Origin of the sequence: Desulfopila aestuarii DSM 18488, assembly GCF_900143695.1 — a bacterium.
Lineage (GTDB): Bacteria > Desulfobacterota > Desulfobulbia > Desulfobulbales > Desulfocapsaceae > Desulfopila > Desulfopila aestuarii.
This window is the reverse complement of record NZ_FRFE01000004.1, coordinates 230,687-288,357: the sequence shown is the minus strand read 5'-3', so window position 1 is coordinate 288,357 and position 57,671 is coordinate 230,687. Positions and strand designations below refer to the sequence as shown.

Below are 57,671 nucleotides of genomic sequence, written 5' to 3'. Positions count from 1 at the left end.
TGCCAGTTCCAGTGCTTTAACTAGAATTGTCTCCGAAAGTGAGGTACATGAAACGGAGACTGAGGGGAAGATTTCCATGCCGCGAAAGATGTATTGGTTGGAGACTTCATCTGATTAAAAAGTGTTTTCACTGCAACCATACTGTACAGGAAAAATGCAAAAAGAGAAGATCGATGTTGTCGCTATCATTCCGGCCCGTTACGAGTCGAACAGGTTTCGGGGTAAACCGTTGGCAAAAATTGCCGGAAAACCGATGATTCAGCATGTGGTTGAAAGGGCAAAAAAGGTGGGTATGCTTTCACGGGTTGTGGTCGCAACAGATGACTCACGCATTGCTGATTGTGTCGAGTCTTTTGGCGGAGAGTATGTCATTACCCGTAAAGACCACGTTTCCGGTTCTGACCGGCTGGCCGAGGCCGCTGAGCTGGTTGGTATCTCCGAGCATGACGTGGTTGTCAATATTCAAGGCGACCAGCCGCTGTTTCCGGCAGAAGTAGTTGAGCAGGTGGCGAGACCCCTGCTTGAGGATCCTGCGCTACCGATGTCGACGCTTATCTATAAGATCATCCGCAAAGAAGAAATTACTGATCCTAATCATGTCAAGACCGTTTTTGACAGGAATAATAATGCGCTCTATTTTTCGCGATCGCCAATCCCATTTCAGCGAAATCCTGAGGAGGCTGTAGCCCCGACCTATTATAAACATTTAGGTTTCTATGCCTATCGCAAAGGATTCCTGTTGACCTTTGTTGCTTTGCCTGAGGGGGAATGGGAACGCTTTGAGAAACTTGAGCAGTTGCGTGCGCTGGAATATGGGTATAAAATTAGGGTGACCTTGACCGAGCACGATTCCATCGAGGTTGATACTCCTGAGGATTTGCTGCGTGTTGAGGAATATCTCCGATCCCTGTAGATCGTTCAGAAACATATGAAGCTTGGCAGCAGGTTTTTTTTTGATTTCTCCAAGTTTAATGATAGAGCAGAGGATATTATAGCGGATGGCGTTCCAAGATGATACGGCAGGATCAAAGGATGTTGATGTCGTGACAAGAATGGAGGCACTCAGGAAACTGCAAGTGTCTCCGCTCGATTTGCTTCCACACAAAGGTTTACGGGAAAAGCTCATTGACCTCGTCCTCAACGGTGAACCCTTACACCATAGCCAGGAGGTTGCCAGACTCTTCGCCAGTCTTCTTGAAACTCTGGAGAATGATCGGGTTGATCAGGCGAGGGTGGTGGTGTTTGGGGGCGGTACCGGCTTGTCCAATATCATTGGTGGAGATTGTCGTTCTGAAGGGTGGGCAAGGGCTCCTTTTCGTGGTTTAAAAGAAATTTTTCCCCGTACCAGATCAGTTGTCTGTGTGACCGATGATGGCGGCTCCACTGGTGAGATGATGAAGGATCTCCCATTGGTGGCGATTGGGGATATACGTCATGTGCTGTTGTCTTCTATTCAGCTGGCCGTTCTCCAGCGAACATACCAGGTTTCCGTGACTCGGGCCCGGCAGATAACATCCGAACTGTCCAGGCTTTTTAACTTCAGGTTTAATGACAGCCCGGAGACTCCTGAAGACCTCATCAGCAGAACCGGGGCCAACATGGAATTGCTGCCTCGTGGATTGAGAGAGGTGTTACGGGATCTCGTCACCAGAATCTTTAATGATTCCCGTCTTGCCTGTACCTTGAAACGTTCACAATGTCTTGGCAATCTGATCGTTGCCGCAGCGATATACCGCTTTATCGATCCGGAGATTTCAACCGAAGATCTGACCTTAGCTCCTGAACTTCTCCATGATCCTATCTTTGCCGGCCTCCAGTATCTTGCGCTTGCTCTCGGTACCGGTTCACGAGCAGTGATGCCATGTACTACGACGCCCAGCCAGCTGCGGGTTGTTTATGCAAACGGGGTCATGACCACCGGTGAATCTAAATCGAGTGGATCCCGCCGTGGTGTGCCAGTTGAGTCAGCTCACGTGGATTTCTGTGGCGAACCGTTGGTGCATCCGGAAATCGTGAGCGACATTGAAGAAGCGGATATCCTCATCTTTGCCCCCGGTAGCCTGTACAGCTCCATTATCCCGGTATTTAAAGTGCCGGGTTTTGCCGATGCAGTCCGAAAAAACAGCAAGGCGTTGAAAATACTTATCTCTAACTTGTGGGTACAGGCTGGTGAGACCGACCTGAGCATGGCTGATCCCGAACGAAAATTCCGGGTTTCCGACATGATACGTGCCTACGATAGAAATATTCCCGGTGGTACTGAAGGGCTCTTTAATGAAGTGCTCTGTTTGTCATTAAAGGATGTGCCTGCCTCAGTTATTCAAAGTTATGCGGTGGAAGGTAAGATCCCCATCTATCTTGATCGTGAAGTTGTACGTGATATGGGGTTTACTCCTGTTGAATGCGGTATCTATTCGAAGCAGGCACTTGCCGAGAGGGGGGTTATACAGCACGATCCTGCAATGCTGGCGACGGCTGTGAAAGTCCTTTACAGTGGTGCAGCCTGTTTTCAGCAACCGGAGCAACAAGCGACAGATATTTCAAACACCCCACGAATCTGGTGTTCCGACTTTCCCAGTCGGGTCAATATGTTGCCTAACCTGAAGTATAAACGGATTCAGGAAAAGATATCGGTTCTGCATATTGACTGCTCAGAGCGGTGTAATGAAACCTGCTATGGCGGAATCGCTGCCATAAAAGAGATCCTTTGCGAAATAATATGGAAACACCACGATATTCCATTGCGTCATCTTGACTATATTGCCGGCGTTCGTTGCGTTGCGGTGGATCATTGGAATCGTGATCAGCAGTGGGATAATGTTTACAGCTTTTATGATCCCTCAGACAGGTTCATCAAGATCAGAAAAGATCAGTTTATCGATCGTACCAAGATAGAGGTGGCATTGCTGATTGCTCTCGGGGAATCGCTTCTAGGCGATTATGCCGCCTCAAAGGTGATGGAAGAGGTTGAGAAAGATGGGGTTGTGTTAGGTAAAGTATATCACTTGGCCATCAAGGGTGAAAAAGAGAGAAACTGCTACTTCACAACGTCTCAACTCAGTGAGTTCATGCGGTTGGCCAGAATGCATGAAGTTCAAGCCGGGCAGCATTATACCCGACTCATCAATGGTGATGAAGGATTCACACCACCTGGACTTCTTATGGGACTTACCTATACCTGGTATCTGGAGAATAGGTTGGCTACCCATATCGAATACAAGATGACAGTTATGAAAATACCTCAGACAGACCTTATTCCTGAGCAAAAGCGAATGGTTGGGCGAAGAGAGCACATCATCTCATTTTTTCGGGACGTAGTTTTTTGCGGTTGAGTAAAAGGGACAGTTAGACATGGCGGTGAAAGCACTTGTTGTTGATAATAATCCCGTACTGGTGCGGGCAATCTCCGCCTTTCTGGAGCAGGAGGGCTGCGAGGTCCGGACCGCGCCCAATGGTCTGGAGGCGCTCAACCTCTTAAAGATTTACACGCCTGATATTCTTTTTACCGATCTGGTCATGCCGCTTATCGGTGGCGAGCAACTTTGCAAGATCATTCGCAGCAGCCCAGCCTTGCAACGCATATTTCTGGTGGTTGTTTCTGGAATAGTTCTTGAGGATTTTGAAAACATTTTCGCCGAGAAATATTACGATCTGTGCATTGCAAAGGGCAGTCTCAAGGAACTTCGTGCCCATGTGCAGGATGCTCTTGTTCGGCTTGCTGAGCGTCAGATCGATAGTGAAGGCCAACCGCAGAAAGGCATTACCAGGATTCCTGATGGCTTAAAAGTGTCTTCCGTTGCTGTCGAGCTCCTCTCAGACAAGCGACATCTGCGACGTATTCTGGAAAATCTCGAAGAGGGTATCGTCGAACTCGACTCCAGCGGTGTTGTCATATCCCTTAATGCAGCGGCTCTTCGAATTCTCGAGGTACAGGAAGAACGATTGATCGGTTCTAGTTTTCATGAACTGGACTGGGGCGATCATCAAAAAGAGATCCGTGAATGGCTTGGATCGCAGCTTCCTGATGCGGTTGGGCTACCCATGGATATTCACGAGGATCGACCTATTCGTATCGGTGATAGGGCGGTTACAGCATCGTTTGTTCCTGTTCGGGAGCCTGGGGCCTCTTTTGGCTTATGCATTCTTCGTGACATTACCCGACAGTATTTAGCTGAAGAGCATGAACGGGAATTGAACGAAGCCATCAAACTTGTGACAAAGATGGAAGCAATGACCTGCATGGCAGGCGGCATTGCACATGATTTCAATAATTTGCTTACAGTTATCTGCGGCAATCTCGATATGCTGACCCATATTGAAAAAAAGGTCATGGATGGTGACCGCAAAAGCTTGCTGGAGCATGCTCGTTCAGCTGCCTATATGGCTGTCGATCTCACTCGTAAGATTTCCAACTCATCTCCGTTTGGCATAGTGAGCCGGCAAAGGTTGGTACTGGATGAAATTATCGAAAATACGGTGCGAAGATTTGAACGAGAGAAAGGCGGCAGTGTCGAACTCGAGTTTGATACCAATAGATCCATTGTCAATATCAATCCTGATCAGATAAGTGCAGCTCTTGCAAATATCCTTCAGAACGGGTTGGAGGCCGATGGGCAAAATCCTCTCAAGGTTACTCTGAAAAACGTCGATTATGCAGCACCGGTCATTCTTTCTGGTCAATATGTGCCCGCCGGTCGATATGTTTGTATTGCGGTTCATGACTCTGGTTGTGGTATAGCTGCTGAGAACCTGCTAAAGATATTTGATCCCTATTTTTCCAGCAAAGTGCGTGGATCCTCAAAAGGCATGGGGTTGGGATTGACTGTTGTCTATGCTACGTTGCGTAATCATGGTGGTTATGTTGTAGTAGATTCGGAATTGCTGAAAGGAACCACGGTCTCTTGTTACCTGCCTCGTTATGAAAAAGACGAAAGGCATGGACAGAATTGGGCTGATAAAAACCGTAACGTTGGGGTGATGCTTATCGAAAATGATCCACAGATGCAGGAGGTAGGTCGAATCATGCTCGTCCACCTCGGGTATCCAGTAACGATTGCGAACAACCTTCAGGAAGGTGTGGAAAAGCTTGCCGAGGCAACAGATTCCAAAGAAAGTGTCGTGAGAATTGTTTTAATAGACCCTTCGCAGCAGCGAAATGACGATCATCACGTTATATGCAAAGAGCTAAAAGGATCACGCAGCGACTTGAAGATTATTGTCACGAGCAGCGGTGTGTTAGATGCAGCGATGAGTGACTTTGCGAGTTTCGGCTACAGTAACGCCTTGCCAAAACCCTATAGTATGGATAGTCTCAGACATATTCTCGCAAGCGTTCTTGAAGATTAATCCTCCTTTATTCTTCTTTTAATCCATCATTTCTTGTTCATCAGCAGAAAACCCAGAAGAAAGAGCGGTAACCCTAAGAGGGTTTGATTCCTGCTTAAGAAAATAAGGCCGGCCATGCAGAGTAAGAGACCGATGGTAACTTTATTCTTCATTGGCGTTCTTCATTGGCGCGTTTTTTTCATCAATGATGACTGCGAATACGGAATTCAGCAACGGCTCAAAACCAGCTGACGCTGCTGCTGCAGTTTTATTGCGGAAACCGGCATACGGGTTTTCAATTCCGGAGAAAAGATGGAGATCCGGTATTCACCGATTAATAATTGATATTCCGCAAGCAGAGCCTTTGCCTCATCGGTCATCTGCGGTTTTCGTTTTTCCAGCTGAAGCAGGGTTTCCAGATGGGGTTGCAGAAGTTTCATTTTTTCCTGGTCCTTAGCTGGATTTGCATAAAATCTCTCCAGCCGTATGATAAGGCATTGCAGTTGTCGCAGTGCTGTTTCAAGATCGACCACTTTGGCTGAAATAAAAAAATCCCGTGAAACAATCGAGTTCAGTTGCTCCTGAAACAATGTGACCATATCAGCGGTGAAAACGAGTTTGCGGCCATCGAGTCGTTGGAAGTGGTTTAATTTTTCCTGAACTTCTTTGCGAAGTTTTAAGACTGACACTGCCTCTTCCACAATTCGACGACCTTCCTGGTAGAATCCCTTCTGCTGCATGGCGGCAACTTGTGCGAAAAACAGTTCGCGACTTGGAATGGTACCGTTTACAGCAGGAAAGAGCGCCCGAATGACGAAGGTGATCATCTGATCAACCACCTGCCTGCGCGTTAGCCCTCCTTGCAACAAGAAAAGGGCGGAAGGCCCTGATAACATTGATTCGCAATATTTTTTCAATGCCTTATAGCCATCCCCAAACTGGAGTCGGAAAAGACAGCTTGTTCCAACGATGTTATCCTGTTCTGCCTGCTTCTGGTCGCTGACAAAGGTGACCCCGACGCCTCCTTTATCCGGTTGAGCGACGAGCACCGGATAGAGAAAACCAGCCACATCCTGCTGCGGTGTTCGAATGGGAATGGGCGTCTGCAGGTCGTCGAAAGCCCATGTCCGGCTGCTAAAGTTTTCCCAGCGGGCCAGAAGAGCGCTGGTGTTGTCATCCATTATTGCGGATCGAGCTTTATTGTCGGTGATATCCTCCGAGGATTGTATCAGTTGATGGAGATCACGGCCGGCAGCGACTTCTTTTCCGCTGAGATCAAAAAGGACAAAGCGAGCCTGGAGGTGGGTTGGCAGTTCAGCAGGCCAGTCAGACCGCTGAATGTGTATCCGGAACATTTTGTGAACGGATCCAGATAAGGCGCTATAGAGTGAGCCGTTGTAAAGGTCGATATCGTCCATCAGTCTATCGACGGTGAGATTTGCAGGAACGAGATGTCGACGCAAACTCTTGGGCAATCCTTTGATCAGGAAAAGAATTTTTTGGCGAAGTAGTCCGGGAACCAGCCATTCAAAAGCAGCGGGTTGCAGAGTGGGTGCCAGTGATAGGGGAATACGAACAGTTACGCCGTCACTTTCGCTGCCAGGAGAAAAGTTATAATCGAGTTGGAACTCAAAACTGTTGATGTATAGTTGAGAAGGGAAATCTGATAGAACATTGTCATCCGGGCGGTTTCTGACAATATCCTCCTCGGACATCATCAACCTTTTATGGCCTCTTTTTTTCAGCCATTTGTTAAGGCTGGTTTTGTCACAGACCTCATCCGGCAAACGGTTTTCGTAAAAAGCAAAGAGAGTGCTGTCATCGTGAACGATGGCGGTTGTTCTAAGTCTGTCCTCTGCTTTTCTCCATGTGTCGATCAATTGCTGGTTGTGTTCGAGAAACGGGTATTGGCCGGAAAGATTACCCTCTATGAGTGCCGCCTGAATGAAAATGGTCCGGGCTTCGGCAACATTTTTAGGATCCCGTTTGGGAAAATTGACCAGCCGGCCGGTAACGATAATCAGCCCAAAAAGGGTTACCTTTTCATCCGCCACCACCTGACCCGTCTTTTTGTTCCAGCGTGGATTCGACCAGGAGTATTTCACCAGGTGGGGGGCGAGTGGTTCAAGCCAGTCAGACTCGATAGTCGCTACCGTCAGGGCGTAGAGGCGATTGGTTTCGATGAAAGAGGCGGCGATGATCCATTGACCGGCGGTGAGAAACTGGTGTGAGCCGGGAAAGATCATGAGCTCACGGTTAGCGGCGCCCTGATAGATTTTCGGTTGCTTTTTTACTGCTATGTTGCGCAAGAACCCGCACGCCAGCGATTTATGGATCTGTTCGTAAGAGCCCTGTTGACGGTTGTCGGAAAAATCTTTGCGACGTTGCAAGAGATCACTCAGCTGCTCATGAAGATCGACCCATTCTCGCATACGTTGGAACGACAGGAAGTGGGTAGTGCAGTATTTTTTAAGCCGTGACCAGGAACGGCCGAGTTCCTGATCCTCCTGGAAATGATTCCAGATATTTAACAGCGTCATGAAATCGGAATGCTTATGAGCAAACTGCCGGTGGGCGGCATCCGCTTCGTTTTCTTTTTCAGCTGGTCGAATGCGGGGGTCCTGGATAGCCAGTGCTGAAGCGATTATCTTGACTTCGTGCAGACAGTCCTCGTTTTTTGCTTCAAGAAGGATTCTGGAAATACAGGGATCGACCGGTAGCTCAGACATGAACCGGCCGGCAGGTGTGAGTGTGTTGTCTGGAGAGATGGCACCCAGCTCCTGCAATAGTTTATAGCCGTCACGGATTGCATTTTTATGTGGCGGATCAATGAATGGAAATTGGTCCGGCCGACCCAACTGCAGCGAGACCATCTGCAAGATGACTTCGGCAAGGTTGGCCCTTGTGATTTCGGGGGCTGTGAATTCGTCGCGATTATTGTAGTCCTCTTCTGAGTAGAGTCGAACACAAATACCGGGCCCTATCCGACCGCAGCGGCCTTTCCGCTGGTCGCAGCTTGCTTTCGAGATACGGTGAATCGGCAGGCTGGTGGTTTTTGCCCTGGCATTGTAAAAGGACATCCGGGCCAAACCGCTGTCCACAACATAACGGATGCCTGGTACGGTGATCGAGGTCTCGGCGACGTTGGTGGCGATAACGATCTTGGTTGCACTATAGCTTTGGAAGATGCGGCGCTGATCGGCTGATTGCAGGCGCCCGAACATCGGCAGTACCACAGCGTCCTGGGCTTTTTTTGCTACCAGAGCGCAGCAGGCGCGAATATCTTTTTCCGTTGGCAGAAAGGCCAGAATGTCGCCAGGTGGTTGGCTGGAATAAATAGAGACGATCGCCTCTGCACAGCGTTCCACATAGCTGTCGTCTTCACCTTCGTTATCTGTTTCGGGCGGTTGATAACGGACGGTGACGGGATAGGTTCGGCCTGAGACCTGCACAACCGGTGCGTCATTAAAGTGTTTGGAAAAAGCCGCTGTATCAATGGTGGCCGAAGTGACTATCAGTTTAAGATCAGGGCGCCGGGGGAGTATTTTTTTCAGATAGCCGAGGAGAAAGTCGATATTGAGGCTTCGTTCGTGGGCCTCGTCGAGCACAATAACCTTATAGCGTTTGAGCAGAGGGTCGTTGCGGGTCTCTGCCAGCAGCACGCCGTCGGTCATGAACTTGATTCGTGTTATATCGCTGGTATAGTCGTGAAAACGGATTTTATAGCCGACGATATTGCCAAATTTCCCAAGTTCTTCACTGACCCGGCTCGAGACCGACGATGCAGCAATCCGGCGTGGCTGGGTGCAGCCGATGAGAAGCTCAGAATCAGGATAAAGTTCAAGGCAGATTTTCGGTATCTGGGTGGTTTTTCCGGAGCCGGTGTCGCCGGCAACGATTACCACCGGATTATTGGCAATAGCTTCGCGTATTGCCTCCTTGCGGGCAACAACAGGCAGCTCCTGAGGGAAATGAATACGCATTAATAGGATGACTGAGAAAGGTGAAGTATGGTAATTCTGTGTTGCAAAAAAGAAACTCTTTACCACAGGTAAAAGCTTTTCGTTAGCAAAAAGTCTCACGGTGGCTTCCACTAGTTGTACCCAGAACCACCCTTTTCCGTCAATAGATGCGGCCATGTGATTCGGACGTATCACCTGTTGATTCACCTGTTTTTCATCTTTTGTTATTATGATGCTGTTGGAAATAGCTGTCGCGGCGCCGATTGACCAGACTCTCACCTATCGTTTGCCCGTTAAAATATCTGCAAACCCTGATGGCGACGGAACCATTTCGCTTATTGGCAGGCGGGTTCTGGTTCCACTTGGGGGACGAAAAGTCACGGGGTATGTGCTGGCTGAGGATGTTGTGGCATCAGGGGAATTTAAAATCAGAGATATTGCTGAAGTCCTGGATGTGAAACCGGTCTTTCCTTGTAGTCTTATTGCTCTCTTTCGCTGGATTTCAAACTATTACCATTACCCGATCGGAGAGGTGATCCGAGCTGCTTTGCCGGCGGGGATGTCGCCACGAAGTGTACGCTGCCTTGAGCTGGTCGACAGCGCAAGAGAAGATGAGCGTTTTCTTTCTCTTCCTGATGAGAAATGGCGGATTACATTGCAGGAAAAGGGCAGTCTTTCTGCTGCAGCTACCAAGGAGCTGCTGGCTAGCAAGGTGTGGAAGAAGACAATCCAGCAGTTTATCAAACTTGGCGTACTCCGGCTTTGTGAATCGGTCACCAGTGATGGGGTAAAGGAGAAAATGGAGGTATGTTACCGCCTGCAGCATTGGTTGCCTCAACCCTCTGTTGATCTACCTGACGAGTCAGAAATATTTCAGCATTACCGCAGGCAACTCGATGCAGAACTGGGGCTTGAACTCAAGCTTTCAGAAGCCAAGACCTTGTATTATATGAAGGGTTTGGAGGAGAAATCAGTTGATGGTACTTCACCTCGAAAAGAGTTGTTGGAACTCTACGCCGGTGCAGCCAAAGGCATTTGCGATCTTAAAGAAAAAAGGTTGGTCACAGAGCAGAAGAAAAGGGTATTTCGCAGCCCTCTGGGTGAAAGATTGGAATTCTTTCCTGCACCCACGGAACTGACCGATGAGCAGAACGTTGCATTAGCTGAAATTGTTCCGGCAATCGAACAGGGGGGATATACCCCTTTTCTGTTACATGGTGTTACCGGCTCAGGGAAAACTGAGGTGTATTTGCAGGCCACTGCCGCTGCCCTGAGACAAGGGAAAAGCGTGCTGGTGATAGTTCCGGAGATTGCCTTAGCCACCCAGCTGGAGGCCCATTTTGTTTCGCGCTTTGGAGAGCAGGTGGTGCTGCTCCATTCTGGACTTAGTGCTTCTGAGCGGTTCGATCAATGGTCTCTGGCAATGTCCGGTGAGGCGAAAATTGTGATCGGGGCGAGGTCGGCAATATTCGCGCCGCTGAACGATTTGGGCCTTATTGTCGTTGATGAGGAGCACGATGCCGGTCTCAAGCAGGATGACAGTTTACGGTATAATGGCAGGGACCTTGCGGTTGTAAGGGCCAAACAGCAGGGGATTGTTGTGCTTCTTGCTTCGGCGACACCATCGGTGGTGAGCTATCACAATGCGTTGTGTGGCAAATACCGTCTTCTGACAATGGATAACAGGGTAGGTAATCGTTCGCTTCCGAAAGTTACGTTGATTGATCTGCGTAAGCAACAGTCGAGCGGCAAGAGGAGTCTATTTCGGCCGCAGCTGCGAAAAGCATTGGAAGAGAACTTTATAGCAGGTCGCCAGAGTGTCATTCTTATCAATAGGCGTGGTTTTTCAAGTAATGTACTTTGTCAGGAGTGCGGCACCCCGGTACAGTGTCGCGATTGTCATGTGACCCTCACTCTCCATCGATCAACGCAACAGCTGTTGTGTCATTACTGCGGCTATAGTGTACATGAGAAGACCGTCTGCGAGAGTTGCGGATCGATGCAACTCGTGCCGGTTGGATTCGGTACCGAAAGGGTTGAGACGGAATTGCAGGAAATGCTTCCCTTAGCAAGAGTCGCCAGGCTTGATACGGATACCGCGAAAGACAGAAAAGCATTTCTGCAGACATTAAAGCTCATGCGTGGCGGAGAGATCGATATTCTGGTTGGCACCCAGATGGTTGCTAAAGGCCACCATTTTCCTGGCGTGACCCTGGTTGGAGTGGTCTGGGCTGATGGTGGTCTGGCGATCCCTGATTATCGGGCAGCCGAAAAAACCTTTCAGCTTATCACACAGGTAACAGGGCGGGCAGGCAGGGGGGATTCGCCAGGTGAAGTCTATATCCAGACCATGCGTCCCGAACATTATGCCATTAGCCTCGCTCGTACCCACAGCTATCGTCATTTGGTGGAAAAGGAACTCGAACTGCGAAAGAATCCTGCATTTCCGCCTTTTGTGCGGTTGGTGGCAATTCATATTCAGGGCGAATCCGAGCAGGACGTTGAACGTAGCGCGAGTCGAATTGCCGCAGCCTGCAGAGCCGCCGTCAAAGAAAAAAAGAGTTTTGTGGAAATACTGGGACCCGCACCATCACCCATCGACCGGGTGAAAAAGAACTATCGCTGGCAGGTGATGATAAAAGCGGCGTCCATTGAGATTCTCGACGCGCTGTGTAGCTATGTACGGCAGAATCAACAGGAGCTTGTGAGTGGTCGGTGCAAGGTTATGCTGGATAAAGACCCGGAAAATATGATGTAGATAACCGGCACCTCTTAATGATGAAAGAGGTGCCGATGAAAGATGTTGCGGTGATCTATTTTGAAAAAGAATACCACTTCTTTTTTGGGGCATAGATAGAAACCCGGTTACGTCCCTTGTCCTTGGCGTCATATAAGGCTTCGTCAGCATTATTGATAAAGAGTGATTTCGTAAAATCATCAACAATGCCTGGGGCGCAGGAGGCAACACCGAAGCTTGCTGTTACCTTGTAGGTTTCACGGGAATCTTTGTAGGTCTGCTCCTCAACAGCTCTTCGCAGTTTTTCTGCTACGACCATGGCCTCTTCATCTGTTGTTTCCGGCAGAATAACAACGAATTCCTCACCTCCATAGCGCGCCAGGGTGTCATAGTTCCTGAGATGCTTTTTGAGCGTTTCGGCAAAGGCCTTTAAGACAAAATCGCCGGTCTGATGACCGTACGTATCGTTGAAGACCTTGAAATTATCAATATCAACAAGAATAAGAGATAACATCGACTCGCGGCGAATGGCGCGGCTCACCTCTTGCTCCAGGGTGTTCTGGAAAAAACGGTGATTATAAACCCCGGTCAGGCCATCGAGATTGGCAAGATTGTCGAGGACCTTGTTTTTTTCTTCCAGCTCGGCAGTCAGTTTCTCGAGGGCGATCTTGGCCTGGATCAGCTGTTTATTCATCTGGGCATAATCGAGATTCATGAGGCTTAAGCGGATGTTGGCCTCCTGGAGGATTTCCTGGACAGATTTGGTATTTTTGATTTTCAGGTCAAAATAGTCACCAGCCTGCTCAACCTGGAGGTGGAGGTCGGAAAGGATTGCCTCGATATCTTCGTTGGAGAGTTGCAGGAGTTGTTTCGCTCCTTCCCTGAATTTTTCATGAAATTCTTCCGGATTGTCGGCAAAGAGGATATTCGTGAGAAGATCGGAAAGATAAACAGCATGTATGGTCTGGCGTAATTTCTTGTTGTTTCCTGTGTACTCTTCAGGGGCATGATGGTGCAGTATCGGCAGGAGCAGCATCTCCGGAAACCCCCAGTGTTTGGCCACGTGATAACCAACATCGGCATGCTGGATACCGATAAGTTCCAGCTCTACCGTGGCGGGGTCTTTTTTCTGCTCTTCAACGATGCGTACAACCTCGTCATACGTCTCCGGCATCGTTCGGGCAAAGATCAACTCGCCAAGATTCTGTAAAAGGCCACAGATAAATATCTCTTCAGTGTCAGCATCTTTGACTTTTTCGAGAATCAGTTTGGAGGCAACTCCAGAGGCAAGAGAGCGTTCCCAAAAGCGTTCAAAATTAAACGTGGTCTTTTGTTTGCCGCGCTTCATGGTCAAAAAAGAAAAAGAGAGAACCAAACTGCGCACGGCGTTGGTGCCGAGTATGGAAACAGCCTGTTTGATGGAGCCGATCTGTTGTGGGAAACTGTAAAAGGCAGAGTTTGCCACTTTGAGGATCTTGGCGGATAGGGAAACATCCTGGCTGACCAGTGCTGCAATATCCGCAAGTGTCGTATCTTCTCGAGCAGTCATGGTGATGAGCTTGGAAGCGACATTCGGCAGGGTGGGCAGATCCGTAGAGTCAATGACTTTCTTCAGAATTTCTTCTTTTTTCATATGAGTTGAATAGGCTGAGGTGGCAAACTGAAGACGCGATGAGTGATCAATGTGAGATGATTATAGCGTGAAGGATGGTGCTGAGGCAAGTTGAAGTGCAAAAAGGCTAAAAAAGCCTGGGAGGTAGATTGCCATTTCGCTGATATCTATGGAGACAGGTTGACTGTTTGATCCACCGGCTAAAGCACAATTTCGCAAATTGAGCAGCAGTTGGCAGCTATTTGGTGACCATCCCGAGCTAGATAGGGTCTCCAGCTTCGGGATAGGTGCAGATCTCGCCTAGATAGTTTGTAAATTCGAGTTTTTCCCCCTGCTGAATGATGTATTGCGGCGTGAGGGGGATTTTCCCTTTGCCGTTCGGAGCGTCAAGGGCAAGCGTCGGCAGGGCCATGCCGGAGATGTGGCCGAGAAGCCCTCGCATAAGGTTGATACCGACCGAACTGTGGGTGCGGAGGTGGTCGGTTCCTCTAGTGAGGTCTGCCTGGAAGAGATAATACGGTTTGACGCGCATTCGCAAAAGTCCGGTGAATAGCTCTTTCAGGATTTCGAGAGAATCGTTGACCCCTTTTAGGAGAACGGTCTGGCAGCCGAGCGGAATGCCACCATCAGCAAGTAGAGAGCAGGCACGGTGTGCTTCTTCGGTCAACTCAAGGGGATGGTTGAAATGGGTGTTGATATAGAGTGGGTGGTGTTGCCGCAGAATTCCTACGAGGCGTGGTGTAATACGCATTGGCAGGGTGCAGGGAACGCGACTGCCGATCCGGATTACTTCAATACTAGGGATACTTCGTAGCTCAGCGAGAATGTCTCCGATCATTTCATCTGGAAGCAGCAGTGGGTCGCCACCGGAGATCAGCACTTCACGTACCTGCGGGTTATTGCGCAGGTAGTCATAGGCTTTACGAAGTGATTTAGGAGATATAGTCATTCGCTCCGTGCCAACCATTCGTTTTCTCGTACAGAAACGACAATACATTGCGCACTGACCGTTGACCAGCAGCAGCACCCGATCAGGATATTTATGTACCAGATGGGGGGCGGCGCTCAATTTTTCCTCGCCTAGCGGGTCGGACTGGCAAACTGTATCGCATAATTCATCAGGATCGGCAACCGCCTGTCGCCAGAGAGGATCACCTGGTTTTTTGATCAGTCCGAGATAATAGGGGTTGATGCGTAGCGGATAGGTAGAAATAACATCATGAATTGCGGGATTATCGCAACCAAGATGTTTCTTCAAATCGTCATAAGTGGTAATACTGTCTCTCAGTATGTTCTGCCATGTTTCCATGGCCGGCATTATGGGGTAAAGCGGTGGTCTTGTCAATCTGTCTATTTGGTGATGAAGGAGTCTGTTAATAATCATGTCGAAAATACAGTACAAGTTCAAATATGATGAGTACGGGAACACGCGGGAGATCATCGTTTACGGTAGCGGCAGCGCCGCAACTTCTATCAGCTTCGTCAACAAAGGGACTGCTTTCAACGAAGATGAAAGGAGCAAGCTGGGCCTGCAGGGATCGTTGCCTCCCGGTATTAGAAATATAGATGATCAGATCGAAAATACCCGGCGTATCGTCGATGAGAAGATCGAAGATATTGAACGGTTCATCTTTGTAAGAGCGCTTTTCGATCGGAACGTGACCCTGGCCCATGCTGTGATACGAAGTGATCTCCAGAAATACATGGGGATCGTTTACACCCCGACTATTGGCCTTGCGGTACGAAAGTTTTCCGCGCTCTATCGGCAAGCCAACGGCCTCCATTTTTATCCCGGCAATATCGACATGGCGGAAGATATCCTGCGCCGATATATGCACCGCGATATCCGGGTGGCTGTTGTGACGGACAATCAGGGTATTCCCGGCATGGGTGACCAGGGGGCGGGCGGTATCGCCGTCTGTCTCGGCAAGTTGATGCTTTATACCCAGGGTGGAGGGATTGCGCCGTGGCACTGTCTGCCGATATCGCTTGATGTTGGTACCGACAACGAGGAGCTGCTCAGCGACAAGAAATATCTTGGCTGGCGGAATCATCGTTTAAAAGGTGAAGAGTATCTTTCGTTTGTCGGACGATTCGTTCGAGCCTTCAGAAATGTTTTTCCCGATGCGATCTGTCAGTGGGAAAATCTCAATCGCCATAACGCTTTTGGTATTCGCGATGCGTTCGCTGATGAGATCATAACCTTCAGCGATGATATCCAGGGGACCGGTGCTGTGACACTGGCTGCAATTTTTTCTGCTATGCGTGCCAAAAACGAATCAATTACCGCGCAGAAATTTGTGATATTTGGAGATGATAGCGGTAGTGTTGGCATTTGCGAACAGTTGGAACTGGCTTTAAAGGAAGAAGGTCTCAGTGAGCAGGCTGCTCGCGATATGATTTTTCTTGCCGACCGGGACGGTGTCATTACTACCAAAAGAGCTGGAGAGTATTACCTGAAACGGTACGCCAAAGACCCGAAACGGTTCAAGTGGCTTAAAGATGTCGGTTCTTCCGTTGCAGCAACGATAAAGCAGTGCGCTGCCACTGTTTATATCAGCACTTCGTCGACTGACGGCTGCATCGATCAGGGGGTGGTGCAGGCACTGCAGAATAACACTGAGCGGCCGGTTATAGTGCCGCTCTACAGCCCGGTGGAAATGACGGAACAATGCGTACGCAATATCTATGAATGGACAAACGGCAAGGCCCTTGTCGTCAGTGGTATCCCGCTGAACGACTTTGAATTTCAGGGTAGATCGTGCACAATCAGCCAGGGAAATAACGTTTTGATTTTTCCAGGAGTTGGATTGGGAGTTCTGGCTTCTGGGGCGCGCGAGGTGTTGCCGGAATTTTTCAATGCTGCTGCCCGGGCAGTATCCAGTCATGTTTCAAGAACGGAATTGGATCAGGGGCAACTGCTGCCTGGTGTGGGGGAGCTTGAGAAGGTCAGCAATAAAGTTGCACTGGCGGTGGCGATGTGTGCCGTAAAGTTGGGGGTGAGTCGACCCTGCGTGTTCTCTAACTTTCAGCATCAGTCTGAAGAGTCGAGGATGTGGGAGCTGATAACAAGGATGCGCTGGAATCCGCAGTATCTGCCGATCGTTCCTATGTAAGTGAACTCCTTTTCGGAGACGACCAAATCCCAGAAATACGAAAAGCCCTGCTTTTGGCAGGGCTTTCCTTGTAGCAATATCTCAAATAGGCATTACGCCTTGATCACATTGTCGGCAGCAGGTCCTTTGGGGCCGTCGATAATTTCAAAACTAACTCGAGCACCCTCCTCGAGGGACTTGAATCCTTCCGACTTGATGGCAGAATAATGTACGAATACATCCGGTCCACCGTCCTGCTCGATGAAACCGAAACCTTTAGCATCATTAAACCACTTTACTGTACCTTCAGCCATTGTAACTACTCCTTTTGAACTCAGGGCCCTTTGGAACCGAATAATAATTTCCCAGCACAACACGCTGGCCATCTTTTTGCCATAGAATCTGAAAGGTATTCTAGGAGTAATGGTACATCCTGTAGACCAATGCCATGTTGGGCATTTCCCCTCTCCTAAATTATAGCAATAATGGCCGTTTAGCATATAAATGACTTTATGGCAACATTTTTGTTGGTGAAAATGGCAATTTTGTCAAAATGTTAGGTTTGAATAGTGGTTATCATTTTTATCGCAGTAATCGTAACGTATTTCTCGTATGGTTCGATTGCATGATGGAGTGCTATATTTCCGAGTATCATTATGTAGTGATGCCATTAATGGCATTTAAGAAGACATGGAAAAACCACGTGAAACAAAAGAAGCGCCCGGTAAAATGGTTGACACCTGTCCGCCCCTCCGTTACCCTTTGACTCTTCAACAGGTCATAGCCGGAACCTCCCGGTATTGCTGCGATCCCTGTTCTTACTCAATTCTTTAGGAACATCATTTACGTGTATCCCGAATATTCATTTTCTTCGAATTTTTTCCAGCTCGGCAAGCACAGGTTGCATTACATCGATGTGGGCGTAGGCCCAGTTGTTGTAATGGTGCACGGTAATCCGACCTGGTCCTATTATTATAGGAACCTCATTCGAAAACTATCAACAGATCATCGAGTCATCGCCGTAGATCATATAGGATGTGGTCTCTCCGATAAGCCCCAAAACTATTCTTATACGTTGAAACAGCATACCGATAATCTCGAAACACTGCTCAGTGGGCTCGATATCATCAGCTTCTCACTTATTGTACATGACTGGGGTGGGGCCATAGGCATGGGATTGGCTACCAGGTATCCTGAAAGGATTGAGAAAATCGTTGTCCTTAATACGGCAGCTTTTCGCTCAAAACGGATACCACTAAGAATCCGTATCTGTCGCTGGCCGTTTATCGGCCCGTTTATTGTTCGAGCGTTTAATGCATTTGCCTGGCCTGCAACGTTTATGGCCGTCAGCAAACCGATGGCAAAAGAAATTGCGGCTGCCTATGTCGCGCCGTACAACAGCTGGAAAAATCGTATTGCTATCGCTGCATTTGTCCAGGATATCCCCTTGGAAACAGAACATGTGAGCTACGAGGAGCTGACCACCACTGAAAATGGACTTGCCACCCTGAGGGACGCCAAAATTCCGATACTTATTCTTTGGGGTGGAAAAGATTTCTGTTTTAACAGAGTATTCTATGACGAATGGCGTAGTCGCTTTCCGAATGCAGAACACCATTATTTTTCTGACTCAGGACACTACATTCTTGAAGATGAGCCGGCAGAGACCGGTAAAAGAATTGCTGCTTTTTTGCAAACTGAGCAGTCAAATAAAGAGTAATCTGATGTTTCTGATGTTTTCCACCTACGACGTATCCTCCTTTTACAGCTCCAGGCGTGGAGAATAGCAGGATGGTGAAAAATATAGCGCAAACATTCAACCGGGTAGCTGGTCTTCAAGGTGATAAAACTGCCGTAATTGAGGCAAAAACCGGAAAATCAGTCACATTTGCCGAATTGAACAGCCGATCGGATGGATACGCTGCGATGCTGAAGGGACGTGGTGTAAAGCCCGGCGATAAGGTAATGCTGATGGTCACTCCCTCGGCTGACTTTATCTGTTTGACTTTTGCACTGTTTAAAGTTGGTGTGACCATTATCCTTATCGATCCGGGGATGGGATATAAAAACTTGCTACGTTGCATTGAAGGTGTGGCGCCAACAGTATTTATAGGTATACCCAAAGCCCGAATTTTTGCCGCCATCTTTCGTCGTACTTTTCAAAGTATAAGAATCTGGTTCTGCTGCGGAAATACATTTGGCCTTTTCGGTCCCGATATTCGCAAAGTGATCGATAATAATCCGTCATCATTTCCTGTCTATTCACCAGGCGATGATGATCTTGCTGCCATCATCTTTACCACCGGTTCAACGGGGCCGCCTAAAGGAGTTCGTTATGAACATTCAATTTTTGCCGCCCAACTCGAACGAATCCGCGATTTTTATGGGATCGATCACGAACACATCGATCAGCCGGCCTTTCCGCTTTTTGCCCTTTTTTCCGCCTCACTTGGAGCTTGCTCCGTGATTCCAGACATGGATCCGACCCGACCGGCCAAGGTCGATCCGCAGAAATTTATCAATTCTATTGAGAAATATAGGGTCACCTATTCGTTTGGATCGCCGGCAATCTGGAATGTGGTTAGCAGATATTGCATTAAGGAAAATATCAAACTGCAGTCTTTGAGTAAGGTACTCATGGCCGGAGCGCCGGTACCGGGTGAGCTGCTCGAACGGGTACGATCAATTCTGCCAGATGATGCACAGATATTTACACCCTATGGGGCAACGGAAAGCTTACCAATTGTCTCAATGGAAGCGACGGAAATTCTCAATGCAACCTGGGCAGAGACACGTCAGGGTAAAGGCGTGTGTGTCGGTCGACCTCTTCCGGGTATCGATATCTGCATCATGACTATAGATGAGGGACCTGTCGCTGTCTTGAATGCGGACTCGCTTTTACCTGTTGGGGAAATAGGTGAAATACTTGTTCGAGGTGATGTCGTTACCCGGGCTTATGAGAACAACGAAAAAGAGACGAAGCATGCAAAGGTCTTTGATCCGGATGGGAAATCTTTCTGGCACCGCATGGGGGATACCGGCTTTCTTGACCAGGAAGGACGGCTCTGGTTCTGCGGGCGCAAGGCGCATCGTGTCGTCACGTCGCACGGTACCTTATACACCATTTGTTGCGAGGCTATTGTCAATGAGCACCCGCAGGTGTATCGTTCAGCACTGGTGGGCATTCAGAACTCCGGGAGCAAGGATTTATCCCCGGTGCTTATTGTCGAACCTGTAAAAGAATATCGCGGATCCCAGGGGGAATTGCTGGCAGAGGTTGCATCGCTCACAGCTGCTAGCCCGGTTACAGCTGAGATTACCACCTTTCTTGTGCATCCAGACTTCCCTGTGGACATACGACATAACGCCAAAATATTCAGAGAAAAGCTGGCTATCTGGGCAGCTGAACAGTTGCGGAAGACAACATGAAAAAGATAGTGGTGACCGGAGGCGGTGGCTTTGTTGGCCAGGCCATCGTACGGATGGCCCTTATTCGCGGACTTGACTGCACTGTCATTGGGAGAAATCATTACCCGGCAATCGAGGCTCTTGGAGCTCGCTGCCTTGCTGGCGATATTCGTGATGCAAAATTTGTGGCTGAGGGAGTGCGAGGGGCCGATACTGTTTTTCATGTAGCCGCCCTTGCAGGTATCTGGGGCCCGTGGGCAAGCTATCAAACTATAAATGTATTTGGTACCGAGAATGTGATTGGGGCCTGTAGAGCGAGCGGTGTCGCCCATCTTGTCTATACTTCAACCCCTTCCGTTGTTTTTGACCGCGACCATATTACAGGAGGAGATGAAAGCTTACCTTATCCTCGACAATTTCTCTGCAATTATGCAAAAAGCAAGGTGATTGCCGAGAAAATGGTGCTTTCAGCCAATAGTGAAAGTCTTGCAACCTGCGCCATTCGGCCCCATCTTGTTTGGGGACCTGAGGATCCGCATCTGGTGCCGAGACTGCTTATGAAAGGAAAAAAGAGGGAGTTAAAAAGGGTAGGTAACGGCGATAACCTGGTGGACATCTCCTATGTCGATAATGTGGCTCATGCACACCTGCTTGCTGCTAACAACCTTGCTGGTTCAAGATCAGCAGCTGGTAAAGCCTATTTTGTCAGTCAGTGTCAACCAGTCAACCTCTGGGACTGGATTAACGAACTCTTTGAGCGGGTTGGTATTGAGCCGGTAACCGCTGCTGTTCCGTTTCCAGTTGCCTATGCGGCCGGGGCCGCATTAGAGCTGCTGCACACCTTCTTCAGGAAAGAAAATGAGCCGCGTATGACCCGATTCCTTTCTGAGCAGTTGGCAAAATCGCACTATTTTTCCTGCGGAGCCATTGAACGGGATCTTGGCTATTCCCCCATAGTGTCGACAGATTCCGGAATGGAAAAACTTGTCGAGTGGATAAAGTGTCATGAAAAAATTCTTCTATAAAGTAGTTGTAATCGTTGTCACTGCATTGTTTTTCAATATATCCTGCCTGCAGTCGGTAAATTCTTTCACGATAACCGAAGAGCGTGAAATCGGAGAAAAGCTTCTCTACTCAGTCAGAAGGGCTTTTCCCCTGATGGATGACCCGGACCTTGTTCAGTACTTGAGTGGACTGGGGAAAGATGTACTGGGTGTTTCTGGATTGCAATACTTTGATTATCGTTTCTATATCATAAAAGATAAAGAATTCAACGCGTTTGCCGCCCCATCAGGCATGGTGTTCTTTTATTCAGGGCTGATTGGTTCCATGATGAAAGAGGATGAGCTGGTTTCAGTCCTTGCCCATGAAATTGGCCATGTCGTTAAACGTCATCTTGCAGGCCGGTTAGAAAAAGGGATGGTGATCAATGTTGCCTCAATTGCAGTGGCCCTTGCATCGCTTGCTCTTGGCGGTGGTGCCGCGACCCAAGCTCTTATGACCGGATCCCTGGCCGCTGGACAGTCCGCAAATTTACACTTTAGCAGGAAGGATGAGGAAGAGGCGGATCTATTGGCATACGGTTGGATGAAGGAACTGCAACGTAATCCCGAAGGGCAGAAGACCATGCTGGATACCATGCGGAGAGTAAGCAGATACCGGAGCGAGAAGCTACCGCAGTATCTACTCACCCATCCTAATCCTGAAGATCGACTCAATTATGTCGAAGCGTTGATTGAAATCGATAAGGAGAAACTTGCTGTTCTTCAAGAGAAAGACGAGTTTGAGTTTCTGCGGTTCAAATACCGGATCATGGCACAGTCTACCGATGCCTTTTCGTTACGGGAGTACCTGAGCAGCGTGATGGGTGATGCCCGCTCGGCACCTCTGACCAAAACCATGGCACGCTACGGGCTTTCTCAGTTGGAAATGACGCTCAAGAACTATAAGGCTGCAACTGAGTATCTCAATCAGGTGATCGCGGATCTGCCAGACAAGAAGATTCTGCTCACAGATAAAGGGGTGTTGCTCTATCTAGAAGGTAGCTACGAGGATGCAAAAAATACCCTTGAGCTCGTAGGGCGTCAAAATCCAAAGGATATGTATGCCGCATTTTATCTTGCAAAAACATACCTCGTGATAGGTGACATGGCTCAGGCGCAGTCGCTTTTCTCGACTGTATCCTATAACATGCCGGAATATTCGAAGGTCTATTTCGAACTGGGGCAGATTGCCGCCAAGAAAGGTGATCGTGTGACTGCAGCGCTATTTCTCGGAAAATATTATCTTTATGAGGGTAAGCTTGATTCAGCCCGATTCAGTCTGGAGAGCGTGGTGCGTGATAAGAAAGCGAATGCCAAGCAACAGGAGGAGGCAAAGCTGTTACTGGACACAATCGACAGGTTGGAAGATTAAACCAGATGTTCGATTTATTGAAAATGGGTGTTGTTTGAAGTGAGATGAGTGAGAAATTCCCGGTTCCCTTTAGGTCCCAGAATGGGCGAGGGGACAGTGCCGTGAAATATCAGCTGTTGCGTCTCTGCGAATTCCCGGATTTTATCGATCGCTTCCTGATGGAGTTCCGGTTCGCGGACGACGCCACCTTTGCCTACCTTGGATTTTGGCAGTTCAAATTGTGGTTTGATCAGCGCAACGATAGAGACGCGGTTTGCGGGGAACAGTGGGAGTAGTACCGGGATTATCGAAGTGATGGAGATAAATGAGGTATCCATGACCGCGAGATCGATGGGTTGCTTCAGCGTCTCCGGCACCAGGTTACGGGCATTGAATCGTTCAAAGATAACTACTCGTGGGTCTTGCCGTATTTTCCAGTCGAGCTGGCCGTACGCTACATCAACGGCAAATACCTTTGCAGCCCCGGCCTGAAGGAGGCAGTCTGAAAATCCGCCGGATGATGCCCCGACGTCAAGGCAACAGGCTTCTTGCACATCTATCCGGAAATGTTCCAGGCCTTTTTCGAGTTTCAGCCCGCCGCGGGAGACATAACGGCATTTTTCCCGGGTTCTGAGGTTGGTATCAACAGCATAAGTCTGGCCGGCTTTGTCAGCTACACTATCGTCAACATACACCTCTCCTGCACCGATCATAGCTCTGGCTTTAACCAGGTCAGATGCGACACCTCGGTGAACGAGCAGTTCGTCAAGACGGAGCTTCATGGTATTACTGATGGCGGTGCAGGCAGCCCCCTGTTAGAGGCTGCCGAGTTTTTCCTTGGCGATTTTCGCTTCAGGGGAAGAACCGTAATGATTGACGATTTTCTTATAAATCATCCTGGCTGTTTCTGCATCGGCGAGCTGCTCAAATGCCATGCCCTGTTTCAGCGTAGCTGCGGCCGCTTTCGGGTGATTACCGTTTTGAGATATGAGCTTTTGATACTGGAGAATGGCCTTGTCGTATTCCTTCTGGGCGTAGAGGCATTCACCCATCATGTAGCCGGCGTTGATGCCGTCTTCACTGGATGGATTGGCCATGGCAACCTGCTCGAACTCGTCGTAGGCCTTAGCATATTGTTTTTGTTGATAGAGCTTCTCCGCCTCAGCGAGAGCTGAACCTGCTGATGGTGCAGGTGCCGTGGTCTCAGGCAGTGGTGGTGACTCAGGAGCAGCAGCTTGCTGAGATGCGGCTGCCGGTTTAACTGCAGGTTTGGGAGTCGAAACAACAGCAGGTTGCGGTGCGGCTGCAGGGGCTGCAGGTTTTGCAGGACTGATCTGCTCAGGTTGGGTGACTTCTGTGCTGCTGGATACGACCCTTTTGTTCTGGTCGCTGGTAATACGAATAATACCATTGGATGCAACGCTGGAAGAGGTAACCGAGAGAGCCTTGGCCTTGGCGGCATCTGCTTTGGCACGAGCTTCCTCGGCGCGACGCTCGGCTTCTCGAACCCGTGCATCCTGAATAGCCTGAAGGCTTTCCTGCTGTGCTTTCAGTTTCTCGTTCAACTCAGAGATTCTGGCCTCTTTGGCGCGTTGTTCTTCGGCAATCCTGGTCAGTGCCTCTTCACGGCGCTGGGCTTCTTCCTTGGCGATATTACCCATGTTGGACTGCAACGCGTCGTTTTGTTCCTGCAGGAGACGATTCTGCATGTTGGTCTCTTCAAGCTGACCCTTTAATATGGCAATTTCCTGCTGCAGTTGGTCCATCTGGTTGGAAGAAGCGGCCTGCCGTTTCTGAATATCGCCAACAGTTGAGTTTTGCATTTCTGCAAGTTTCTTGTTGACGACATGCAGCTGGTATTGCAGCCTCTGTACTTCATCCTGAGAAGCGCATTGGATGAGTAGCGGTGAAAGAGCTGTAATGACAAGGATATTGCGTATTGTTTTTTTCATCTGCATGATGGCTGTGTTGAAGTGAGGTGAAGGACGTTATCTCGTCCATTGCGGGTAGGTATGGCTGCCCGCAAACGAAAAGAGTGCTCTCTGCTCAGAACCGTTTTTCATGATAGCGTAAATACGGTTTAATTTCCCATCCCTTTTTGAGAAAATGATCTGGTTGCCATCGGGCGACCATTGTGGTGACTCATGATGGCTAAGATCGCTGGTGACAGGAGTTGGTTTGGCACCTTCCTGCGGGGCAACTGTATAAATCTGGTAGACGCCGTTACGAAGACTTGAATAGGCGATGAGATCTTCAGTAGGCGACCAGGACGGTTCAGCATTTTCGGTACCCTGGAAAGTGATACGTTGGGTGCGGCGATTGCGAAGATCCATGACGTAGAGATTGGGTTTTCCGGTCCGGTCGGAGACGAAGACGATTCTGCTTCCGTCCGGAGACCAGGTTGGGGAAACGTTTATGCCGGCACCTTTAGTGAGCTGCTCGATAATATTCCCCTGGCTGTCCAGCATATACAGATCTGGATTGCCGTTCATGGAAAGGGTTAAAATCATTCGGCTGCCATCCGGTGACCAGGCTGGCGCAAAGTTCATGCCTTTTCTTCTGGAGATAGCTTTGGTGGTTTTGCTCTGGCGAAGATCGGTGATATAAAGGTTCGGATTGCCAGAATGGTAAGAGGTGTAGCTCAGCATCGTGCCGTTCTTAACAAAGCGCGGAGAAACGACCAGATTACGGTGTCTGGTAACCTGTCTTCGTTTGAGGCCGAGAATGTCTGTGATATAGACTTCTTTGGCGTTTCCTTCCAGTGAGACGAAGGCGATCTGGGTGGAAGCGATGCCGGGGGTGCCGGTGAGAGCATTAATGACCTCATCACAGTAGCTGTAGATCATTTTGGTCACCTGATCCATGGTGCCGCTGTATGTTTTGCCCATCAATTCCACATTGCCGGCAACATCCATCAGGCGCATCTCAAAGTTTATTCCGGTAGAAGTGGAATTATATCTTCCGAGCACCACGTAATCAGCGCCAAAGTTGCGCCAATCCGCATCCTGCCGGCCACCGTAATCACTGGAGGGGATGATGGAGATAATACCGTGAAACTTGAGGGCCTTTGCCAAAAGGTCGGCATTGTCCATGCCGAATTTCTGGATTTGACCAGGAAGAGCGCTGTTAACGAAATGGGGCACAGCAAAGCTGATCTTTCTTGTCTCAGCCGCACTGATATCGAGGTAGACGCGTTGGGCCAAAGCGTTGGCCGGAAGAGCCATGATGAGCGCCAGCAACAGTGTGGTTCGTATGCGTGAGAATGTTTTTGTGTGCATAGTTTATAGTATATATTCAGTAAGAAAAGAGTTACCGGATTCCTCCGGGAGTAAAATTCAGCCCAATTTCTAAACGATCCTTACGTATTGCAGCCGGTATTGGCGGTAAATGACCGACGTCTTGTAGTGCCTTGGTAGCGAAGCGATCAAATGTAACGTCGCCTGAACCTGATTCAAAAAAGCTGCCAGCAATTCTACCATCTTTTTCAATGGTGATAACCACTGTTGCCTTTAATGACGGATCCCATTTTTTGAATTCAGGGAGGCTCCAGAAGGCCTGGATTCGCGCCATAACGGCAGCATAGTACTGTTTTTCAAGAGCAGTTGGTTGATCAGAGGTGCGTGGACCTCCCGTTGTTGCTTCAGAACTCGCGGTGGACCTGCTGGCTGCAGCGGCTGACCTCATGCGGTTTGCCGTGGCCTCGGCCAAACGTCTTTCCAGGTCTGCCTCTTCAGCAAGAATACGGGCTTCTTCCTGTGCTTTCCGCTCAGCTTCAAGAACTTTTTGTCTGGCTTCTGCAACCATTTGTTTGACCTCTGCAGCTTTTTGCTCGTTACGTATCATCTCGGCGAGTTTTTGTCGCTGCTGCTGGCTCAGATCCTTTTCGACCTGTTTGGGCGGTGGTTCAGGTTGCAGTTCCGGTTTCACTTTCCGTTTAGTCGGCTTGATGGAGACGGCCTCAAGTGGAGTCGGAGTTTCAACTGGAGTTGGTTCAATGATCTCCGGCTCTTCAAGAGCGATGGCCTTCTCAACAATCTTCTTGGGTGCATCCTGGACGATAGGTTTTGCCGGTGCAGATGGCTTGGCCGTCGCCGGTTTCGGTGGAGCAGGTTGTGCGGGGGAGGCTGGGGCAGGTGGTGCTGCCGCCGGCAAAGATTCGGAGATATTGATAAGATTAACCGTATACATCTCTTCCAGCCGCGGGGTCGGCGCGAGAAGATTCGGCAGATATATTATGGCCAGAGCTATCAGCAGATGAAAGCCGATGGCAAGGTTGAGTGGGAGTTTCCACTCATTGGAAACCATATGTGTCACCCGTATTTCTTGATACACTGGATCAGTTGGTTTTTTCTTCAGGTTGAGTAATCATGCCAAGCTTATCAAAGCCAGCAGCCTTGATGTCGGACATCAATGTTACCACCAGTCCGTAAGGGACATTTCTGTCTGCCCTGAGATAGACCGGCTGCTCTTTCATCTCTTCCGGCAGTTTGCTCAGTTCATGGGTAACCATGGCCTGTGGTATTTCTGTCCCGTTAAGACTGATTTTGCCGTCTTTGTCCACTGTGAATACCTGCGGGTCTTCTTTCTGGCGCAAGGCTTTCGCGGTAGTTTCAGGAAGATCGACGTCGAGCCCTTGAGTCATCATAGGTGCGGTGACCATAAAAATGATCAGAAGCACCAACATGACATCGACCAGCGGCGTGACGTTTATTTCGGATACGAGCCGTTTCCGGCCATTACCTGCTACACCCATTCCCATATCATTATCTCTCTTATCGTGGAATCAGACGCGGCTCAAAAGGTCGCGCTCTACCAGGTTGAGGAAATCGGTGCTGAAATGTTCAATTTCGCTGTCGACGCCGTCCAGTTTATTGGAGAAATAGTTATAGGCGATAACTGCTGGAATGGCAGCGGCAAGACCAGCGGCGGTGGCAACCAGTGCTTCCGAGATACCAGGGGCTACGACGGCAAGAGATGCGGAGCCACGTTGACCGATATCATGAAAAGAGGCCATGATGCCCCAGACGGTGCCGAACAACCCGATAAATGGTGTGGCGCTGCCGGTAGTAGCCAGAAAGGGCAGGGAACTGCCAAGCTGATTAATATGCTGTTGGTGTGCTTTGCGCATGGCTCGCTTGAGGTTATCCATTGTGGCCAATTGCATCTCAAGTGAGTCCGAAGAATCGTGTCCTTCTTTACGATTCCGCATTTTGTTGATCTTTTGCAATTCACTATAACCGGCAAAAAAAACAGCGGCTTCAGGGCTGTACTCATAATCCTGCGCGGATTTGTGGGCAGTACTCAAATTGGAGGAGGACCAGAAAGTCTCAAGGAAGTCCTCACTGTCGAATTTTACTTTCCGGAACAACCTGTATTTCATGAAAACAATGGACCAGGAGACGACGGAAAACATCAGCAGAGTTAACATAACAAGTTGACCTACTGGACCTGCATGGAGAATCATGTCGGTGATGGACAGCTGCACGAGCGGATACCTATGGTGAAATTGTTGATAGTCATTCGTTGTTTTATTTTCAAACGTTACGAACGTGCCAAGACTGGCGGGTGAGTTTACAACAAGGTCGATATTGTACTCGTTTTGCGTAAAAATTCAACAGGACAGTTATGAGAGGGAAAAAGAGATAACGGGTAGATGTAGCGGGTAGGATACTTCGAGGTGTTTAACGAGGGGAGGTGAGAGCGCAGGAAAAATCTACCTGTACCGCCACCTTGCCGTCGACACGAAGTGTTCCTTTCATGAAACTGACCGAGCCAAGAGTTTCTTTGATAGAAACCTTTATATTTACTGTGTCGCCCGGTGCAACCATCCGTTTGAACTTGGCGACCTCGATTCTGGTAAGAACCGGTACCGTGCTACTTATTTCGAGAGATTTATCTTCGAGGAGATAACTCATTAATAACGCCCCGGACTGGAAGATAGCTTCACAGAGCAGCACACCCGGCATAATGGGATTGTCGGGATAATGCCCCTGGAACAGATCGAGATCGGTCGGGATGGTTTTACGGGTGACGATGGTTGTATCGTCATGCTCGAGGATCTCATCTACCCAGAGAAAAGGTGGACGATGAGGAATCCGATCGAGAATCTCTTGTTGTACTCCCATAATCACAGTCCCCCGTTGATTTCGAGTACTGTTCCCGTAATGTATGAGGCCTTTCTTGAAGCGAGAAAAAGGGTGGCGTCTGCAACCTCCTTTGGTGTTCCGAAGCGCCGCATTGGAACCATCTTTTTATAGGCGGCAAGCTGCTCCCCCGGAAGTTCATTGATAAAATCCGTATCGATAAAACCAGGCGAGACGCAATTGACGGTGATCTTTTTCTTGGCGGTCTCTTTCGACAGCGATTTGGTGAAACCGATCTGACCGGCTTTTGAGGCGGCGTAATTGGCCTGTCCTGCAAAACCAAGATAGGCAACCGGGGACGTAATGTTGATGATCCTGCCGTATTTATTTTTCATCATCAAAAGGATTGCCGGTTTCGACATGAAAAATGTGCCAGTGAGGTTAATGTCGAGAACCTGTTGCCAGTCGGTACTGTTCATCATCGCCACCACTGCATCACGGCGGACACCGGCATTGTTGACAAGAATTTCAACTGACTCGACACTCTCTTCCACTTCACGATAAAAGGCGGCAACCTGTTCTTCGTCGGAAACATCACATTTGAAGAGGCGCAGTTTTTCACCAAACTCGCGGCATTCGTCACCAAAAGCTTCGGCACTTCGGGTATTGCCGCCATAGACACCGAGTACTGTTGCGCCTTGAAGAAGAAATTCTCTGGCTATGGCCTTGCCGATACCGCGAGTTGCGCCGGTGACAATTGCAGTCTGGCCTGAAAAATCACTCATATTCTTTCCTTTATATGCTGCGGATATAGCCATCGACATCATTGGCGACGATGACTCCGTAGTTGATGGCGCCAAGCCAGCCGGACATAATTATACCTACCGAACCGACATGGAAGAGCCCGGGTACCTCTTTGAAAATGGTACGAGATATATCGAGCCCCTCAAATTTAGTGCCAAAAGAGGTGCCGTGGGTGTGTAAGGTGTAGCGGTTGAAGGTGCGGGGGGTAGCCGCTTCAAGCCAATCGATCTTTTCACGAACACCAGGGATATAGCGTTCAAGATCGGCGATTGCCCGCGCGGTCATTTCCTCTTTTTCGTGCTGGTACTCTTCGTCAGTCAGCCTGGTCCAGTCGTCATAGCGGCCGTTCATGGATGCGACAATGGTATAGCGGTCGTGGCCGGGACGGGTCTTGGGATAATAGACTGAGAAGGTCTTTGAACGGGTATGGATATCCAGCAGTTCTGCAGAGTCGAATTCCGGGGCGGTGGAGGTGAATAAAAGGTCACCGACATCAGCAATTCTTTCGCCATCCCTGATACCCATATAGACTTGGCAGCTGGAGTTGTTGACCCTGATGGCGTCGGCGCGGGAGAGAAACTCATCTGAAAAACAATTGCGATCAGTGAGATTGTGAATGGTGTTGGTAATACCGCTATTGGAGACAACAGCTTTTGCAGTAATTACTTTGCCATTTACCTCTACCCCCCTCACTTTGCCTTTCTCAACAACGATGCGGTCGACTTTTGATTTCGTGCAGATGGTTACCCCGTTCTTTTCCAGTTCATCGGACATCATCTGGATCAGCTTATCGGTGCCTCCTTCAAAGGTGAACACCCCTCGATTCATGAAGTTGGAAAAGACGATGCCATAGGTGATGGCAGGATCATCGAGGGTAGAACCGTTAGCGTAGGTGATGGGTTCCATCAATAAACGGTGTACGTCTGTACGGCCAGGGAAGAACTGTTCGAAAAGCTCCCTTGTGGTCATCGACTGATCGTCGTAAAAGTTCATGCCGGCCACGGTGGTAAAAAAGTCGTGGACCGTCTGTAAAGGAATCTTAAAGGTGGTGTTCAGGATATTTGTGAAATCGTTTTTGTCAAAAGTGGTCTTTAGTGTGAACTGAGGATTGTCAAAAACGATATTCTTGAGCTGAACGATAGAGCCCATTATTTCCCTGTTCCAGTACTTTTTGCAGGTTTTGACCATGCCGTACGGGAAACCATGCAGAGAGATATCAAATATATGGCCGTTCCGCTTAAACCAGGTGGCAAGACCACCAAGTCGGTGATGATGTTCTAGCAGGAGCACTTTGTGGCCACAGTAGGCGAGGCGATTGGCGGAGGTTAACCCACCCAGGCCTGAGCCAATAACAATGAGGTCGTAATGATCTTTTGTCTGTGAAAAAGGGACTGGCATAACACTTCTGTCAGGTTGGTAGAAAGAAACACAAAGCTTATGGTAGAACGTAATACTCTTAGTCTATGACCGTTTAGAAAATAAAGCCATGTCGTAACATGACTTCAGCAACAGTCAGGAGCCTTGCCGCGGGTACGAACGATTTGTTCTATGTCTCATATCCTTGGAAGAATGTGCTGATTAACAATAGAGACACCGCTGAGCATGGAGCCGACAATACCAAGGAATCCCTGGTCAGTACCGGCTAGATAGAGGTTGTCGTAGCCGATATTGCCATCTTTAATCTTGATGGGGCTGCCATATATGGCGCCATGTCGTTTGGCTGTGTATCTTTCGATGGTTATTGGTGTAAATGTGTCTTCATATACAATATTGTCCCTGAATTTACCAAGATATTTCTCGATAACGCTAAGGGACTGCTGTCGCACCTGTTTTTTTGCCTTGTCATAGGCCAAGCGATCGGCACGAATGGCTTGCCAATTACTGTACGAGGCCAAATGTGTTGATCTGACCTCGATGGTTTTTTCGGGGGTGATCTGGTCAAAATTGTGGGGCAGACAGATCACGCCACTTCTACAGTCTACCAGATTGACGGGTTGATTATAGGAAAATGGAAAATTTTCGCTATAAAACATCACGGTCCGGTCTCGTGGCAGTAGCGGTATACTCTCCACCGGCAACTGAAAAATAGACTCGACAAAGCCCAGTCGGTTTGGCTCGTTGTCAACAGGCTGCTGGCCCAGAATAGTGCGGGTTTCCTGATGGCCTATGGTTGAGAGGATGAAGTCGCTTTCAAGAATTTCCCCCGATTCCAGTTCTACACCTATCGCCCTTTTCCCTTCCTGGATGATCGTGGTGACTTTTGCTCCTCGTCGGATTTCACCACCTAATGAGAGAAAATGATCGGATAACAGGGTGAGAAAATCCCTGATAGTTCCGTGGGGACGAAAAAATCCTTCCCGATAGATAGCCTGGAACATGATGGCAAATTGGGAGAGATCCATATCATTTTCAACGCTTGATCCATAGTACATGAGCGGACAGAGCAGCATATCAACAAGTAACGGATCGGCAAGGCGCTCGAGTAAAAAGGCTTTCGCTGAACGAAACGGTGCTGGCGCAAACGGATCGAATTGATCAAGAAAATTGAGCAGATCGAAAAAGGCGTCAATCGAATCGGGGAACTTGTCGGCGATTTCCTCTTGCAGGAGAACAAAGTCGTTGGAGAAGAGAAGTCGTTGTTTACCGGCAAATATAATTTCGCTGGTGATCTGCTGATGGAATGTGAGGTTTTTGCGCGGAATTTTCAGTTGTCTCAGCAACCTGTTAAGAGGTGCCCGTTTATCTCCTGGTTCTGCGTAGTTGGTAATAGCATGCAGGCCGGTTTCAAGCAGGGTGTTGTTGCGGTAGTAGTAGGAGTTGAGTCCACCAAGGCGGGTATGTTGCTCGAGAAGGACAATACCAGGAATGTAACGAGCTAAACGGATTGCGGCGGCGAGCCCGGACAGGCCGCCGCCGATAATGATACAGGGTGGTTTCACCAGCTCAGGCGTTTTTTAAGAGAGGTTCCAGATAGTTCACGCAGCTGTTCAGCGTCGCAAGCTGGGGGTAATCTTCTTCTGGAATCTGCAGTTGATGACGTTTGCGCAGTTCCATCACGATATCGAGAAAATCCATGGAGTCAAGATCCAGCTGATCGCGAAGCGGCTCGTCGGGATTGAGATTGTCAAAGTCGGCTTCGTCATCAATATCTTCTATTATTTCAAGGATAAGATCTTTAATTTCATCATTGGTCATGGGTTTCTCCAAAAATCTTCGTTAAAGCAAAAAAATATCAAGGTGTGGCACTGCTCTACAGTGTCACACACGTCTCGTCTGAAATCGAAAACCTTTTCTATACCACACCCTGTTCTTCTTTTTAAGGTTTTTTTCCGCAAGACGGTCTCATCCGGCTTTGTATAGCGCTGCAGTGTTATGTGTGCAGAGGTGGTAATTGTTTGAAATACTTTGTTTACCGCCGGATTTATGCCGTTTTTCTAGGTGGCTGTTCGTTGTATGAGATATGGCGTAAATTAGACTTTTTTGACGATCACCGTTGAATTAATGCCGACCATGCCAAATGAATTATTGAGAATGGTGTTGATGGAATCTACCTCTATTGCTTTATTGAGAACAAGGTTTGGAAGTGCACATTCGGGATCAAGGTTATCGACATTGATGGTGGGGTGTATCATATTATCAGTAAAGCTTGGCAGGTTGCCTGCAAGTTCGAGTACTCCTGCCGCGCCCATGGCATGACCTATGATGCTTTTTGTATTGTTGATATAGGTCTTCTGGGAACCGGAGAATACTTCGCGGATAGCCTTGCATTCTTCAATGTCACCCTGTTTGGTGCCAGTGGCATGGGTATTGATAAGGTCGATATCTTCAGGATTAAGGTTGGCGCGCTGTAAAGCGAGGCGCATGCATTCTGCTTGGCGGGGACCATAGGGCAGAACGAAGTCCCTGGCGTCGGAGTTCATGGCATAGCCGACGACTTCGCCGTAGATTTTTGCCCCTCTGGCCACAGCCTTATCAAGATACTCGAGAACATATACACATCCACCCTCGGAAATGACGATACCGTTTCTGTCGAGGTCAAAGGGTTTTGATGCCCTGCGAGGATCGTCGGCTACTGCCAGAGCGTTCTGGGCCTGGAAACTTGCGAAGATGCCAAACGAGCCTGTCGATTCGGAGATACCGCCTGCGAGTGCCATCTCCACTTCGCCAAGTTTCATCATTTGGACTGCTTGAATAATAGAGGCGTTGCCAGCGGCGCAAGCAGCGCCGATGGAATAGTGCGGTCCCGTTATATCAAGGCTTAAGGTAATTTCCCCCGCTGGGTTGTTCAGGACTGTACGTGGATTATGATGGTGGGTCCAATAGCTGGTGTTATAGTCATATTGCCGTATATTATACACCTCGTTTTCGGTTTCCACCGTTCCGTGTTCGGTTAGTCCGATGTAAACGCCAATTTTTGATCTGTCGACGGAGCTGAGATCGAGACCTGCGTCGGCAAGGGCCTCGTGGGCACAATAGACACTGATACAGCCAGCGCGGGTACCCTTTTTGTTTTCCTTCTTTTTGCGGTATTTTGTTTCAGGGAAGGTGCAGAGGCCGGCAGGAGCCTTTCCGAAGTAGCGCAGATTGATTTCAGTTATCTCGCTTTGTCCGTTTATCAGTTTCTCTCTGTATTCACTGAGGCTTGATGCGTTGGGGGCAGTGAGGCCTATGCCGGTAATGACTATTCTTTGGGTATTGTTATGCATATCTCAAAGGTGAGTAGATGAATAAATTACGTAAATGGGCCGCAGTTTGCTGTCTGCTGGGGATGACAATCACACCAAAAGGTTTGCGGCACAAGTAGCCGGAACAGACGACTGATGCATTCAGTACGACGGAGAGTGCAATGCAACACTTCCAATGTCGTATTCGTCTGACAAAAAATAACGAGCCGAATCTATGCGAATTTGATCGAAGTTGCAAGAAATAGAGATGCCGATCTGTTCGACAGTGCATTCTCACGTGTGTTTCACCTGTTCTTTACCATGAAAGTGTTGGCACTGCAAAAAATGTCGTTATGGATGATGAAGAAAACAAAAGAGTTGTATAGTAGTGATTGAAGGTGAATCAATAGTTTTTGATTCAGCTCGGGTGGGCGCAATTCAATATTGATATTATGAAAAATATGATATAGTTATGAGCTAAACGTTCCATTTTATGCTAAGAGAATGAAGATATATACTAGGGGTGTATATGTTTTTTTAAAAAACTTGGTTGATTTTGAGACTAAGGCAACATTGGTATAACTTATTAACATACTGATTTTATAGCTATCTTTAGCTGGTTCGTAGTTTTCGAGACTTTAGCGATGTTTCAGGAAGAACGCCATTATGGATATTGAGAGAGATCTGCAATCTGAGGCGCAGCAAAAGGTTCAGGCCCTTTTGAAAAGCGCCGAAGAAATGCGTCGGCAGAAAAGGGTTGCCCATGGGGTTACGGAGCTGACCAATGGCAGACTTGAGCTTTTATTCAACGATGAGCTTGCGGCTGCAATTCCCGAATACCTTTCTGATGATGGCGATGAGGATGCAATCGATACCGCACAGCATTTACTCAAATGCCTAGGAGATGCAAGTATTTCACCAGATCCTGCCATGCGGCTACGCGCGGTTATGATACTCTCGCTTTCCGTTGACCGGGTGGTTGCTACTGAAAATGTTGAATCCATCTGCGTGCTTTCAGAGATTCTTAATGCCTGGTTGGAGCAGGAAACTGAATTTGTACCCGGTTATGAGGTTCTATGCCGGCAGGTGCAGGATATCTGTGCTGTTACGCTGAGAGAGGGGAGGCCAAGGGAAGCAGAGCGAGTGCTGATGACGCTCCATGGCATCAACACCGGTAAGCTCAAACGGAAAAAGTCCATGCGGAGTGTGGCAGCCAGGACTATTGAAAAAATTGCCTTTCCGGAATTGCTCACCATACTTTTTGAGCAATTGTTCACCCTGCAGGGTGAAAAATCTCGGCGCATGGAAAATATCCTGAGGTTACTTGGAAAACCAGCAATCTCAAAAGCACTTGAGCTGCTGGAACCAGAAGATGAAGGGGAAAAACGTCAGCAGCTTATGCATTTTCTCACATCAGCTGGGCGAATGACTCTCAGGGTTTTTGAAGAGGTCATGGAGCAAAACACACGCTGGAATGTTCGTTGTGACATGCTGCAGATTCTCATTGCGATGCATGATGACGGAATATACCCACTAGTGGAACTCAACCTCGTGCATCCCGATATCCGTGTTCAGCGTGAGGCCGTGGAGTGTGTTTTTAAGCTTGGTGGAGAAAACATGGTCCAGAGATTGACCGAGGCACTGTTTCAAGTTGATGATACTTTGAAGAATGTCATTGTCAAAAAGCTCGCTAAGCTTGATAGCCTTGCTATTCGCGATGCCTTGCTCACCCTGCTTGATGAAAAGGTGAGTAGAAGAGACTTTTCCGATGATTTACTACTTTCCTCAATAGTGGTTGCTCTCCAGCCTTACCCCGACACACGTGCACTTATTCAACTTCGCGAATTTAAGGACTATCTTAATAACGGTGTAGGCTCACGAAAACTGCTCCATCTGGTCGATGATGCCCTGCTGATGATGGAATCGGAGATGCGTCACCGACGGCATCGGAAGATAGAGACGGAACAGGTCGGGTTTGCCGATGACCCCGAAGCGATTCGGCAGGCGAAGAGAAAAATTCAGGAAATTGAAAAAGATGTTATTCGTCTTCTTGAAAAAGGAGAGGGGAAGCAAGCGGCGGAACAGCTTTTTCTCCACTGTGTAGAGGCTGCACGCGAAAAGGATTTTGTTACAGCTGAACGGTTACGGGACCGGATACTGGGAGCTGATACCGGTGCTGTCGAGTTGGTGATCGAAGCTGATGAAGTAATCAACTGGGAAAGAAATTCCAAAATTCCAGCTACCTTCTTTGAACTGTGGAAGCCACTGCGTAGCGCAATAGGGGCACGGGAGTTCGAAGCCCTTTATGCAGTGCTGGTTCCGGAACAGTATCAAGATGATGAAATCATCGCCCGGGAAGGTGAACGCGATGACCGGCTGTATTTTATCAATGCGGGTTCCGTGTCACTTGTCTGCTCAACAGGTCCCGCAAAAACCTTTCTGAAACGGTTACAACCTGGATCGGTATTAGGTGCGGAACAATTTTTCTCAATTTCGGTTTGGACGGTAACCGCACGTGCTCGAACCCCGGTCGAGTTGCATTCAATGAGACGACGGGATTTACAAGAGCTTGAAAATCAATATCGTGGAATCTCCGAAAGTTTACAGAAATTTTGTCAAGGCTCAAACTCTGTGCCGGACCTGTTGAAAATGTCCGGAGGTGATCGCAGGGGGGCTGCCCGATATCCAGTCGCAGCGATTATTCGAACTGCACTTATTGATGCGTATGGCGCGGCAGGTCATCGGTCATTTGTCGGTCAATTGCAGGATATTTCTCAAGGCGGGTTCTGTTACAGCATCGGCATTGCCAACAAGGAAAATGCCAGGCTATTATTGGGACGACAGGTTCGTTTTGAGCTCGCGCTTGACGGTGATACTATCCTGACTATAGAGGGAATGGTTGTAGGGATGGACGCGGCAGGAGACAAAAAGGACATGTTTCGTGTGCATGTAAGGATGCTTGAACAGCTATCGCAAGCAGAGGTCCGCCAAATTGTCGATATGATCGGCTGAAATTCTGCTGTCTGCTGCTGTGTTATATTTCTCATTTTTATCTTTTTGCATGCGGTCTCGGGGGGCCGATATCCCATGAGTCGCGATCCGCATTGTCCTGCCGGCTTGAAAATCCGCAACCTTAATATCTCTATTCCACTTGCGTTGGCCCCTATGGTGGGTTTGTCACACACCGCCGGGCGCTCGCTTATTCAGGAACTTGGTGGCGTAGGAATGCTCTATACCGAAATGCTGGCCGCCAAACGTTTGCCCCATGAAAATGCGGAAATCTCACCGATGCTGGTGAAATCGCCGATTGAAAAGCCACTTATTTACCAGATATTCCTCGCTGATGAGAGCCTGGTCGAAGGAGCAATCGTTAAACTTGAAGCCTTGGATGCAGATGGCGTTGACGTGAATCTCGGATGCCCGGCTCCGCAACTGCGACGTAGTGGTTCCGGTGGATTTCTTGCAGAAGATCGACAACTGGTTGCCAGAATAATACGAAAAATCCGCTTATCCACGGAAATGGCATTGACAGCCAAGATACGTCTCGGTCAGAAGTTGGATCAAGAAAAGTTTATAGACTTCTGCAAGATGCTTGAATACGAGGGGGTTGATCTGATAACAGTCCATGGCCGGCTGCATGGAGAAAAATTTTGCCGGTCACCGCGATGGGATTGGATTGGCTATGCCAAAAAGGCGGTAAATATCCCAGTTCTTGCTAATGGTGGAATATTCAGCGTTACGGACGCGAAACGTTGTCTGGAGGTTTCTGGAGCCGATGGGTTGATGATCGGGCGGGGCGCTTTTGAAAATCCCTGGCTTTTTGCGGATATCGCTGTCACTCTTTATGGAATGGAGAACGAAAGACAGATACGATCCCGCGAACAACTGTTTTATCGGTATGTAGAATTGCTGGAAGCCAGATTCAGGCCAGAACGTAGGCTCGGGAGGCTCAAACAGTTCATTCACTATTTTGCACGATCGTTCACTTTTGGGCATCAACTTGCTTCTTCTGTTCAGACGAGTCACAATATGGAAGAAGCAGTTGGAAGGGTCGCTTTGTTTTTCACCCAGACCGACCCTTCAGAATTGTTTTTCGATCCGATATGTGTCTAAAAAATTCATGAGAGTGAAATGATAATCTGTAATTGAAGGGTTTACCAACCATGATAATGATGATGTGAAAACGATGAAACAAATCAATAAAGGAGACAACCATGATTGAACTTATCAAGAAAGCGATGTTTACCGGTATTGGTTTTGCTGCTCTCACAAAGGAAAAGGTGGAAGAACTGGCCCAGGATTTTATGAAACAGGGCAAATTGTCAAAAGAGGAAGGAGAGCAGTTTGTCGATGATATCATGCAGCGTTCAAAGGAAGCGCAGCAGGAAATGAGTAAAAAGGTGGAAGAACTGGTACAGGAAGGGTTGGGAAAAATGCAAGTTGCGAGAATGAGCGAGATAGAGACACTTCGAAGCGAGCTTGCCGAATTGCGGGAGCGGATCAAGGCCCTTGAGGAGAAGGGATAAGCAGTTAACGTTTCAGTCGAGAGCCTATTTTTGCGAGAACCTCAGAAAGTTCTGAGAGACGCATGGCATTCAGCAGCACGATGTAGGTAATGCCAGCCAGCAAGATAATTGTAAAAAGCGAGATCCCCTGCTGGAGAAGATTACCTGTCATCCAGGAAGCGGCAAGGCTGTTCCCTGCATATACCAGTGCCGACATAGTGGCTGTGGCAAAGGTGATTTTCAGGCACCCGCGGGTAAGATAACCAAACGGCAATCCATCCATTTTCAAAGAAAGGATAGTCGTTAAAAACAGGAAGTTCAGCAGCATGGTCAGCGAGGTCGACAGCGCAATGGCCATGTGCTGGAACCTGTCGATGGTCAGGTTGATAAAGATCAGGTTCGTGGCAATGGCTATGAAGCTCGCAATAACCGGATAACGGGTTTTGTTCAGAGCGTAAAAAGCCGGGACCAGGACCTTGTTTGACGAGTAGGCAAAGAGACCAACAGAATAAAGCGACAGAGCTTGTGCGGTGGCTCGGGTGTCTGCCGCGGTAAAAGCGCCGTGCTCAAAAATCAATCTGATGATTGGTTCAGCCAAAAGCATAAGGCCGGCAGTAGCCGGGATGGTGAGGGCCAGCACCATCACCAGTGACGAGACCAGAGTTGCCCGCATTTCGCTGACATTCTTCTCTGCTGCCTGCCTGGCTAAAAGCGGCATCATGGCAATCGAGAGTGCCACACCAAAGATTCCGATGGGTAGCTGTACAAGTCTAAAAGCGTAATTGAGCCAGGAGACGGAGCCTTCTACGCATGAAGCTGCGAAATTCGTGTTGATGAAAATGTTGATCTGGGTTGCCGAGAGGCCAATGGTCGCCGGGATCATCAGTTTGAGAATCCGGATCAGGCCGCTATCCCGCAGGTCAAAACGTATCCGATAGGAAAAACCGACCTTTCTCAATGTCGGCAGCTGTATTCCCAATTGCAAAATCCCACCGACGAGCGTTCCGATCGCCATACCGGCTATTGCCGGTTGACCATACCTGGGCAATAGAAAAGCCAGGCCTGTTCCCGCCACAATTGAGCCTAGATTGAAAAAACTTGAGGCAATGGCAGGCACGAAAAACCTTCCCTTGGTGTTGAGCATCCCCATGACCACGGCAGACAGCGAAATTGCCACCAGAAAAGGTAGCATGATCCTGGTCAAGGTAACGGTGAGTGCTGTTTTTCCAGGGATAAGATCATAATCGGGGGCAAGAAGATGAACGAGCGGCTCGGATAGATAGATGCCCAGAATTGAGATAAGGCTCAAAGCTATTGCAAAGAAGGTCAGCACATTTGAGGCGAGTCGCCAGGTCTCTTCTTTTGTTCTGTTCGTATCGTAATCGGAGAAGACGGTGACAAAAGCGGCGGAAAGGGCGCCTTCGCCAAAGAGGTCGCGGAGAAGGTTGGGAATCCTGAAGGCGACCACGAAGGCGTCGTACGCAAATCCTGCCCCGAAAAGGGTAGCGAAGACCTGCTCGCGAATGAGGCCTAGCACTCTGCTGCACATGACCGCAATGGAGACAACCCCTGCAGAGCGGGCGATGGTGGTGCTGTTGCCTGATGATTGTTTCAATGTATTTAACCTTCTGGAAATTCGTTGCACAATTTTTCCGAAAGGAAGATACTCCGTCTCAGGTAAATTTTCCAGCTATAGATGTGAAAATAAAACAATCTCATGTTCATGAAACCGAATTTCCTCGCAAAGCCTCACCCTCTGTCGAACATGCTTGACTTTGTCTTTTGAAATTGAATATATGAAGAGTCTATAAGACAGGTAGCTGCAAACGATGCGTTCAATAACGGTTGCAGTTTATGTTGAACTGCCGGTTCTTACAAATTATGCCAAAGTTTGAGGTGGAGTTCACCCAGCAAGGCATAGTATGGTTTCCCGCAATCGGCGGAAAAAGTGTAATTATGCGTTCTGGATGTTTTGGTGAGCATTGAATAACCTTCGATTTTGAGGAGATACATATGCAGGACACAAGCAAGGTCAGAAACATCGCAATTATTGGACATGGTAACTGTGGCAAAACTTCCCTGGCTGAGGCGATGCTGTTTACCGCCGGCAAGATCAACCGACTGGGAAAAGTTGATGAAGGAACCTCGGCCCTTGATTATGAAGATGAAGAGATCAGCCGCAATATTTCCATTAATACCAGTTTTCATAATTACAGCTGGAATAAGCACGACGTCTATCTCATTGACACCCCTGGTGATGACAACTTCTTAAATGAGACAGTTTTTGCCTCAGATATCTGCGATGGTGTGGTGTTTACCATTGGTGCAGTACTTGGTGTCAAAGGACAGACCATCAAATTTGCTGAAATCGTAAAGGAAAAAAATCTGCCAACGATGATCGTGGTCAATAAGATGGATCGCGAGAGGGCCAATTTCAACAAAACCATGGATGAGATGCGCGAGTCGCTTCCCATTACACCGACCGTCCTTCACATGCCGATTGGTGCTGAAGACAGTTTTAAAGGCTTTGTCGATGTTATCAGCGGGAAAGCCTATTTGTTTGAAGGTGATAAAGGCACTTTTACCGAGGGTGAAGTTCCCTCTGATATGGTCGATGATCTGGCCGGTTATCGTGAAGCCTTGATGGAGAGTGTTGCTGAAACCGACGATGATCTGATTGAGAAGTTTCTTGAAGAAGGCGAACTGACCGAAGAAGAGATGCTTACCGGTCTGAAAAACGGTGTGGCCAAAGGTGAGATTGCCCCGGTCTGTGTTTGTGCCGCAACCAAGAATCTCGGTACCGCTGCAGTGCTTGACTGTATCAATAAATATATGCCGTCACCGGCCGAGCGGCCTGTAATGATTGGCACCAATAAGGCTGGCGAGACTGTCGAGCGTATTCCTGATGCAAATCAGCCATTTTCAGCCATGGTTTTCAAAACAATGGCTGACCCTTATGCCGGTCGTCTCACCATCTTCAGGGTGTTTAGCGGTATCCTGCAAGGAGATCATTTCTACAACTCTACCAAGGATGAGTCTGAACGTTTCGGTCAACTCTATGTCCTGGAAGGCAAAGAACAGAAACCAGTGGATAAGGTTGGACCCGGTATGATTGTGGCTGTTGCCAAACTGAAAGAGACCGCTACCGGCGATACCCTTTGCGATGCGGCCTCACCCATCATATACGAACCGACGAAGCCGTTGTCTCCCGTTATCACCTTTGCTGTCAGTGCCAAAAAGGGTGACGAAGAGAAGGTGTTCGGTTCCATCTCCAAGATGCTCGACGAGGATCTTACCCTGAAAATGGAACGGCAGCAGCAGACCAAGCAAACCCTTATTTCTGGTATGGGTCAGACCCATCTTGAAGTAGTTGGCTCAAGAATCAAACGGAAATTTGGGGTAGAAATGGAACTCTCCAAGCCGAAGGTGCCCTATATGGAGACGATCCGTGGTAGTGCCAGGGTTCAGGGTAAACACAAAAAGCAGAGCGGCGGCCGAGGTCAATTCGGGGATTGCTGGGTAGAGATTGAGCCTTTGCCAGGTGGAGGCTATGAGTTTGTAGATAAGATTGTTGGTGGAGTTATTCCGCAACAATATAGGCCGGCCGTCGACAAGGGTATCCAGGAAGCCATGGAACGCGGTGTTTTGGCTGGATATCCTGTTATTGATGTGAAAATCACCCTGGTTGATGGCTCGTATCACACCGTCGACTCTTCAGAGATGGCGTTCAAGATAGCCGGATCCTTAGCTTTCAAGAAAGGCGCGCAGGAGGCTGGTTTGGTCTTACTGGAACCCCATGTGAATATGGAGATTCGAGTCGGCAAGGATCATGTCGGCGATGTCATGGGCGACCTGAATTCGAGACGTGGTAAGGTTATGGGGATGGATTCCGATGGGCGTTCTGAGATCATCAATGCTCAGGTTCCACAGTCGGAAATGCTCTCGTATGCAACCGATCTTACGTCAATGACCGGTGGATTGGGAACTTTCACCTACCAGTTCTCCCACTACGAAGAGGTGCCGTCTCATATAGCTGATAAGATTATTGCTGAGCGGGCTGAAGACGAATAGCAGCGAATGACCATGGAACAGAAAACTGAAAAATTCACGTTCGCTGTTGTCACTATGAGCGATAAAGGTTCACGGGGCGAACGTGAGGACACCAGTGGTGCTTATTTACTCAAGACTCTTACCTCCGAAGGTTACATTCAGGTTTCCTACATTATTGTTCCGGATAATGTCCCGGTAATTACCAAAACCCTGATTGAGTTGGCTGATAAGGAGCAGGTTGCACTTGTTGTTACCACTGGCGGCACCGGTGTCGCACCCACAGATGTGACACCTGAGGCGATGCAGCAGGTAATTGAAAAAGAGATCCCAGGCATGGCTGAAGCTATGCGGTACGAGAGTATGAAAAAAACGTCCCGAGCCATGTTATCTCGGGGGAAAGTCGGAATTCGCGGGGCAACTCTGATTGTAAATCTGCCTGGAAGTTTGAAGGCGGTGAAAGAAAACCTTGAAGTGCTGTTGCCGGTTTTGCCCCATGCCCTTGAAAAAATCCGAGGCGATGATGGGGATTGCGGCCGCTAAAAGTTACCTCTGTAAATGAAAGGAAAAAGCCCGAATCGGATAATAGACCGATTCGGGCTTTTTTATAAATTCTGTGTTGGGAGGAAACGATCAGAAGAGGAGCTCGACCTCGGAATCTTCCTCTTCTCGTATGGCAATCTCGCCAATGATGAAGGGTTTCTCGCCGACAGCAGCAAAATGGTGGAGAATGTCGTTGGCTTTCGTGTGATCAACAATGGCCATCAAACCTATACCCATATTGAAGGTGCGGTACATCTCTTCAGCAGGAACATGGCCCTTGTCTGCCAGAAATGGGAAAATTGGCGGTGCCTCCCATGCCTTGGTGTCAATGATCGCTTTATAGCCTTTTGGCAGCACACGCGGGATGTTGTCGATAAATCCACCGCCGGTGTTATGGATCATACCGTTAATTTTGTAGTTCTTTAAAACGTTGAGAACCGATTGCACGTAAATGCGGGTCGGCTTGATAAGCTCTTCGCCAAGGGTGCAGCCGAGTTCATCGATATACTGGTCGACGGAGAGCTGTTGCTCCTCAAAGCAGATTTTACGAACAAGAGAAAAACCATTTGAATGCAGGCCGCTGGAGGCAAGGCCGATAATAGTATCACCTACCCGGACATCTGAGCCGTCGATAATAGCGTCTCGCTCGACAATGCCGGTGACAAAACCGGCCAGATCATAATCGTCGTTTCTGTAAAGGCCGGGCATCTCGGCGGTCTCTCCACCTACAAGCGAGCATTTTGCCTGGCGACAACCTTCGGCAATGCCCTTGACCACCTCCGTAGCAATTGAAAGATCGAGACGCCCTACTGCAAAGTAGTCAAGAAAACAGAGTGGCGTGGCTCCGCCGACAATGATATCGTTGACACACATTGCAACAAGGTCGATACCGATGGTATCATGCTTATTGCACATATGAGCAATGGCGAGTTTAGTCCCGACCCCGTCCGTTGAATTCACCAGCACCGGTTGGTGATATTTGTTGGTATCAATGGCGATCAGGGAGGAAAAACCACCAATATCATTAAGAACACCGGGGCGGTGGGTTGAGGCTACCACCTCTTTGATTTCCTTGACAAAAGCATTGCCCTTGTCAATGTCTACTCCGGCTTCACTGTATCTGGACGTGTTGGTCTGAGTCATATTCTGTCGAAAGTTAAGAAAATGTGTTAAAAGCGGTCGGCACTATAGATGTTATTTAAGCTTTTGTGCAAGAAGTATCGTTTCCACGAGTGGAGCTAATTCTGATCGTGGCACAATTACTTCCTGGATCTGGGCAAAAAGAACATGTACAAGAGAGCCGGTAGGTGCTTTGCGAAGACGATATTAGATGGCTGAATTGTATTCATTCGAACAAAAAAAAGCAATTGAATTGCTTCGTCAGGGATTTCCGCAAAGATCATTCATCGGTTGTTCAATCGCTGGACTTGCAATATTATTTTCACTCTGGTAGAGAGCTTTGCATGAAACTCCTTGTTCTTCTTATTGGAATGGTACTGGTGTTGGAAGGCATGCCATATGTTGCTGCGCCAGAAGCAATGCGGGAATGGCTTGCCAAATTGAGTAAGATGCCTGTTTCTCAACTGCGCGCTTTTGGTCTGTTTGCCATGGTGCTCGGCCTCATTATCTGTGCTGTTGCTCAGAATACGTCAATTCTTGACTGAAATAGCATTCCCTTCTTTTTGCTTCTGGAGAATCCAGATAAAGCCCTTGATCCAGCCATCCCTTTCCCGGCGAAGTTGTGTGGGGCTAAACTGGAGCACAGACCAGCCGTGTTTCTTGACGAGTTCGAGAAAGTATTCAGGACTATGAGCAATACGTCCCGAAGGCTGCAGATTGAAGGGCGCTATATCGCCTGCTTCAATAGAACCGCAGAAAATGGTGTCGGGCTCCGTTTTGCCGCTTACTTCCATGATGATTGGCGCAAGGTCCCCAAGATAGCCGAAAACATCGGCTGCCAGTACAAAGTCGTATTGACGATCAATCCGGGTTAAGGCTGTGGCGATATTGTCAACATAGAGATCTCGGTATATGTTCTTTTTCTCAGCAATCGCTATCATTTTTGCTGAAAGATCGACACCATCAAGGTGCTCGACAATATCTCGAAACGACTCGCCACTTAAGCCTGTCCCGCAGCCAAGGTCGATCCCTTCATTAAAATGTTGCGGGCAATCTGGTAGATTGACCAGCACTTCACGCAATGAGAGGGGGACGTGGTATTCAAGATTGACGACAAGGCTTTGTTCGTAATGATCTGAGTAGCTGTCGAAGAGGTCCCGGACATAGGATTCGGATGGCGCATCAAACGTGTCGCCCAAGAGTGCAGCCAGCATGTGCCTGGCGCTTTCACGTTCGGGGTCGAGTTCCAATAGTCTGCGGTAATAGCGGATCGCGTTTTCCGTATCTCCGGTCAGTTGATACATATAGGCAAGATTGCTGAGTGCTGATTGATGTTCCGGCTGCTGTTGGAGAAGTTGACGGTACTGGTTAATTGCCATTTCGTCCTGTCGGGTTGCACGATAACAGCTGGCCAGATTATAGATGGCATCAACATGGTCCGGCTCTATGTCTATCAGTTTGTGGTACGAAGTGCAGGCATCGTCAAACAGCCCGCATTCCCTTTGACACAGAGCCAGGTTGAACAATGTGTCCGAATCGAATGGATTGCCTGCATGAGCTTTTGCAAAAGAGCTAAGCGCATCTTGAAAGTCATGAAGTTCGAAATGGACGAGGCCCATGTTGTAGTGGAGGAGGGGCGCGTCGACATATTCGAGCAAGGTCATGTAGCCTGACTTTGCTTCGGCGAGATGTCCTTGCTGGTGGTCTTTGCAGGCTTGTTGAAACAGATCGTTGAGTTCTTCTGGGGTGAGTGGTGGCGACTGGTGCATGGTGATACGGTAAATCTTTTTTTAGGATTGCATGAGGACAGTCACAAGGGTCGGAAAATGGATTGACCAGTTCCTGTGAATGGTTGTACGATATAAAATTTGTGCCAATATACCTCGAATTCATCAGAAAACAAGGCAGGATTATGCATCCTGCGCTGACTGCCGGTAGTGAATATGGAAGAAAAAGGTAAACGCGAACTCATCGGAAATGAAGGTCAAGTCATCCTTGACATGGTTCGTCGCCTCAATAGACGTGGTGCAAATGAGCACCTGATGAAGCTTATCACCAAGACCCATCCTGCAGATATGGCATGGGTTTTCAGGCATCTGAATGATGAAGAGCGAACCAAGGTTTTTAATATAATCGCTCGAACCGATGAGGTCGGTGAATTTTTAAGCGAACTCGATTCAGCTCTGGTCATTGATCTCGTTCGTGAGATGAGTGGGCAGGTGATGGCAGACATCATCTCGGATATGCCTGCCGATGATGCTGTCGATCTCCTCGAAGTCCTGCCGGAAGAGGTCGCCGAAGATATCCGCGAGCACATGGAGAAGAAGGACCGGGAAGAAGTAGAACAGCTTCTCCAGTACGACCCGGAAACTGCCGGTGGCCTGATGTCCACCGACTTCATGAGTCTTGATGAAGAGTTGAGTGCCGGCGAGGCCATTGCATCAATTCAAAAACGCAGTGAGGAAAAAGAGATGGTATTCTATCTCTATATTACCCACGGTGAAGACAAGCTTGCCGGGGTAGTGTCTCTGCGTGAACTGTTGATGCACCCTCCTCATCGTCAGCTGAAAAACATCATGAATACCAATGTCATCTCCGTGACTACCGACACGGAACAGGGTGAGGTTGCTCATGTTGTCTCCCAGTACAACATCCTGGCTGTGCCTGTTGTCGACTCGAGTTATAAACTGGTTGGTATAGTCACGGTCGATGATATCATTGACGTTATCCGCGAGGAGGCCACCGAAGAGTTCCTGCAGATGGCCGGTGCAGGTAAGGATCGTGAGATTCTGCTGAAGTCGACAAAAGAAAATGCCATGTTACGAGCCCCTTGGCTCTTTGCTTCCTGGATCGGTGGCATCCTGGCCATGTTTATTATCGGTGCATTTGAAGAAGAACTCAGCAAGGTATTGGCTCTCGCCTCATTTATTCCTATCGTTATGGGTATGGGGGGGAATATTGCGACCCAGTCTTCGACCATCATTGTCCGTGGTATTGCCACTGGCCGGGTGAATATCAACGATTTTCTGCGGATAATTTTCAAAGAAATGCGGGTCGGCATGATCCTTGGCGTGATGTATGGGCTCTTTCTTGGGGTGGTCGCCTATCTTGGCTTTGCTGAACCTACCCGCCTTGGGCTGGTTGTCGGGTTTTCCATATTGTTTTGTATGACTATGGCGGCAACGCTTGGAACACTCATTCCGTTGGTCTTGAAACGCTTCGATATTGATGCGGCGATAGCCACCGGCCCTTTCGTCACGACATCAATCGATATTCTCGGAGTCTTGATGTATTTCTACATCGCGAAACTGTTTCTGCATTTGTAGAAGGCCATTTTCTTCTAGGCTCTGGCTTTAACGACAGACGATGAAGGTGAAATATGTCTGGCAAAAATCCTTTTGGACGAATCTCTCCCTTTGCAGTTTTTCTTCTTATTGGTATCGGTCTCTGGCTGTTATTCAATCCTTTTCAGCGGAATATTCTCAATCCGGATGCTGAGCCTCGATCGATAACCGCCAGAGGTGATCTGGCGGCCGATGAGAGGAACACCATAGAGATTTTCCGAGAGAATTCTGCTTCAGTAGTCTATGTGACCAGCATTGCCTTGCGCCGGAGTTTTTTCGCATTGAATGCTGTGGAGATTCCACAGGGGACCGGCAGCGGTTTTGTCTGGGATAGAGATGGCAGAATCGTCACCAATTTTCATGTAATTGAGGATGCCAACAGGGTACAGGTGACCATGGCCGATCAGTCATCGTGGAAAGCGGTGCTGGTTGGTGCTGCACCTGACAAAGATCTGGCGGTTTTGCAGATCACAGCTCCATCCCAACAACTCAGGCCCATCACAATTGGCCGTTCGGAAGATCTGCTGGTAGGTCAGAAAGTCTTTGCCATTGGCAACCCTTTTGGCCTTGATCAGACCATCACCTCAGGGATTATCTCAGCCTTGAATCGAGAGATTAATAGTGTCACAGGTCGCTCAATTCATGGGGTGATTCAAACGGATGCCGCCATCAATCCAGGCAACTCAGGCGGTCCCCTCCTTGACAGCGCAGGCCGGCTGATTGGAGTTAATACCGCGATCTACAGCCCGTCAGGAGCCTACGCAGGCATCGGTTTTGCCGTGCCGGTTGATGAGGTAAATCGTGTTGTTCCCCAACTTATTCGCCACGGAAGGATGATAAAGCCTGGCCTCGGTGCAAGTCTAGCCGATGAACGGGTTGCTAAACGACTCGGAATCGACGGGATTCTCATTCTCAATGTTGAAGAGAGCGGGCCAGCGGCCATTGCCGGATTACGGCCGACTACCCAATATCGTGGTGAAATAATACTGGGTGATATCATTACTGGAATTGCCGGTAAAAAAGTCCGCAGTTATAACGATCTTCGCGACGTGCTTGATACTTTTAAGGTCGGAGATGAGGTGGCGGTGACGGTCAACCGTGAAGGCCAGTTAGTCGATGTCCTTGTTCGACTGGCGCCAATCAACTAATTTTTGTTTTTATTTCAGTGAGCTATTCCCACAGTACCCATCGTTTGAGAACGAGATCTCTTTGAGAATTGCTCTGATGGTTTTGACCAGAGTAAAAAAAAGGGGAGTCGAGTGACGGGTGGAACTTGAGTTCAGTGGTATAATGAGCAAATCGCGTAATCCGCGCGAAAGTTCCATTTGAACGCCTTTACCACTTTTACCTCGGTTGCAGAGATTTTCCGGGTGGCATCCGCGCAGGTTACCAGGTACGGCCTCTTGAACTGGCAGCCCTGTATCCCGGAGACTGTCAAGCAGCCTCAACAAGACTCTCTCGTTTCGGCCGCCGAGGAAAATCATGGGCTCATTGCCCCGGCAGCCGTGAAGCGTGATCACTGTGGCAGCGGAATGGATAACTTCCAGTGCCCTGGGATCGTCAAAGAGACTACTGGTCAGATGAAGTCTGTGGTTGCCAATTGGTTTTATTCCCCGAAAACCGTAAAAGCCGAAATCTGTTCCGGCTATAACATCAGCAATAGTGAATGTACCGGGTTCAATCCTGCCTCCATGGGGGGCGATGATGGCAAGAGGAGATGGCGTTTGACGTACTTCGACAATAAAGTCTCTTCCTTCTTGCTCTTCCTCGGAAAGTTCAAGAAAGCTTCGATAGTTGTCCATGGCGATATCCTTTGCGGGTCAGGTTCCAGTGTTCCTGATTATAGCCATGGCGGTGCGAATGCCATCTACGCCGCTTGAGATGATCCCGCCAGACCAGCCGGAACCTTCTCCGGCAAGGTACAGATTGATAAACCCCTGGCATCTTCTGGAATCGTCCCGAAGCGTCTGGAGTGGCGAAGATGTTTTGCTTTCCAGACCAAGAATGATGCCAGTCTCAAATCCCTTCAGTTTACGGCTGAATACTTTCAGGCCATGGGCGAGGGAGTGACTTACCGGCTGGGGCAACATGTCCCAGAGTGGAGCTGGATCGAGACCGAGGGGATAACTGGTATCAGAAGATCTCTTGGGCAGTTTTTTATCGATAAAGCCAGAAATAGTGGCAAATGGAGCCTGGTAGCGGCTCGAGTGTTGATAGAACTTCTGTTCAAGTGTACCCAGCCAGTCAAGGGCCTCTAAAGGCGAAACGACTTTACCTAAGAGTTCATTCAGGTTGACTCCGGCGACGCAGGCAGCGTTGGCGAAACGACCGTCTCTTCGATAGCGGCTCATGCCGTTGACGATATTGGTATCGCTGTAGGCGGTGGCTGGAACCACTGTGCCGCCTGGGCACATGCAGAAAGTAAAGACTGGTAGACAGTTCTTCTCGCTGGCTGTCAGTCGATATTCTGCCGCTTTGACACCGGGCAGAGCCGGTCGGCCCCATTGCGCTGAATTGATGAGCTCCTGGGGGTGTTCGATCCTGCTGCCAATGGCAAAATTTTTGGTCCTGAACTGCACACCCCGTTCTATTAACATGCGATAGGTTTCATGGGCAGAATGACCTGGGGCGATCAGAACCACATCGGGATCAAAACCTCCGGCTGTCGTTGCTGCACCAACAACCCTGCCATTATCGATATGGAGGTTTGTGAGCATTGTCTCAAAACGTATTTCACCACCGAGATTTTCAAATTCACGACGGAGCTTGACCACGATATGGCGCAGGTTGTCGGTGCCAAGATGAGGGTGAGAGAGGTAGGATATTTCTGGGGGAGCTCCTGCCCGAATATAGCTCTCAATGATAAAGTTTTTTTCCGCGACGATATTTTTGGTCCTCGACGTAAGCTTACCGTCTGAAAAGGTTCCGGCCCCACCTTCGCCAAAGGCGTAATTGCCGACGGTACTAAAGACCCCGGATGATTCGAATTGTTTTATACTGCTGGCTCGTTTATCTACCTTCGCTCCCCGTTCGATCAAGAGGGTGCGAAATCCTGCTCTTTGCAGGACAAGGGCACCGAAGATACCGGCAGGGCCACTGCCAACAACCAGGGCGGTACCTGGGCTTTTCAGGGTTGGAATTTCTAGTACAGGCTGTGGTGCTGGGCTGATATCCGGCAATGCATCTGCAACCGCACCGATTTTGATCAGCCAATGGATATTACTTTTCTTTCGTGCATCAAGGCTTTTACTTTCGATGGTGTAGCTGAACTCACGTATACCGAGTTGTTTGCTAATTGCTGAACGAAGCAGATCCTCGGTGTAGTCCGTGGGGAGTTGAAGTGTTATTTCCTGAAATCCCAAAGTAGTGTCTCCCAATGTGGTGATAAAGGTGCAGTGTGGGGATATGTCGGTTCAGATGAGAGTGTTGTGCTGCTGTTTTTACTAATAGCACAGAATGGTGTAAAGGGTGAACTATTGTAGAGTGATATCTGCGGTGAGGTGGTATTGCTGATCGGGCTGGCAGCTTCAAAATGAACATGCTAGAATGCCGAGCTTGCTTGTAAAATGTAGAAAGTAACAAAAAGTCGCATGGATTACAGAGGTAAAATGTTGCCTTTGCGAACCGGCAACAGATGAACGTCAGTAAAGGACAGATACATGTTTCGTTCGTTTTTCCGATCACGTCGGTGGTTCTGGTGGGCCTGGGGCGGTGCTGTTGTGCTGCTGCTAGCCTTGTATGTGCAGGTTGAATTAACTGTGAAGATTAACACCTGGTATGGAGGTTTTTACAATATCCTGCAGGAGGCGACTAAGCACAAGGTCGATGAGCTGTGGGCGGAGATGATGAAGTTTGCCTATATCGCCTTTCCGTATGTTTTCATCGCAACAGTAACGGCATATTTTACTCGAATTTATGCTTTCAAATGGCGGGAAGCCATGACCTTTTCCTATGTGGCGCGATGGCAGGGAGTTGAGGAAGAGGTGGAGGGTGCAAGTCAACGTATCCAGGAGGATATTTACCGTTTTGCTAGGATTTTTGAAAGCCTTGGTCTACAGGTGGTGCGAGCACTGATGACCTTGATTGCATTTTTACCGATTTTGTGGGGCCTCAGCAAAGGCGTTGATCTTCCCTACATCAAGGATATCCCTGGCAGCTTGGTCTGGGTGGCATTGCTGGTCTCGTTAGGTGGCCTTCTTATTTCATGGTTCGTGGGCATAAAACTGCCGGGCCTGGAATATAATAACCAGAAGGTGGAGGCGGCTTTTCGGAAAGAACTTGTGTACGCCGAAGACGACAAAATCAATTATGGCAAGACCGAAACATTAGTCGAGCTGTTTATCGGCCTGAAGTTGAACTATAACCGGTTATTCCTCCATTATGGCTATTTTGATATATGGGTAAATTTCTTTGAGCAGTTGATGGTTATTGTGCCCTACCTGATAATGGGGCCTGGGCTTTTTACCGGGCTTATTACCCTTGGCGTTCTGGTCCAGGTTTCCAATGCCTTTAGTAAAGTCCGTGAATCGTTTTCCATTTTTATCGCCAACTGGACGACAATTACCGAACTTCGCTCAATCCACAAGCGCCTGCGTGAGTTTGAAATCAACATCGGTTATTGAACTATGCAGGAGCCATGCACATGCACAGTTCCTGGAGCAGTTTGACTTTTTTAAGCAACCTTGGTCTGTTCCGGATTTTCTGTAGGAGAATCCGGAACAGCTGGTTCAGCAGGTGATGTCGACTCTTCTATTTTTACCTCTTTCTCCAGCTTTCCTTGAAGTGCTCTGGCAGCCGCTTCAGTGACTGATCTGATATGCAGGTCGGTCTGCTGGAACGGTATTTCGATGTTGTTAAGGGCAAACTCGCTCTCAATCGTCTGGTTGAGTTCACTGGTGGCGGTCATTTTATCGAGATATTCCGGTATCCAGAAACGTAATTCGAAATCAAGAGAGCTTGCCCCAAAAGCCAGGAAAAGTGCTGCAGGCTTCGGTGTGCTCAACACCATTGGATGAGACTCAGCACAGCTATTGAGTATTTCAAGAACCTTGCTTACGTCGGTACCATAAGCAACACCTATTGGAATTCTGACGCGCACTTTTCGTTCGGCCAAGGTCCAGTTGGTGACCTGGCCGGTGACAAGATCCGCATTTGGTACGACAATCTCGGAGTTGTCAAATGTCTGAATAATGGTAGCACGTAAGCCAAGGTTTTTCACTTCTCCCAACTCTGTTCCAACCTGGATTGTATCACCAACCTTGATAGGTCTTTCAAACAGCAGAATAAGGCCGCTGACGAAGTTGTTGACTATGGCTTGAAGACCAAAACCGATACCAACACCAAGGGCACCGCCAAGAATGGTGAGCTGCTGAAGTTGAAAACCCAGGACTTTTAGTAAAACTAAAAAACCCAAGGTTAGGATGGCATAATGAACAAGTCTGGTGATCGAAAGCTGAACCCCTTTTTCTGCTTTATAACGAGGTAATACTTCACTCAGCAAAAGAGCCTGGATAGCGCGTGAAAAGAGAATAGCTCCGTAGAGTACGAGAAAAATAGTTAAAATGAAGCCCGGCGAAACATGAAATCCTGCAAGATCAAATCCCATATTGCTGAGCTTATCCATGGCGATATCCGCCGATGGGTATACATCCCAGATGACAGATACGAGCCCTATTGCCAGCATCAGGTGCATTAACGCCAAAAATGGTTGAATGCTTTTTACAATAACCGGGATGTTTGCACGGATAATGTCCAAGGGGGCAAGTTTTAACAGCAACTCAAGCAAACCTGATATGAGATGAAACATCATCCAGACAACCAGGCAGATTGCTATACTGGAAATGATTGTCGAGAAAAAGAAGATGGCGAATTGCTCGTAACCTGCAAGACTGGCAACAACCACAATAGCAGGCAATACTCCCCATAAGTTGCGAAGAACGCGTTGAAAGGTACTGTGGCATTGGGCTTTGAGTTGGGTGAAATATATGATCAACGCGGCAAAGGAAGCACCGAAAACAAAAAGCAGCATCAGGATTTGGGGGAGTTCCAGGCTGGCCAGTATCATGATGACGATCATATAGAGTGATAATCGGATAAAAACAATCCGTTTCCATTCATCATCAATGGATTTACTGACAAGCCTCATCACCGCTAACACGGTAAGTATATTGATGATCAGGTTCCACTGGTTCTCAAAATTGACGTTGATCTTTTGAATAAAAATAGCATAAGCCGCCGTAGAGAGAAATAAAGCAGTGCCGAAGGGGCAGGTGGCAAAAGGGTACCAGCGAGAGGAAGCAAGGACATAGTGCCTGCTTATGGCTATCACACAACACAAAATTATGAAGAGCAGGCATCCTATCACAATGAAGCGGAGGTTTTGATAAATCAGCGTATTGTGTGCTGTAACAAATCGCTTAACATTTGCGTACACATCCACAAATAACTGGAGGTTGATCTGTTTGTAGAAATCGAGGGAAAGGAGTGTTGGGAAGGTTCGTTCTGAGCGACTCTGAAGGAATTGCTTGTCAAGAGATCGAAGATCCGCCTTTATCGACTCGAGTTTTACCTGCAGATTGGCAAAGTCCGCCCCGGCGGCTAATGTTGGAACAAGATTGGATTCAATGAGTTGCAGAGCCTGTTCAATAATTTTTCCGAGATCTTGGTTCTTATCCATGGCAAGAATTGGCGCTAGGTCTTCCTGCTCTGAAAAAGAGGCAAGCTTTTCTTTATTCACCAGCCATTCATTTCGTTTAGCAGAGAGTTTTGCGACAATCTCAGCAAGTAAGGTTTGGAGATCAGATACCTGTGTTTTAAATCTGTTGAGTTTTCTCTGAAACCTGTCGATTTGCATTTTCTGCAGATATGGTGCAGTTCTGGCGGTTACTATCTCCCACTGGAGGTCATGAATGTCAGCAGTTATCGCTTGAACATGAAGACTTGCCCGATTGTCTAGACTATTAGATCTAAGTTTGTTTTGCAGATCGATAAAATCTTTTGGCAGGACTGCAGACCAGGTGTAGAAATTAATGAGGGATGTTTTCTGCTCATTACTCAGCAATGTTTTCTGGTCGCTTTGTGTTGATGATGCTGGCGGTGCGGGCGAGCCCTCCTGAGAGGTTTCCGCAGCTGTAGGCAGGTTCGGCTCTTCCGCTTTAGCTACATTCGAATAAGGTTGTAGAAGGTGTAGTAGTAAAAAGATTGACGTCGTCAGAAAAAAAAATACTTGCTGCATCAGATTTCCCTTTTTGGAAAAAATAGCTCAACCTGTGATTTCAATAATCCCGTATGAAACTTTTTCCCGATCCTAACTTTTTCGTTTAGCTGTTACAATAGCTTTTCGACCCGGAAATACAATGAAAAGTATAGAACAATGCGAGTGTTGCCATGAGGATCAACATGCAGGATTGAGAAGTCTGTTTAAAATGAATGAAAAATTCCTGATATAGCTGCTTTGAGTGAGGTGCAATCAGGTAGGACGGTGACGTAGTCGGGGAATATGTAATCACCTTGAATTCCGATAAATGGAATGTTGCAAGTAAGGGCGGTCTGATGATCGGTATGGGCATCACCGATAAAGAGGCAGTTCTGCAGGTTGAAGTTGTAGCGTTGTTGCAGCACCTTGATATGGTCTGGTTTATGAACGGGGGAACCCATTACTGCCAGGAAATAGTGGGCCATGTTGCGCTGCCGTATAATTGTTTGTAATTCTTCTTGTGGTGTACCGGAAATGACAAACAGGGGCACGCGACCCTGAATTTCATCCAGAAAAGATTTGGCTCCAGCTATCCATGGAGCAGCGGTCACCTTTTCTGCAACCAGTTGGGAGTATTGTGTGGCTAGCTGTTGGAGCATATCTTCAGTCAGCGAACGACGCATGATCTTTTCAAAAGCATATCGTATCTTTTCGACGCGACTGATCCCGCCATGTTGTTGGTGGTGTGCTATAACTTCAGAGACCACATGGTCGCCGTACGGCTGAAAAAGAACTCGAAATGCCTCATTTTTAATGAAGTTTGAATCAATAAGTACTCCATCGAAATCAAAAAACAGAGCCTGGAGTTTTTTTACATTCATTTTGAATATTGGATGGGGTGCATGGATGATGTCGACATGGTGAATTGGCAATGATCTTTCTTGAGTAAATGAAGAGGCACGCATGGAAAACACTCAACACTCTCCCCTGATTCTTACACTTGGCTGGGGAAAAATGGAAGTCGAACTGCTAGGTCGTGGAAAGGATTTTAAATTGTGGCCGGGTGGTGGTCGGGCCTGGGATTGGGGAGAGTCCGGAACCAGCCATTCAAGAGGTATTCAGGTTGATGATGTCAAAGAACTCGTAGAGCATGGGGCCAAGGTTGTTGTGCTTACCCGCGGTATGCTACTCCGTTTGAAGGTGCCGGAAAGGGCCATAGCGTATCTTGAAAACAGAAATATCGAGGTGGTGGTAGCTTCAACAAAAACAGGTATGAAAATTTATAATGAGTATGTGGAAAAGAACGTCCCTGTCGCTGGGCTTTTCCATTCAACCTGCTGAATCGAATCTCAACAGCATCTTCAGGACTCATTCAGAGACGACTGTGAGATAAGAAAAAGCGAGATTCCCATTTGGGATACGCACATCATCACTCATGTCACAAACTGGCAGAACTGCACATGGTAATGCAATCTATCCAGAGTCTTGCTTTCTTCGCATGAACAATTCGTAACATTCTATTTGACTTTCTCAATTCGTTATTTGCACTTTGTCAAGAAAAGTATTTTTGGGGTGTACCACATGTTGGGAAAAAAATACGAATGCATTTTACTTTTTGACGAAAAGGCTACAAACTAAAGGTAAAGAGTAAAAAGGATTACGTGATCAATAACTCAAATCATTACGATGGTGTGTTGTGAACCGGGCTTGGAGAAAACGATACAAAGAGCCTGAGTTGCATGGCGAAACAGATGTATCGGATGGCGACTTTTGACAATGTAAAACCATAACAGCAAAGGAATGGACTATGCTTAACAGATTTTCAGTCAAAGGCCGAATGATGGTAATAATAGCTACCATCTTTGCACTTTTCCTCATTATGGTGTTTTTTGCGATCCAAAACGGACAGCGAGTGAAAGAGGAGGGGCTGAAAGAAACCAGTGAAGTAATGCTCAGCGATCAGAAAGCCAAGGTACAGGTTGCAAGTCATGCTATGGCTGTTGCTGTTGGTAAAGCCGTCGCAAAGGGAGGCAGTGCAGAAGAGAAGATTGCAATAATCCGTGAACTTGTAAATGATATCCTTTTTGAAGAGGATAAATCAGGATACTTTTTCGTTTATCAGGGAACAACAAATGTTGCGTTTCCCGTAAAAAAGGAATTGGAAGGTAAAAATCTTGGGGATCTGAAGGATAAAAACGGCGTCTATGTTATTAGGGAGTTACATGATCGAGCCAGTAAAGGTGGTGGTTTTGTTAACTATATCTGGCCTAAGCCTGGTGCCGGCGATGTCCCGAAAGTAAGTTATGCGGAAATGATACCAGGTACAGAGATGTGGATTGGGACAGGGGTATACATAGATAACATTGAGGCTTTTCAGCTTCAACTGGCTGATAAAATGAACAGTCAGGTCCGTTCAAATGTTATGCAGATGCTGCTGACAGCCGGATTGGTTTTTACCGGCATCATCTCCCTGGTATTGGTTATTGTTTACGGATTGGTCAAGGGTTTGAAAGAGTTGATTGACAATGTTCAGGATGTTGCAGAGGGCGAGGGAGATCTGACAAAGCGGATTACTATAACATCAAAGGATGAGCTGGGTGAGCTTGGTCATTGGCTCAATGTCTTTATTGAAAAGCTGCAGGGTATCATCCGCTCTATTTCAGTAAACACCGATCTTGTTGGCGAGGAGGCTGGAAGTATCTCGAGAATAGCTGGTAATCTTGCCGGAAACGCCCAGGAAAGTTCCAGTAGGTCGCAGAGTGTAGCAGCAGCAGCCGAGGAAATGAGTGCAAATCTTGATAGTGTAGCTGCCGCTATGGAGCAGTCCACAACAA

Annotated in this window: 45 protein-coding genes (2 of these 45 running past the window's edge); 20 read left to right on the top strand and 25 right to left on the bottom strand. The window is 48.2% G+C overall.

Annotated features, from left to right (window positions below):
- Positions 1-78 carry the start of a class I SAM-dependent methyltransferase gene (locus tag BUF15_RS06260; protein WP_073612601.1) on the bottom strand. 720 nt of this gene lie to the left of the window's left edge, so 78 of the gene's 798 nt are visible here — the first part of the coding sequence; its start codon is at positions 76-78; its stop codon lies beyond the left edge, outside the window.
- Between the two features lie 76 nt (positions 79-154).
- Here BUF15_RS06260 and kdsB point away from each other — a divergent pair, with 76 nt between their 5' ends.
- The 3 genes from kdsB (at position 155) to BUF15_RS06245 (ending at position 5,346) form a co-directional block, all read left to right on the top strand.
- Positions 155-913 carry a 3-deoxy-manno-octulosonate cytidylyltransferase gene (gene kdsB / locus BUF15_RS06255; RefSeq protein ID WP_084553568.1) on the top strand — a complete coding sequence of 253 codons (759 nt, stop codon included), beginning with the start codon at positions 155-157 and terminating at the stop codon, positions 911-913.
- Between the two features lie 85 nt (positions 914-998).
- The gene (locus BUF15_RS06250) at positions 999-3,332 is read left to right on the top strand and encodes a gluconeogenesis factor YvcK family protein (protein ID WP_073612600.1); all 2,334 of its coding nucleotides are present in this window, start codon (positions 999-1,001) and stop codon (positions 3,330-3,332) included.
- A gap of 19 nt (positions 3,333-3,351) precedes the next feature.
- Positions 3,352-5,346, top strand: a complete 1,995-nt coding sequence (locus BUF15_RS06245; RefSeq protein ID WP_073612599.1) for a response regulator — start codon at positions 3,352-3,354, stop codon at positions 5,344-5,346.
- A 26-nt stretch (positions 5,347-5,372) separates the two neighbouring features.
- Here the strand turns inward: BUF15_RS06245 and BUF15_RS28040 are convergent, their stop codons facing one another.
- Together BUF15_RS28040 and hrpA are read right to left on the bottom strand one after the other, a co-directional pair.
- Positions 5,373-5,498 carry a hypothetical protein gene (locus BUF15_RS28040; protein ID WP_268753162.1) on the bottom strand — a complete coding sequence of 42 codons (126 nt, stop codon included), beginning with the start codon at positions 5,496-5,498 and terminating at the stop codon, positions 5,373-5,375.
- Positions 5,499-5,552: 54 nt separating this feature from the next.
- Positions 5,553-9,482, bottom strand: coding sequence for an ATP-dependent RNA helicase HrpA (hrpA, locus tag BUF15_RS06240; protein ID WP_234981121.1), 3,930 nt, complete (start codon positions 9,480-9,482; stop codon positions 5,553-5,555).
- Between the two features lie 43 nt (positions 9,483-9,525).
- Between hrpA and priA the strand changes: the two genes are divergently transcribed.
- Positions 9,526-12,045: a replication restart helicase PriA gene (priA, locus tag BUF15_RS06235; protein ID WP_159441236.1), complete on the top strand. Its 2,520-nt coding sequence runs from the start codon at positions 9,526-9,528 to the stop codon at positions 12,043-12,045.
- A 55-nt stretch (positions 12,046-12,100) separates the two neighbouring features.
- On the opposite strand, the gene BUF15_RS06230 is transcribed toward priA, so the two are convergent.
- Both BUF15_RS06230 and BUF15_RS06225 read right to left on the bottom strand, forming a co-directional pair.
- The gene (locus tag BUF15_RS06230; protein WP_073612597.1) at positions 12,101-13,657 is read right to left on the bottom strand and encodes a sensor domain-containing diguanylate cyclase; all 1,557 of its coding nucleotides are present in this window, start codon (positions 13,655-13,657) and stop codon (positions 12,101-12,103) included.
- A gap of 238 nt (positions 13,658-13,895) precedes the next feature.
- Positions 13,896-14,945, bottom strand: coding sequence for a KamA family radical SAM protein (locus BUF15_RS06225; protein ID WP_073612636.1), 1,050 nt, complete (start codon positions 14,943-14,945; stop codon positions 13,896-13,898).
- Between the two features lie 73 nt (positions 14,946-15,018).
- On the opposite strand from BUF15_RS06225, the gene maeA reads away from it, so the two are divergent.
- The gene (maeA, locus tag BUF15_RS06220; protein ID WP_073612596.1) at positions 15,019-16,752 is read left to right on the top strand and encodes an oxaloacetate-decarboxylating malate dehydrogenase; all 1,734 of its coding nucleotides are present in this window, start codon (positions 15,019-15,021) and stop codon (positions 16,750-16,752) included.
- Positions 16,753-16,844: 92 nt separating this feature from the next.
- Here the strand turns inward: maeA and BUF15_RS06215 are convergent, their stop codons facing one another.
- Positions 16,845-17,045 (bottom strand): cold-shock protein, encoded by a 201-nt coding sequence (locus BUF15_RS06215; protein WP_073612595.1) that lies wholly within the window; start codon positions 17,043-17,045, stop codon positions 16,845-16,847.
- 587 nt (positions 17,046-17,632) lie between these two features.
- On the opposite strand from BUF15_RS06215, the gene BUF15_RS06210 reads away from it, so the two are divergent.
- The 4 genes from BUF15_RS06210 (at position 17,633) to BUF15_RS06195 (ending at position 22,554) form a co-directional block, all read left to right on the top strand.
- Complete coding sequence (locus BUF15_RS06210) at positions 17,633-18,451, top strand: alpha/beta fold hydrolase (RefSeq protein ID WP_234981120.1); 819 nt, start codon at positions 17,633-17,635, stop codon at positions 18,449-18,451.
- A 71-nt stretch (positions 18,452-18,522) separates the two neighbouring features.
- Positions 18,523-20,160, top strand: coding sequence for a fatty acid CoA ligase family protein (locus BUF15_RS06205; protein WP_073612593.1), 1,638 nt, complete (start codon positions 18,523-18,525; stop codon positions 20,158-20,160).
- Positions 20,157-21,164, top strand: a complete 1,008-nt coding sequence (locus BUF15_RS06200; protein ID WP_073612592.1) for an NAD-dependent epimerase/dehydratase family protein — start codon at positions 20,157-20,159, stop codon at positions 21,162-21,164. Before BUF15_RS06205 ends, BUF15_RS06200 begins: the two co-directional genes overlap by 4 nt.
- Positions 21,145-22,554, top strand: a complete 1,410-nt coding sequence (locus BUF15_RS06195) for a M48 family metallopeptidase (protein WP_073612591.1) — start codon at positions 21,145-21,147, stop codon at positions 22,552-22,554. Before BUF15_RS06200 ends, BUF15_RS06195 begins: the two co-directional genes overlap by 20 nt.
- Before the next feature lie 14 nt (positions 22,555-22,568).
- On the opposite strand, the gene BUF15_RS06190 is transcribed toward BUF15_RS06195, so the two are convergent.
- The 12 genes from BUF15_RS06190 to BUF15_RS06135 all read right to left on the bottom strand — a co-directional run bounded on the left by BUF15_RS06190 (position 22,569) and on the right by BUF15_RS06135 (position 34,126).
- Positions 22,569-23,315: a TlyA family RNA methyltransferase gene (locus tag BUF15_RS06190; protein ID WP_073612590.1), complete on the bottom strand. Its 747-nt coding sequence runs from the start codon at positions 23,313-23,315 to the stop codon at positions 22,569-22,571.
- A gap of 33 nt (positions 23,316-23,348) precedes the next feature.
- Positions 23,349-24,485 carry a tetratricopeptide repeat protein gene (locus BUF15_RS06185; RefSeq protein WP_159441235.1) on the bottom strand — a complete coding sequence of 379 codons (1,137 nt, stop codon included), beginning with the start codon at positions 24,483-24,485 and terminating at the stop codon, positions 23,349-23,351.
- A 36-nt stretch (positions 24,486-24,521) separates the two neighbouring features.
- Positions 24,522-25,811: a DPP IV N-terminal domain-containing protein gene (locus BUF15_RS06180; protein ID WP_073612588.1), complete on the bottom strand. Its 1,290-nt coding sequence runs from the start codon at positions 25,809-25,811 to the stop codon at positions 24,522-24,524.
- Positions 25,812-25,842: 31 nt separating this feature from the next.
- A complete protein-coding gene (locus BUF15_RS06175; RefSeq protein ID WP_073612587.1) occupies positions 25,843-26,838 on the bottom strand; it encodes an energy transducer TonB in 996 nt (331 codons plus the stop codon).
- Between the two features lie 31 nt (positions 26,839-26,869).
- Entirely contained in the window at positions 26,870-27,292 is a 423-nt protein-coding gene (gene tolR, locus BUF15_RS06170; protein ID WP_073612586.1) for a protein TolR, read from the bottom strand.
- A 24-nt stretch (positions 27,293-27,316) separates the two neighbouring features.
- Positions 27,317-28,018, bottom strand: a complete 702-nt coding sequence (tolQ, locus tag BUF15_RS06165) for a protein TolQ (RefSeq protein WP_073612585.1) — start codon at positions 28,016-28,018, stop codon at positions 27,317-27,319.
- A 196-nt stretch (positions 28,019-28,214) separates the two neighbouring features.
- A complete protein-coding gene (fabZ, locus tag BUF15_RS06160) occupies positions 28,215-28,658 on the bottom strand; it encodes a 3-hydroxyacyl-ACP dehydratase FabZ (protein ID WP_073612584.1) in 444 nt (147 codons plus the stop codon).
- Between the two features lie 2 nt (positions 28,659-28,660).
- The gene (locus BUF15_RS06155) at positions 28,661-29,401 is read right to left on the bottom strand and encodes an SDR family oxidoreductase (protein WP_073612583.1); all 741 of its coding nucleotides are present in this window, start codon (positions 29,399-29,401) and stop codon (positions 28,661-28,663) included.
- A gap of 10 nt (positions 29,402-29,411) precedes the next feature.
- Positions 29,412-30,818: a phytoene desaturase family protein gene (locus BUF15_RS06150; protein WP_073612582.1), complete on the bottom strand. Its 1,407-nt coding sequence runs from the start codon at positions 30,816-30,818 to the stop codon at positions 29,412-29,414.
- Positions 30,819-30,973: 155 nt separating this feature from the next.
- Complete coding sequence (locus BUF15_RS06145; RefSeq protein WP_073612581.1) at positions 30,974-32,359, bottom strand: phytoene desaturase family protein; 1,386 nt, start codon at positions 32,357-32,359, stop codon at positions 30,974-30,976.
- A gap of 4 nt (positions 32,360-32,363) precedes the next feature.
- Positions 32,364-32,615, bottom strand: a complete 252-nt coding sequence (locus BUF15_RS06140; protein ID WP_073612580.1) for an acyl carrier protein — start codon at positions 32,613-32,615, stop codon at positions 32,364-32,366.
- 275 nt (positions 32,616-32,890) lie between these two features.
- On the bottom strand, positions 32,891-34,126 hold the full coding sequence (locus tag BUF15_RS06135) for a beta-ketoacyl-[acyl-carrier-protein] synthase family protein (protein ID WP_073612579.1): 1,236 nt from the start codon (positions 34,124-34,126) through the stop codon (positions 32,891-32,893).
- Positions 34,127-34,750: 624 nt separating this feature from the next.
- Here BUF15_RS06135 and BUF15_RS06130 point away from each other — a divergent pair.
- The 3 genes from BUF15_RS06130 to BUF15_RS06120 all read left to right on the top strand — a co-directional run bounded on the left by BUF15_RS06130 (position 34,751) and on the right by BUF15_RS06120 (position 38,610).
- Positions 34,751-37,096, top strand: a complete 2,346-nt coding sequence (locus tag BUF15_RS06130) for a cyclic nucleotide-binding domain-containing protein (RefSeq protein WP_073612578.1) — start codon at positions 34,751-34,753, stop codon at positions 37,094-37,096.
- A gap of 75 nt (positions 37,097-37,171) precedes the next feature.
- Positions 37,172-38,197 carry a tRNA dihydrouridine synthase gene (locus tag BUF15_RS06125; RefSeq protein WP_073612577.1) on the top strand — a complete coding sequence of 342 codons (1,026 nt, stop codon included), beginning with the start codon at positions 37,172-37,174 and terminating at the stop codon, positions 38,195-38,197.
- 101 nt (positions 38,198-38,298) lie between these two features.
- Entirely contained in the window at positions 38,299-38,610 is a 312-nt protein-coding gene (locus BUF15_RS06120; protein ID WP_073612576.1) for a phasin family protein, read from the top strand.
- A gap of 4 nt (positions 38,611-38,614) precedes the next feature.
- Here BUF15_RS06120 and murJ read toward each other — a convergent pair whose 3' ends face one another.
- A complete protein-coding gene (murJ, locus tag BUF15_RS06115) occupies positions 38,615-40,204 on the bottom strand; it encodes a murein biosynthesis integral membrane protein MurJ (RefSeq protein WP_073612575.1) in 1,590 nt (529 codons plus the stop codon).
- 398 nt (positions 40,205-40,602) lie between these two features.
- Here murJ and fusA point away from each other — a divergent pair, with 398 nt between their 5' ends.
- Entirely contained in the window at positions 40,603-42,660 is a 2,058-nt protein-coding gene (gene fusA, locus BUF15_RS06110; protein ID WP_073612574.1) for an elongation factor G, read from the top strand.
- A 12-nt stretch (positions 42,661-42,672) separates the two neighbouring features.
- A complete protein-coding gene (locus BUF15_RS06105; RefSeq protein WP_073612635.1) occupies positions 42,673-43,179 on the top strand; it encodes a MogA/MoaB family molybdenum cofactor biosynthesis protein in 507 nt (168 codons plus the stop codon).
- A gap of 90 nt (positions 43,180-43,269) precedes the next feature.
- On the opposite strand, the gene purM is transcribed toward BUF15_RS06105, so the two are convergent.
- Complete coding sequence (purM, locus tag BUF15_RS06100; protein WP_073612573.1) at positions 43,270-44,322, bottom strand: phosphoribosylformylglycinamidine cyclo-ligase; 1,053 nt, start codon at positions 44,320-44,322, stop codon at positions 43,270-43,272.
- A gap of 320 nt (positions 44,323-44,642) precedes the next feature.
- On the opposite strand from purM, the gene BUF15_RS06095 reads away from it, so the two are divergent.
- Positions 44,643-44,843 carry a DUF2065 domain-containing protein gene (locus BUF15_RS06095; protein ID WP_073612572.1) on the top strand — a complete coding sequence of 67 codons (201 nt, stop codon included), beginning with the start codon at positions 44,643-44,645 and terminating at the stop codon, positions 44,841-44,843.
- Here the strand turns inward: BUF15_RS06095 and BUF15_RS06090 are convergent.
- A complete protein-coding gene (locus tag BUF15_RS06090) occupies positions 44,829-46,067 on the bottom strand; it encodes a tetratricopeptide repeat protein (RefSeq protein ID WP_073612571.1) in 1,239 nt (412 codons plus the stop codon). The genes BUF15_RS06095 and BUF15_RS06090 overlap by 15 nt on opposite strands.
- A gap of 174 nt (positions 46,068-46,241) precedes the next feature.
- Between BUF15_RS06090 and mgtE the strand changes: the two genes are divergently transcribed.
- A complete protein-coding gene (gene mgtE, locus BUF15_RS06085) occupies positions 46,242-47,624 on the top strand; it encodes a magnesium transporter (RefSeq protein WP_073612570.1) in 1,383 nt (460 codons plus the stop codon).
- Positions 47,625-47,677: 53 nt separating this feature from the next.
- Entirely contained in the window at positions 47,678-48,790 is a 1,113-nt protein-coding gene (locus BUF15_RS06080; protein WP_073612569.1) for a S1C family serine protease, read from the top strand.
- Positions 48,791-48,799: 9 nt separating this feature from the next.
- Here the strand turns inward: BUF15_RS06080 and BUF15_RS06075 are convergent, their stop codons facing one another.
- A complete protein-coding gene (locus BUF15_RS06075; RefSeq protein WP_073612568.1) occupies positions 48,800-49,444 on the bottom strand; it encodes a poly-gamma-glutamate hydrolase family protein in 645 nt (214 codons plus the stop codon).
- A gap of 18 nt (positions 49,445-49,462) precedes the next feature.
- Positions 49,463-51,004 (bottom strand): NAD(P)/FAD-dependent oxidoreductase, encoded by a 1,542-nt coding sequence (locus tag BUF15_RS06070; protein WP_073612567.1) that lies wholly within the window; start codon positions 51,002-51,004, stop codon positions 49,463-49,465.
- 297 nt (positions 51,005-51,301) lie between these two features.
- On the opposite strand from BUF15_RS06070, the gene BUF15_RS06065 reads away from it, so the two are divergent.
- Complete coding sequence (locus BUF15_RS06065; protein WP_073612566.1) at positions 51,302-52,264, top strand: putative transporter; 963 nt, start codon at positions 51,302-51,304, stop codon at positions 52,262-52,264.
- Positions 52,265-52,314: 50 nt separating this feature from the next.
- On the opposite strand, the gene BUF15_RS06060 is transcribed toward BUF15_RS06065, so the two are convergent.
- Both BUF15_RS06060 and BUF15_RS06055 read right to left on the bottom strand, forming a co-directional pair.
- Entirely contained in the window at positions 52,315-54,876 is a 2,562-nt protein-coding gene (locus tag BUF15_RS06060) for a mechanosensitive ion channel family protein (protein WP_073612565.1), read from the bottom strand.
- Between the two features lie 185 nt (positions 54,877-55,061).
- Complete coding sequence (locus BUF15_RS06055) at positions 55,062-55,802, bottom strand: HAD family hydrolase (RefSeq protein ID WP_084553566.1); 741 nt, start codon at positions 55,800-55,802, stop codon at positions 55,062-55,064.
- On the opposite strand from BUF15_RS06055, the gene BUF15_RS06050 reads away from it, so the two are divergent.
- On the top strand, positions 55,801-56,178 hold the full coding sequence (locus BUF15_RS06050) for an MTH938/NDUFAF3 family protein (protein WP_073612564.1): 378 nt from the start codon (positions 55,801-55,803) through the stop codon (positions 56,176-56,178). The genes BUF15_RS06055 and BUF15_RS06050 overlap by 2 nt on opposite strands.
- A gap of 466 nt (positions 56,179-56,644) precedes the next feature.
- Positions 56,645-57,671, top strand: partial view of a methyl-accepting chemotaxis protein gene (locus BUF15_RS06045; protein ID WP_073612563.1) — the 5' portion only. The gene runs 695 nt beyond the window's last position; 1,027 of the gene's 1,722 nt are visible here — the first part of the coding sequence; it begins with the start codon at positions 56,645-56,647; its stop codon lies beyond the right edge, outside the window.

What these genes read in the sequence shown, in the direction of transcription:
- kdsB (WP_084553568.1), top strand. Translation starts at nt 155, where the DNA reads ATGCAAAAAGAGAAGATCGATGTTGTCGCTATCATTCCGGCCCGTTAC.
- BUF15_RS06250 (WP_073612600.1), top strand. Translation starts at nt 999, where the DNA reads ATGGCGTTCCAAGATGATACGGCAGGATCAAAGGATGTTGATGTCGTG.
- BUF15_RS06245 (WP_073612599.1), top strand. Translation starts at nt 3,352, where the DNA reads ATGGCGGTGAAAGCACTTGTTGTTGATAATAATCCCGTACTGGTGCGG.
- BUF15_RS28040 (WP_268753162.1), bottom strand. Translation starts at nt 5,498, where the DNA reads ATGAAGAATAAAGTTACCATCGGTCTCTTACTCTGCATGGCCGGCCTT.
- BUF15_RS06230 (WP_073612597.1), bottom strand. Translation starts at nt 13,657, where the DNA reads ATGAAAAAAGAAGAAATTCTGAAGAAAGTCATTGACTCTACGGATCTG.
- BUF15_RS06225 (WP_073612636.1), bottom strand. Translation starts at nt 14,945, where the DNA reads ATGGAAACATGGCAGAACATACTGAGAGACAGTATTACCACTTATGAC.
- maeA (WP_073612596.1), top strand. Translation starts at nt 15,019, where the DNA reads ATGTCGAAAATACAGTACAAGTTCAAATATGATGAGTACGGGAACACG.
- BUF15_RS06215 (WP_073612595.1), bottom strand. Translation starts at nt 17,045, where the DNA reads ATGGCTGAAGGTACAGTAAAGTGGTTTAATGATGCTAAAGGTTTCGGT.
- BUF15_RS06205 (WP_073612593.1), top strand. Translation starts at nt 18,523, where the DNA reads ATGGTGAAAAATATAGCGCAAACATTCAACCGGGTAGCTGGTCTTCAA.
- BUF15_RS06200 (WP_073612592.1), top strand. Translation starts at nt 20,157, where the DNA reads ATGAAAAAGATAGTGGTGACCGGAGGCGGTGGCTTTGTTGGCCAGGCC.
- BUF15_RS06195 (WP_073612591.1), top strand. Translation starts at nt 21,145, where the DNA reads ATGAAAAAATTCTTCTATAAAGTAGTTGTAATCGTTGTCACTGCATTG.
- BUF15_RS06190 (WP_073612590.1), bottom strand. Translation starts at nt 23,315, where the DNA reads ATGAAGCTCCGTCTTGACGAACTGCTCGTTCACCGAGGTGTCGCATCT.
- BUF15_RS06185 (WP_159441235.1), bottom strand. Translation starts at nt 24,485, where the DNA reads ATGAAAAAAACAATACGCAATATCCTTGTCATTACAGCTCTTTCACCG.
- BUF15_RS06180 (WP_073612588.1), bottom strand. Translation starts at nt 25,811, where the DNA reads ATGCACACAAAAACATTCTCACGCATACGAACCACACTGTTGCTGGCG.
- BUF15_RS06175 (WP_073612587.1), bottom strand. Translation starts at nt 26,838, where the DNA reads ATGGTTTCCAATGAGTGGAAACTCCCACTCAACCTTGCCATCGGCTTT.
- tolR (WP_073612586.1), bottom strand. Translation starts at nt 27,292, where the DNA reads ATGGGAATGGGTGTAGCAGGTAATGGCCGGAAACGGCTCGTATCCGAA.
- fabZ (WP_073612584.1), bottom strand. Translation starts at nt 28,658, where the DNA reads ATGGGAGTACAACAAGAGATTCTCGATCGGATTCCTCATCGTCCACCT.
- BUF15_RS06155 (WP_073612583.1), bottom strand. Translation starts at nt 29,401, where the DNA reads ATGAGTGATTTTTCAGGCCAGACTGCAATTGTCACCGGCGCAACTCGC.
- BUF15_RS06150 (WP_073612582.1), bottom strand. Translation starts at nt 30,818, where the DNA reads ATGCCAGTCCCTTTTTCACAGACAAAAGATCATTACGACCTCATTGTT.
- BUF15_RS06140 (WP_073612580.1), bottom strand. Translation starts at nt 32,615, where the DNA reads ATGACCAATGATGAAATTAAAGATCTTATCCTTGAAATAATAGAAGAT.
- BUF15_RS06135 (WP_073612579.1), bottom strand. Translation starts at nt 34,126, where the DNA reads ATGCATAACAATACCCAAAGAATAGTCATTACCGGCATAGGCCTCACT.
- BUF15_RS06130 (WP_073612578.1), top strand. Translation starts at nt 34,751, where the DNA reads ATGGATATTGAGAGAGATCTGCAATCTGAGGCGCAGCAAAAGGTTCAG.
- BUF15_RS06125 (WP_073612577.1), top strand. Translation starts at nt 37,172, where the DNA reads ATGAGTCGCGATCCGCATTGTCCTGCCGGCTTGAAAATCCGCAACCTT.
- BUF15_RS06120 (WP_073612576.1), top strand. Translation starts at nt 38,299, where the DNA reads ATGATTGAACTTATCAAGAAAGCGATGTTTACCGGTATTGGTTTTGCT.
- fusA (WP_073612574.1), top strand. Translation starts at nt 40,603, where the DNA reads ATGCAGGACACAAGCAAGGTCAGAAACATCGCAATTATTGGACATGGT.
- BUF15_RS06105 (WP_073612635.1), top strand. Translation starts at nt 42,673, where the DNA reads ATGGAACAGAAAACTGAAAAATTCACGTTCGCTGTTGTCACTATGAGC.
- purM (WP_073612573.1), bottom strand. Translation starts at nt 44,322, where the DNA reads ATGACTCAGACCAACACGTCCAGATACAGTGAAGCCGGAGTAGACATT.
- BUF15_RS06095 (WP_073612572.1), top strand. Translation starts at nt 44,643, where the DNA reads ATGAAACTCCTTGTTCTTCTTATTGGAATGGTACTGGTGTTGGAAGGC.
- BUF15_RS06090 (WP_073612571.1), bottom strand. Translation starts at nt 46,067, where the DNA reads ATGCACCAGTCGCCACCACTCACCCCAGAAGAACTCAACGATCTGTTT.
- mgtE (WP_073612570.1), top strand. Translation starts at nt 46,242, where the DNA reads ATGGAAGAAAAAGGTAAACGCGAACTCATCGGAAATGAAGGTCAAGTC.
- BUF15_RS06080 (WP_073612569.1), top strand. Translation starts at nt 47,678, where the DNA reads ATGTCTGGCAAAAATCCTTTTGGACGAATCTCTCCCTTTGCAGTTTTT.
- BUF15_RS06075 (WP_073612568.1), bottom strand. Translation starts at nt 49,444, where the DNA reads ATGGACAACTATCGAAGCTTTCTTGAACTTTCCGAGGAAGAGCAAGAA.
- BUF15_RS06065 (WP_073612566.1), top strand. Translation starts at nt 51,302, where the DNA reads ATGTTTCGTTCGTTTTTCCGATCACGTCGGTGGTTCTGGTGGGCCTGG.
- BUF15_RS06060 (WP_073612565.1), bottom strand. Translation starts at nt 54,876, where the DNA reads ATGCAGCAAGTATTTTTTTTTCTGACGACGTCAATCTTTTTACTACTA.
- BUF15_RS06050 (WP_073612564.1), top strand. Translation starts at nt 55,801, where the DNA reads ATGGAAAACACTCAACACTCTCCCCTGATTCTTACACTTGGCTGGGGA.
- BUF15_RS06055 (WP_084553566.1), bottom strand. Translation starts at nt 55,802, where the DNA reads ATGCGTGCCTCTTCATTTACTCAAGAAAGATCATTGCCAATTCACCAT.